This window comes from Pseudomonas persica, assembly GCF_900291015.1.
Classification (GTDB): Bacteria; Pseudomonadota; Gammaproteobacteria; order Pseudomonadales; family Pseudomonadaceae; genus Aquipseudomonas.
Genome location: NZ_OLKL01000047.1, coordinates 1 through 57671, shown reverse-complemented (window position 1 = coordinate 57671; position 57671 = coordinate 1). Strand labels below are relative to the sequence as shown.

At 62.3% G+C, this 57671-nt stretch carries 50 protein-coding genes and 2 tRNA genes (1 of these 52 running past the window's edge); 34 read left to right on the top strand and 18 right to left on the bottom strand.

Going from position 1 to position 57671, the window contains the following annotated elements; all coding sequences use genetic code 11:
* The 3 genes in view from carB to FQ664_RS22340 are tightly spaced (each overlapping or abutting the next) and all read left to right on the top strand, a layout consistent with a single transcriptional unit that may run on beyond the window.
* Positions 1 to 2100, top strand: the 3' portion of a protein-coding gene (carB, locus tag FQ664_RS22350; RefSeq protein ID WP_144174960.1) for a carbamoyl-phosphate synthase large subunit. 1122 nt of this gene lie to the left of the window's left edge; the window shows 2100 of its 3222 coding nt (coding positions 1123-3222); the start codon falls outside the window, past its left edge; it ends in the stop codon at positions 2098 to 2100.
* Complete coding sequence (gene greA, locus FQ664_RS22345; protein ID WP_144174958.1) at positions 2097 to 2579, top strand: transcription elongation factor GreA; 483 nt, start codon at positions 2097 to 2099, stop codon at positions 2577 to 2579. The genes carB and greA overlap by 4 nt, the downstream gene beginning before the upstream one ends.
* Positions 2557 to 2997 carry an MFS transporter gene (locus FQ664_RS22340; RefSeq protein WP_144174956.1) on the top strand — a complete coding sequence of 147 codons (441 nt, stop codon included), beginning with the start codon at positions 2557 to 2559 and terminating at the stop codon, positions 2995 to 2997. The genes greA and FQ664_RS22340 overlap by 23 nt, the downstream gene beginning before the upstream one ends.
* A gap of 166 nt (positions 2998 to 3163) precedes the next feature.
* Here FQ664_RS22340 and yhbY read toward each other — a convergent pair whose 3' ends face one another.
* The gene (gene yhbY / locus FQ664_RS22335; protein WP_003249945.1) at positions 3164 to 3472 is read right to left on the bottom strand and encodes a ribosome assembly RNA-binding protein YhbY; all 309 of its coding nucleotides are present in this window, start codon (positions 3470 to 3472) and stop codon (positions 3164 to 3166) included.
* Positions 3473 to 3574: 102 nt separating this feature from the next.
* On the opposite strand from yhbY, the gene rlmE reads away from it, so the two are divergent.
* The 16 genes from rlmE (at position 3575) to FQ664_RS22250 (ending at position 19550) form a co-directional block, all read left to right on the top strand.
* Positions 3575 to 4201, top strand: coding sequence for a 23S rRNA (uridine(2552)-2'-O)-methyltransferase RlmE (gene rlmE / locus FQ664_RS22330; RefSeq protein WP_015271862.1), 627 nt, complete (start codon positions 3575 to 3577; stop codon positions 4199 to 4201).
* Positions 4202 to 4404: 203 nt separating this feature from the next.
* Entirely contained in the window at positions 4405 to 6309 is a 1905-nt protein-coding gene (gene ftsH, locus FQ664_RS22325; protein WP_112250010.1) for an ATP-dependent zinc metalloprotease FtsH, read from the top strand.
* Positions 6310 to 6317: 8 nt separating this feature from the next.
* On the top strand, positions 6318 to 7169 hold the full coding sequence (gene folP / locus FQ664_RS22320; RefSeq protein WP_144174954.1) for a dihydropteroate synthase: 852 nt from the start codon (positions 6318 to 6320) through the stop codon (positions 7167 to 7169).
* Between the two features lie 16 nt (positions 7170 to 7185).
* Positions 7186 to 8526 carry a phosphoglucosamine mutase gene (gene glmM, locus FQ664_RS22315; RefSeq protein ID WP_144174952.1) on the top strand — a complete coding sequence of 447 codons (1341 nt, stop codon included), beginning with the start codon at positions 7186 to 7188 and terminating at the stop codon, positions 8524 to 8526.
* 65 nt (positions 8527 to 8591) lie between these two features.
* Entirely contained in the window at positions 8592 to 9347 is a 756-nt protein-coding gene (tpiA, locus tag FQ664_RS22310) for a triose-phosphate isomerase (protein WP_144174950.1), read from the top strand.
* Between the two features lie 4 nt (positions 9348 to 9351).
* Positions 9352 to 9750 (top strand): preprotein translocase subunit SecG, encoded by a 399-nt coding sequence (gene secG, locus FQ664_RS22305; protein ID WP_085625692.1) that lies wholly within the window; start codon positions 9352 to 9354, stop codon positions 9748 to 9750.
* A gap of 21 nt (positions 9751 to 9771) precedes the next feature.
* Positions 9772 to 9857: transfer RNA gene (locus FQ664_RS22300), tRNA-Leu, on the top strand.
* 100 nt (positions 9858 to 9957) lie between these two features.
* Positions 9958 to 10034, top strand: a tRNA-Met gene (locus FQ664_RS22295).
* A 130-nt stretch (positions 10035 to 10164) separates the two neighbouring features.
* Entirely contained in the window at positions 10165 to 10623 is a 459-nt protein-coding gene (gene rimP / locus FQ664_RS22290) for a ribosome maturation factor RimP (protein WP_003249960.1), read from the top strand.
* Between the two features lie 59 nt (positions 10624 to 10682).
* The gene (gene nusA, locus FQ664_RS22285; protein WP_027595024.1) at positions 10683 to 12164 is read left to right on the top strand and encodes a transcription termination factor NusA; all 1482 of its coding nucleotides are present in this window, start codon (positions 10683 to 10685) and stop codon (positions 12162 to 12164) included.
* A 27-nt stretch (positions 12165 to 12191) separates the two neighbouring features.
* Positions 12192 to 14726, top strand: coding sequence for a translation initiation factor IF-2 (infB, locus tag FQ664_RS22280; RefSeq protein WP_144174949.1), 2535 nt, complete (start codon positions 12192 to 12194; stop codon positions 14724 to 14726).
* A 117-nt stretch (positions 14727 to 14843) separates the two neighbouring features.
* Positions 14844 to 15242, top strand: a complete 399-nt coding sequence (gene rbfA / locus FQ664_RS22275) for a 30S ribosome-binding factor RbfA (protein ID WP_025340699.1) — start codon at positions 14844 to 14846, stop codon at positions 15240 to 15242.
* A gap of 3 nt (positions 15243 to 15245) precedes the next feature.
* Positions 15246 to 16163 carry a tRNA pseudouridine(55) synthase TruB gene (gene truB / locus FQ664_RS22270; RefSeq protein WP_013974284.1) on the top strand — a complete coding sequence of 306 codons (918 nt, stop codon included), beginning with the start codon at positions 15246 to 15248 and terminating at the stop codon, positions 16161 to 16163.
* A gap of 147 nt (positions 16164 to 16310) precedes the next feature.
* The gene (gene rpsO / locus FQ664_RS22265; RefSeq protein WP_003249971.1) at positions 16311 to 16580 is read left to right on the top strand and encodes a 30S ribosomal protein S15; all 270 of its coding nucleotides are present in this window, start codon (positions 16311 to 16313) and stop codon (positions 16578 to 16580) included.
* A gap of 250 nt (positions 16581 to 16830) precedes the next feature.
* Positions 16831 to 18936: a polyribonucleotide nucleotidyltransferase gene (gene pnp / locus FQ664_RS22255; protein ID WP_144174945.1), complete on the top strand. Its 2106-nt coding sequence runs from the start codon at positions 16831 to 16833 to the stop codon at positions 18934 to 18936.
* A gap of 263 nt (positions 18937 to 19199) precedes the next feature.
* The gene (locus FQ664_RS22250; protein ID WP_144174943.1) at positions 19200 to 19550 is read left to right on the top strand and encodes a BON domain-containing protein; all 351 of its coding nucleotides are present in this window, start codon (positions 19200 to 19202) and stop codon (positions 19548 to 19550) included.
* A gap of 70 nt (positions 19551 to 19620) precedes the next feature.
* On the opposite strand, the gene FQ664_RS22245 is transcribed toward FQ664_RS22250, so the two are convergent.
* Positions 19621 to 19923 carry a heme-binding protein gene (locus tag FQ664_RS22245; protein ID WP_144174941.1) on the bottom strand — a complete coding sequence of 101 codons (303 nt, stop codon included), beginning with the start codon at positions 19921 to 19923 and terminating at the stop codon, positions 19621 to 19623.
* 60 nt (positions 19924 to 19983) lie between these two features.
* On the opposite strand from FQ664_RS22245, the gene FQ664_RS22240 reads away from it, so the two are divergent.
* A complete protein-coding gene (locus FQ664_RS22240; RefSeq protein WP_010955354.1) occupies positions 19984 to 20397 on the top strand; it encodes a VOC family protein in 414 nt (137 codons plus the stop codon).
* 102 nt (positions 20398 to 20499) lie between these two features.
* Here the strand turns inward: FQ664_RS22240 and FQ664_RS22235 are convergent, their stop codons facing one another.
* The 13 genes from FQ664_RS22235 to dksA all read right to left on the bottom strand — a co-directional run bounded on the left by FQ664_RS22235 (position 20500) and on the right by dksA (position 39456).
* A complete protein-coding gene (locus FQ664_RS22235) occupies positions 20500 to 23436 on the bottom strand; it encodes a DUF748 domain-containing protein (RefSeq protein ID WP_144174939.1) in 2937 nt (978 codons plus the stop codon).
* Positions 23437 to 23514: 78 nt separating this feature from the next.
* Positions 23515 to 24384, bottom strand: coding sequence for an oxygenase MpaB family protein (locus tag FQ664_RS22230; protein WP_144174937.1), 870 nt, complete (start codon positions 24382 to 24384; stop codon positions 23515 to 23517).
* Positions 24385 to 24426: 42 nt separating this feature from the next.
* On the bottom strand, positions 24427 to 26361 hold the full coding sequence (gene acs / locus FQ664_RS22225) for an acetate--CoA ligase (RefSeq protein WP_144174935.1): 1935 nt from the start codon (positions 26359 to 26361) through the stop codon (positions 24427 to 24429).
* Positions 26362 to 26558: 197 nt separating this feature from the next.
* Positions 26559 to 28223: a glucose-6-phosphate isomerase gene (pgi, locus tag FQ664_RS22220; protein ID WP_144174933.1), complete on the bottom strand. Its 1665-nt coding sequence runs from the start codon at positions 28221 to 28223 to the stop codon at positions 26559 to 26561.
* A 248-nt stretch (positions 28224 to 28471) separates the two neighbouring features.
* Positions 28472 to 29335: a pantoate--beta-alanine ligase gene (gene panC, locus FQ664_RS22215; protein ID WP_144174931.1), complete on the bottom strand. Its 864-nt coding sequence runs from the start codon at positions 29333 to 29335 to the stop codon at positions 28472 to 28474.
* Positions 29332 to 30132, bottom strand: coding sequence for a 3-methyl-2-oxobutanoate hydroxymethyltransferase (panB, locus tag FQ664_RS22210; protein WP_087499429.1), 801 nt, complete (start codon positions 30130 to 30132; stop codon positions 29332 to 29334). The genes panC and panB overlap by 4 nt, the downstream gene beginning before the upstream one ends.
* Before the next feature lie 262 nt (positions 30133 to 30394).
* Complete coding sequence (gene folK / locus FQ664_RS22205) at positions 30395 to 30874, bottom strand: 2-amino-4-hydroxy-6-hydroxymethyldihydropteridine diphosphokinase (RefSeq protein WP_144174929.1); 480 nt, start codon at positions 30872 to 30874, stop codon at positions 30395 to 30397.
* Entirely contained in the window at positions 30871 to 32253 is a 1383-nt protein-coding gene (locus FQ664_RS22200) for a polynucleotide adenylyltransferase PcnB (RefSeq protein WP_144174927.1), read from the bottom strand. Before FQ664_RS22200 ends, folK begins: the two co-directional genes overlap by 4 nt.
* 979 nt (positions 32254 to 33232) lie before the next feature.
* A complete protein-coding gene (locus FQ664_RS22195) occupies positions 33233 to 34675 on the bottom strand; it encodes a sigma-54-dependent transcriptional regulator (RefSeq protein WP_144174925.1) in 1443 nt (480 codons plus the stop codon).
* A 4-nt stretch (positions 34676 to 34679) separates the two neighbouring features.
* Positions 34680 to 37655, bottom strand: coding sequence for a sensor histidine kinase (locus FQ664_RS22190; protein ID WP_178091036.1), 2976 nt, complete (start codon positions 37653 to 37655; stop codon positions 34680 to 34682).
* Entirely contained in the window at positions 37639 to 37815 is a 177-nt protein-coding gene (locus FQ664_RS22185; RefSeq protein WP_003250005.1) for a hypothetical protein, read from the bottom strand. Before FQ664_RS22185 ends, FQ664_RS22190 begins: the two co-directional genes overlap by 17 nt.
* Before the next feature lie 245 nt (positions 37816 to 38060).
* Positions 38061 to 38948, bottom strand: coding sequence for a tRNA glutamyl-Q(34) synthetase GluQRS (gene gluQRS / locus FQ664_RS22180; RefSeq protein ID WP_144175072.1), 888 nt, complete (start codon positions 38946 to 38948; stop codon positions 38061 to 38063).
* A 64-nt stretch (positions 38949 to 39012) separates the two neighbouring features.
* Positions 39013 to 39456 carry an RNA polymerase-binding protein DksA gene (gene dksA / locus FQ664_RS22175; protein WP_025340685.1) on the bottom strand — a complete coding sequence of 148 codons (444 nt, stop codon included), beginning with the start codon at positions 39454 to 39456 and terminating at the stop codon, positions 39013 to 39015.
* 210 nt (positions 39457 to 39666) lie between these two features.
* On the opposite strand from dksA, the gene FQ664_RS22170 reads away from it, so the two are divergent.
* Together FQ664_RS22170 and sfsA are read left to right on the top strand one after the other, a co-directional pair.
* Positions 39667 to 40839 (top strand): pyridoxal phosphate-dependent aminotransferase, encoded by a 1173-nt coding sequence (locus tag FQ664_RS22170; RefSeq protein WP_144174923.1) that lies wholly within the window; start codon positions 39667 to 39669, stop codon positions 40837 to 40839.
* A complete protein-coding gene (sfsA, locus tag FQ664_RS22165) occupies positions 40839 to 41552 on the top strand; it encodes a DNA/RNA nuclease SfsA (protein WP_144174922.1) in 714 nt (237 codons plus the stop codon). The genes FQ664_RS22170 and sfsA overlap by 1 nt, the downstream gene beginning before the upstream one ends.
* On the opposite strand, the gene FQ664_RS22160 is transcribed toward sfsA, so the two are convergent.
* Positions 41542 to 41859 carry a Rieske (2Fe-2S) protein gene (locus tag FQ664_RS22160; protein ID WP_144174921.1) on the bottom strand — a complete coding sequence of 106 codons (318 nt, stop codon included), beginning with the start codon at positions 41857 to 41859 and terminating at the stop codon, positions 41542 to 41544. The two genes, sfsA and FQ664_RS22160, sit on opposite strands and share 11 nt — an antisense overlap.
* Positions 41860 to 42065: 206 nt before the next feature.
* Between FQ664_RS22160 and FQ664_RS22155 the strand changes: the two genes are divergently transcribed.
* The 3 genes from FQ664_RS22155 to FQ664_RS22145 are packed head-to-tail and all read left to right on the top strand — an operon-like array spanning position 42066 to position 44740.
* On the top strand, positions 42066 to 43049 hold the full coding sequence (locus tag FQ664_RS22155) for a FecCD family ABC transporter permease (protein WP_178091037.1): 984 nt from the start codon (positions 42066 to 42068) through the stop codon (positions 43047 to 43049).
* Complete coding sequence (locus FQ664_RS22150) at positions 43049 to 43816, top strand: heme ABC transporter ATP-binding protein (protein ID WP_144174917.1); 768 nt, start codon at positions 43049 to 43051, stop codon at positions 43814 to 43816. Before FQ664_RS22155 ends, FQ664_RS22150 begins: the two co-directional genes overlap by 1 nt.
* 42 nt (positions 43817 to 43858) lie before the next feature.
* Positions 43859 to 44740, top strand: a complete 882-nt coding sequence (locus FQ664_RS22145; protein WP_144174915.1) for a ChaN family lipoprotein — start codon at positions 43859 to 43861, stop codon at positions 44738 to 44740.
* 179 nt (positions 44741 to 44919) lie between these two features.
* On the opposite strand, the gene FQ664_RS22140 is transcribed toward FQ664_RS22145, so the two are convergent.
* On the bottom strand, positions 44920 to 45198 hold the full coding sequence (locus tag FQ664_RS22140; RefSeq protein WP_144174913.1) for a TfoX/Sxy family protein: 279 nt from the start codon (positions 45196 to 45198) through the stop codon (positions 44920 to 44922).
* A gap of 453 nt (positions 45199 to 45651) precedes the next feature.
* Positions 45652 to 47214 (bottom strand): bifunctional aminoglycoside phosphotransferase/ATP-binding protein, encoded by a 1563-nt coding sequence (locus FQ664_RS22135; RefSeq protein ID WP_144174912.1) that lies wholly within the window; start codon positions 47212 to 47214, stop codon positions 45652 to 45654.
* Positions 47215 to 47329: 115 nt separating this feature from the next.
* Here FQ664_RS22135 and mrcB point away from each other — a divergent pair, with 115 nt between their 5' ends.
* The 9 genes from mrcB to msrQ all read left to right on the top strand — a co-directional run bounded on the left by mrcB (position 47330) and on the right by msrQ (position 57207).
* Positions 47330 to 49651: a penicillin-binding protein 1B gene (mrcB, locus tag FQ664_RS22130; protein ID WP_144174911.1), complete on the top strand. Its 2322-nt coding sequence runs from the start codon at positions 47330 to 47332 to the stop codon at positions 49649 to 49651.
* Between the two features lie 15 nt (positions 49652 to 49666).
* A complete protein-coding gene (locus FQ664_RS22125) occupies positions 49667 to 50470 on the top strand; it encodes a tetratricopeptide repeat protein (protein ID WP_144174910.1) in 804 nt (267 codons plus the stop codon).
* On the top strand, positions 50470 to 50802 hold the full coding sequence (locus tag FQ664_RS22120) for a YqcC family protein (RefSeq protein WP_144174908.1): 333 nt from the start codon (positions 50470 to 50472) through the stop codon (positions 50800 to 50802). Before FQ664_RS22125 ends, FQ664_RS22120 begins: the two co-directional genes overlap by 1 nt.
* A 408-nt stretch (positions 50803 to 51210) precedes the next feature.
* On the top strand, positions 51211 to 52935 hold the full coding sequence (locus FQ664_RS22115; RefSeq protein WP_144174906.1) for an acetolactate synthase 3 large subunit: 1725 nt from the start codon (positions 51211 to 51213) through the stop codon (positions 52933 to 52935).
* Between the two features lies 1 nt (position 52936).
* On the top strand, positions 52937 to 53428 hold the full coding sequence (ilvN, locus tag FQ664_RS22110; RefSeq protein WP_144174904.1) for an acetolactate synthase small subunit: 492 nt from the start codon (positions 52937 to 52939) through the stop codon (positions 53426 to 53428).
* 56 nt (positions 53429 to 53484) lie between these two features.
* Positions 53485 to 54501 (top strand): ketol-acid reductoisomerase, encoded by a 1017-nt coding sequence (gene ilvC, locus FQ664_RS22105; RefSeq protein WP_013974255.1) that lies wholly within the window; start codon positions 53485 to 53487, stop codon positions 54499 to 54501.
* A 150-nt stretch (positions 54502 to 54651) separates the two neighbouring features.
* Positions 54652 to 55503: a CDP-diacylglycerol--serine O-phosphatidyltransferase gene (gene pssA, locus FQ664_RS22100; protein WP_003250045.1), complete on the top strand. Its 852-nt coding sequence runs from the start codon at positions 54652 to 54654 to the stop codon at positions 55501 to 55503.
* A 79-nt stretch (positions 55504 to 55582) separates the two neighbouring features.
* A complete protein-coding gene (gene msrP / locus FQ664_RS22095; protein WP_144174902.1) occupies positions 55583 to 56596 on the top strand; it encodes a protein-methionine-sulfoxide reductase catalytic subunit MsrP in 1014 nt (337 codons plus the stop codon).
* Complete coding sequence (gene msrQ, locus FQ664_RS22090) at positions 56596 to 57207, top strand: protein-methionine-sulfoxide reductase heme-binding subunit MsrQ (protein WP_144174900.1); 612 nt, start codon at positions 56596 to 56598, stop codon at positions 57205 to 57207. Before msrP ends, msrQ begins: the two co-directional genes overlap by 1 nt.
* Positions 57208 to 57671: the final 464 nt, after the last annotated feature.

Sequence of the window (57671 nt, the reverse complement as noted above, 5' to 3'; positions counted from 1 at the left end):
ACCACCCAGATGAAATCCGTGGGTGAAGTCATGGCCATCGGCCGTACCTTCCAGGAGTCCCTGCAGAAAGCCCTGCGCGGCCTGGAAGTCGGCGCCTGCGGCCTCGACCCGAAAGTCGACCTGGCCAGCCCGGAAGCCAGCAGCATCCTCAAGCGCGAGCTGACCGTACCGGGCGCCGAGCGTATCTGGTACGTGGCTGACGCCATGCGCGCCGGTATGACCTGCGAGCAGATCTTCGAACTGACCGGCATCGACATGTGGTTCCTGGTGCAGATGGAAGACCTGATCAAGGAAGAAGAGAAGGTCAAGACCCTGGCCTTGTCGTCGATCGACAAGGACTACATGCTGCGCCTCAAGCGCAAGGGCTTCTCTGACCAGCGTCTGGCCAAGCTGCTGGGTATCACCGACAAGAACCTGCGCCGTCACCGCCACAAGCTGGAAGTGTTCCCGGTGTACAAGCGCGTCGACACCTGCGCTGCCGAGTTCGCCACCGACACCGCCTACCTGTACTCCACCTACGAGGAAGAGTGCGAGGCCAATCCGTCGACCCGCGACAAGATCATGATCCTGGGTGGCGGCCCTAACCGTATCGGCCAGGGTATCGAGTTCGACTACTGCTGCGTACACGCCGCCCTGGCGCTGCGTGAAGACGGTTACGAGACCATCATGGTCAACTGCAACCCGGAAACCGTCTCCACCGACTACGACACCTCCGACCGCCTGTACTTCGAGCCGCTGACTCTGGAAGACGTGCTGGAAGTGTGCCGCGTCGAGAAGCCGAAAGGCGTGATCGTCCACTACGGCGGCCAGACCCCGCTGAAACTGGCTCGCGCCCTGGAAGAAGCCGGCGTACCGATCATTGGTACCAGCCCGGATGCCATCGACCGCGCCGAAGACCGTGAGCGTTTCCAGCAGATGGTTCAGCGCCTGAACCTGCTGCAGCCGCCAAACGCTACCGTGCGCAGCGAAGAAGAAGCCATCAGCGCTGCTGGCGGCATCGGCTACCCGCTGGTAGTGCGCCCGTCGTACGTACTCGGCGGCCGTGCCATGGAAATCGTCTACGAACTGGACGAGCTCAAGCGCTACCTGCGTGAAGCGGTACAGGTGTCCAACGACAGCCCGGTACTGCTCGACCACTTCCTCAACTGCGCCATCGAGATGGACGTGGATGCGGTGTGCGACGGCACCGACGTGGTGATCGGTGCGATCATGCAGCACATCGAACAGGCCGGCGTTCACTCCGGTGACTCGGCGTGCTCGCTGCCACCTTACTCGCTGAGCAAGGAAGTGCAGGACGAAGTCCGCGTACAGGTCAAGAAAATGGCCCTGGAGCTGGGTGTGGTCGGCCTGATGAACGTGCAGCTGGCCTTGCAGGGTGACAAGATCTACGTGATCGAAGTCAACCCGCGCGCCTCGCGTACCGTGCCGTTCGTGTCCAAGTGCATCGGCACCTCCCTGGCGATGATCGCAGCTCGCGTCATGGCTGGCAAAACCCTGAAAGAGCTGGGCTTCACCCAGGAAATCATCCCGAACTTCTACAGCGTCAAGGAAGCCGTCTTCCCGTTCGCCAAGTTCCCGGGGGTTGACCCGATCCTCGGCCCTGAGATGAAATCGACCGGTGAAGTGATGGGTGTCGGTGACAGCTTCGGCGAAGCCTTCGCCAAGGCCCAGATGGGTGCCAGCGAAGTGCTGCCGACCGGCGGTACCGCGTTCATCAGCGTGCGTGACGACGACAAGCCGCAAGTGGCTGGCGTTGCTCGCGACCTGATCGCCCTGGGCTTCGAAGTGGTTGCAACGGCTGGCACCGCCAAGGTTATCGAGGCGGCTGGCTTGAAAGTGCGCCGTGTGAACAAGGTGACCGAAGGTCGCCCGCACGTGGTCGACATGATCAAGAACGACGAAGTGTCGCTGATCATCAACACCACCGAAGGCCGCCAGTCGATCGCCGACTCCTACTCGATTCGTCGCAATGCGCTGCAGCACAAGATTTACTGCACCACCACCATTGCGGCCGGTGAAGCCATCTGCGAGGCGCTGAAATTCGGTCCGGAAAAGACCGTTCGTCGCCTGCAGGATCTGCATGCAGGACTGAAAGCATGAGCATTACCAAGTACCCGATGACCGTCCAGGGCGCTCGCGCCCTGGAAGAGGAGCACCTGTTCCTGAGCAAGACCGAGCGCCCGCGCCTGAGCCAGGCCATCGGCGAAGCGCGCGAACTGGGCGACCTCAAGGAAAACGCCGAGTACCATGCCGCCCGTGAGGAGCAGGGCATGGTCGAGGCACGTATCCGTGATATTGAAGGCCGCCTGCAGAACTCGGTGGTGATCGACGTGACTACCATTGCCCATACCGGCAAGGTCATCTTCGGTTCAACCGTTGACCTGGAAAACACCGAGACCGGTGACCAGGTTACCTACCAGATCGTTGGCGAGGACGAGGCCGACGTGAAGAAGGGCAAGCTGTCGAACAGTGCGCCGATCGCCCGCGCCATCATTGGCAAGGAAGAAGGGGATACCGTTGTCGTCAAGACGCCAAACGGTACGGTCGAGTACGAGATTGTCGAAGTCAAGCACATCTGACCGGCGCCTGCGGGCGCCATCCCTCGAGGGGATCCTCTGGCAACTGGCCCAGGTTTTCTGGGTCGGTGGCTTGTGGGTGTTTCACGTGGGGCTGGTGCCCGCGCTCAAGGTCAGTGGCCTGGCGCCGCTGCTGGTACAGGATATCGCCGGGCAGATCGACCGCTGGTTGATCGGCGTGGCGTTGCTTGGCTTGTTGACCCAGCTGGCAGTGCTGGCGAGGGTGGACGGCCTGGCGGCCTGGTGGCGGCAGTTCCGTGGCCAGATGCTGTTGCTCGGCTTCGGTGCCTGCGTGGGTTATTACACCTTGCGCTACGGTATTTCCGTTGGCGAGCGCTGGCAGCTGCTCTGTTTCCTGGTGTTGGGTTTTTCCGGCATCGTGCTGGTGGCCCAGCCGGTGCCAGTGAAGGCCCGCCGCTAGCCCAGACTGTCGCGTTCCTTGTGGGAGCGGCCTTGTGTCGCGATTGGGCCGCAAGGCAGCCCCGGCAATATCTGCACGAATGCTGATATCCGGGGGCCGCTTTGCGGCCCAATCGCGACACAAGGCCGCTCCCACAGGTGCCGCGTCAGGCTGAAAACCTGTGCCGTTACTTGTAGCGGTGGATGTTGGACAGCTGCTTGTTCGGCTGTGGGTTCTTGCGGTAGATCAGGGCTTTCTTGCCGATGGTCTGCACCAGCTCGGCACGGCCGGCCTTGCACAGTTCGGCAATGGTCTCGGCACGCTCTTCGCGGTCCTCCGAGCGAATCTCGACCTTGATCAGCTCATGGTCGACCAGGGCACGCTCCAGTTCGGCGATGACGCCTTCATTCAAACCGTTGCCCGCAACGATCAGGACCGGCTTCAGGTCATGACCAATGGACTTGTATTGCTTCTTCTGCTCGTTATTGAGCGGCATAATCTGACCCTTTCCGTCTGATTCTGTAAAATTGACCGGCATTTTACCCGAGGGCCACCGGCTCCGCCCAGTCAATCACGACGCATATCATCGAGGTGCCCCGTGGTACAACGTTCCAAAAGCAGCGCAAACTGGCTGCGAGAGCATTTCAACGATCCTTTTGTGAAACAGGCACAAAAGGATGGCTACCGCTCGCGTGCGAGCTACAAACTGTTGGAGATCCAGGAAAAGGACCGACTGATCCGCCCAGGCATGAGCGTGATCGACCTCGGCGCGGCTCCTGGTGGCTGGTCGCAGGTGACCAGTCGTCTGATTGGTGGCCAGGGCCGCCTGATCGCGTCCGACATCCTGGAGATGGACTCGATTCCGGATGTGACCTTCATCCAGGGCGACTTCACCCAGGATGAAGTGCTGCAGCGCATTCTCGAGGCCGTCGGCGATTCGCACGTAGACCTTGTGATTTCCGACATGGCCCCCAATATGAGTGGTACGCCCGCGGTGGACATGCCGCGTGCCATGTTCCTCTGCGAGCTGGCCCTCGATCTGGCAACCCGCGTACTAAAGCCCGGCGGCGACTTCCTGATCAAGATTTTCCAGGGCGAAGGCTTTGACGTGTACCTCAAGGACGTGCGCAGCAAGTTCGACAAGGTACAGATGCGCAAGCCCTCGTCGTCGCGTGACCGTTCCCGCGAACAGTACCTGCTGGGCAGGGGTTTCAAAGGGGCATGAAAGGCGTGAAGCAGGGTGGCCGATAGTTATTTCCAATCGGCCGCTGCGTCAGGATCGTCCGAACTTCGTGTAGTCTTGCTTTCACAAAGGGTTACAGACGGTGCCTGCGGCTGCGTAGGTAATGTAGTAAGTTAGGGCGATGAATATCATGCGAGGAACGGCTGCGTCGTGCGCCGACCTCAGAGGGTAGCGAATTGAACGACATGGCAAAGAATCTGATCCTGTGGTTGATCATCGCAGCTGTCCTGGTGACGGTGATGAACAACTTCTCCAGCCCTAACGAGCCGCAGACCCTCAACTATTCCGACTTCATCCAGCAGGTCAAGGATGGCAAGGTCGAGCGTGTGACCGTCGACGGCTACATCATTACCGGCAAGCGCGCCGACGGCGACAACTTCAAGACCGTGCGCCCGGCCATTACCGACAACGGCCTGATCGGCGATCTGGTCGACAACCACGTCATCATCGAAGGCAAGCAGCCTGAGCAGCAGAGCATCTGGACCCAGCTACTGGTGGCCAGCTTCCCGATCCTGGTGATCATTGCCGTATTCATGTTCTTCATGCGCCAGATGCAGGGCGGTGCGGGCGGCAAGGGCGGGCCGATGAGCTTCGGCAAGAGCAAGGCGCGCCTGCTGTCCGAAGACCAGGTCAAGACCACCCTGGCCGACGTTGCAGGTTGCGACGAAGCCAAGGAAGAGGTTGGTGAGCTGGTCGAGTTCCTGCGCGACCCGGGCAAGTTCCAGCGCCTGGGCGGCCGTATCCCGCGTGGCGTGCTGATGGTCGGCCCGCCCGGTACCGGCAAGACCCTGCTGGCCAAGGCCATCGCCGGCGAGGCGAAGGTGCCGTTCTTCACCATTTCCGGTTCGGACTTCGTGGAAATGTTCGTCGGTGTCGGCGCCAGCCGTGTGCGCGACATGTTCGAACAGGCCAAGAAGCACGCCCCGTGCATCATCTTCATCGACGAGATCGACGCCGTTGGTCGCCACCGTGGCGCCGGCATGGGCGGCGGTCACGACGAGCGTGAGCAAACCCTCAACCAGTTGCTGGTGGAGATGGACGGCTTCGAGATGAACGATGGCATCATCGTCATCGCCGCTACCAACCGTCCGGACGTGCTCGACCCGGCGCTGCTGCGCCCAGGCCGCTTCGACCGCCAGGTGGTGGTCGGCCTGCCGGACATCCGCGGTCGCGAACAGATCCTCAAGGTGCACATGCGCAAGGTGCCGGTCGGCGAGAACGTCAACCCGGCGGTCATCGCTCGTGGTACCCCTGGCTTCTCCGGTGCCGACCTGGCCAACCTGGTCAACGAGGCCTCGCTGTTTGCCGCGCGTTCCAACAAGCGCCTGGTCGAAATGAAAGAGTTCGAGCTGGCCAAGGACAAGATCATGATGGGCGCCGAGCGCAAGACCATGGTCATGTCCGAGAAAGAAAAGCAGAACACCGCCTACCACGAGGCTGGCCACGCTATCGTCGGTCGCCTGGTGCCTGAGCACGATCCGGTCTACAAGGTTTCTATCATTCCGCGTGGTCGTGCCCTGGGCGTGACCATGTTCCTGCCGGAAGAGGACCGCTACAGCCTGTCCAAGCGCGCACTGATCAGTCAGATCTGTTCGCTGTATGGCGGCCGTATTGCCGAGGAAATGACCCTGGGCTTCGACGGTGTCACTACCGGCGCGTCCAACGACATCATGCGTGCCAGCCAGATCGCCCGCAACATGGTGACCAAGTGGGGGCTGTCCGAGAAGCTCGGCCCGCTGATGTACGCCGAAGAAGAAGGCGAAGTGTTCCTCGGTCGCAGTGCCGCCAGCCAGCACGCCAGTGTTTCCGGCGAAACCGCCAAGCTGATCGACTCGGAAGTGCGCAGTATCATCGACCAGTGCTACGCCACGGCCAAGCAGCTGCTCACCGACAATCGTGACAAGCTCGATGCCATGGCCGAAGCGCTGATGAAGTACGAGACCATCGACGCCGAGCAGATTGACGATATCATGGCCGGCCGTACCCCTCGCGAACCGCGCGACTGGGATGATGACTCTGCTTCGGGCAAACCTGCCGCCCAGGGTGATCGCCCAGAATCGCCGATCGGCGGTCCAGCGGCTCAACACTAAGGGCATCTATGAGCTCAGTGCAGTACCCGACCCGGTTGCCTTGCGGCAACCGGGTTCTTGATTTGTCGCGTACCCATGTCATGGGTATTCTCAATATCACCCCTGACTCCTTCTCTGATGGCGGGCGCTTCAACCAGCGCGATGAGGCGTTGCGGCATGCCGAAGCGATGGTTGCCGCAGGCGCCACGCTGATCGACATTGGCGGCGAATCCACGCGACCGGGTGCGCGCGCGGTATCGGTGACCGAGGAGCTGGAGCGGGTGGCGCCCATGGTCGAGGCGATCAATAGCCGCCTCGATGTGGTTATCTCGGTCGATACCTCCACGCCAGCGGTCATGCGTGAATCGGCGCGCCTCGGTGCCGGGCTGATCAACGACGTGCGAGCCCTGGAGCGCGATGGTGCCCTGGACGCGGCGGCGGATACCGGCCTGCCGGTGTGCCTCATGCACATGCGCGGCGAGCCGGGTAACATGCAGGACGACCCGCATTACCAAGATGTGACCGTCGACGTTACGCGCTATCTTGAGCAGCGGATGGCCGCCTGTGCTGCGGCGGGCATCGACGCTAACAGAATCATCCTTGATCCGGGCTTCGGTTTCGCCAAGACACTGGCGCACAACCTGAGCCTGTTCAAGCACATGGAAGCGCTCTATCGCCTTGGGCGCCCGCTGCTGGTGGGCGTTTCACGAAAGAGCATGATCGGCCTGACGCTGGAACGTCCGGTCGGCGAGCGCTTGTACGGCAGCCTTGCGCTGGCGGCGTTGGCCATGACCAAGGGGGCGAGCATCCTTCGTGTCCATGATGTGGCCGAAACCGTTGATGTAGTGCGCATGATCGCTGCGGTGCAAAACGCCGAATAAGAACATTGGAGTCCCTATGAGCAGAAAATACTTTGGTACCGACGGCATTCGTGGCCGCGTCGGCGAATACCCGATCACGCCTGACTTCATGCTGAAGCTTGGCTGGGCGGCCGGCATGGCCTTCCGCAAGCAAGGCCACTGCCGGGTGCTGGTGGGCAAGGACACGCGTATCTCCGGCTACATGTTCGAGTCCGCACTCGAAGCCGGCCTGTCCGCGGCGGGTGCCGACGTGATGCTGCTCGGGCCGATGCCGACGCCGGCCATCGCCTACCTGACGCGTACCTTCCATGCTGAAGCCGGCATCGTCATCAGTGCATCGCACAACCCGCACGATGACAACGGCATCAAGTTCTTCTCGGGCCAGGGCACCAAGCTGGCGGACGAAGTCGAGCTGATGATCGAGGAATTGCTCGACCAGCCGATGACCGTTGTCGAGTCGAGCAAGCTGGGCAAGGTTTCGCGCATCAACGATGCCGCCGGCCGCTATATCGAGTTCTGCAAGAGCAGCGTGCCGAGCAGCACCAGCTTCGACGGCCTCAAGCTGGTTGTCGACTGCGCCCACGGTGCCACCTACAAGGTTGCGCCAAGCGTATTCCGCGAGCTGGGTGCCGAGGTGACCGTGCTGCATGCGCAGCCCGACGGCCTGAACATCAACGAAGGCTGCGGCTCGACCCACATCGAATCGTTGCAGGCTGCCGTGCTGGTGGGGCACGCCGACCTGGGCATCGCTTTCGATGGCGACGGCGACCGCGTGCTGATGGTCGACCATACCGGTGCCATCGTCGACGGTGACGAGCTGCTGTTCATCATCGCCCGCGACCTGCAGGATCGTGGCAAGCTGCAGGGCGGGGTAGTGGGCACGCTGATGAGCAACCTGGGCCTGGAGCTCGCGCTGAAGGACCTGGATGTCCCGTTCGTGCGGGCCAAGGTCGGCGACCGGTACGTCATGGCCGAGTTGCTGGAGCGTGAGTGGCTGGTCGGTGGTGAAAACTCCGGTCACGTCGTGTGCTGCAACCACACCACCACGGGTGACGCGATTATCGCTGCACTGCAGGTGCTGATGGCGCTCAAGCGCCGTGGTGAAACCCTGGCCCAGGCCCGTCAGGCCCTGCGCAAGTGCCCGCAGGTGCTGATCAACGTGCGCTATGGCGCCAGCAAGGTCGACCCGCTGGAGCACCCGTCGGTCAAGGAAGCCAGCGCCAAGGTGACCGAGGCTTTGGCCGGGCGCGGTCGTGTGCTGTTGCGCAAATCCGGTACCGAGCCGTTGGTGCGGGTGATGGTCGAGGGCGAGGACGAAAGCCAGGTGCGTGCGCACGCAGAAGCGCTGGCCAAACTGGTCGGCGAAGTTTGTGTCTGAAGGCGCTTGCCAGCGCAGATAGGGTTGGGTACTATCTGCGCCCACTTTGACCGACGAGGTAAAGCATGCGTCGCCCTATGGTAGCTGGTAACTGGAAGATGCACGGTACCCGCGCTAGCGTCGCTGAGCTGACCGAAGGCTTGAGAAATCTGGCCTTGCCGAGCGGAGTGGAAGTCGCGGTGTTTCCACCGGCCTTGTTCATCAATCAAGTGATCGATGGTCTGGCGGGTAAGGAAATTACTGTCGGCGCACAGAATTCTGCAGTACAACCCGAACAGGGTGCGCTGACCGGAGAAGTTGCTCCGGAACAGCTGGTTGAAGCAGGTTGCAAGTTGGTGTTGATTGGCCATTCAGAGCGTCGCCAGATCATTGGTGAAACTGACGAAGTGCTCAATCGCAAGTTTGCGGCGGCCCAGGCCAAAGGTTTGAAGCCAGTGCTTTGCATCGGGGAAACCCTTGAAGAGCGCGAGGCTGGCAAAACGCTCGAAGTTGTCGGGCGTCAACTAAGCAGTATCATCGAGGCATTCGGTGTTAAGGCTTTTGCCAATGCAGTAATTGCCTATGAGCCTGTATGGGCCATCGGCACCGGCCTTACGGCCACGCCACAGCAGGCCCAGGATGTGCACGCCGCCATCCGCGGCCAGCTGGCGGCAAAAGATGCTGAAGTGGCTGCGAAGGTGCAGTTGCTCTACGGCGGCAGCGTGAAGGCGGCCAATGCGGCCGAACTGTTCGGCATGCCGGATATCGATGGGGGGCTCATTGGTGGGGCTTCCCTGAACGCAGACGAATTCGGTGCAATTTGTCGCGCCGCAGGAAACTGAACAAATGCTGGAAACAGTCATCGTTGTTTTTCATCTGTTGGCAGCGCTGTCGCTTGTAGTGCTGGTTCTGTTGCAACAGGGTAAGGGTGCGGAAGCAGGTGCATCTTTCGGCGCGGGTGCTTCAAATACCGTGTTCGGGAGCCAGGGCTCTGCAACGTTCCTGAGTAAATTAACTGCAATACTCGCTGCCACTTTCTTTTTGACAGCACTTGGGTTAGGATACTTCGCGAAGCAACAAGCTCACCAGCTTAGCCAGGCAGGTCTTCCAGATCCAGCAGTGCTAGAAGTGAAAGAGCCGCAGAAACCGGCAGTTAATGATGATGTACCGGTGCTCCAGCAGCAGAAGAGCGAAACCACTCCTGATACGGGTGATGTTCCTCCTCCGGCACAAGAGCAGAAGTAACGGGTTTCAAGTAGTAGTATTGCCGAGGTGGTGGAATTGGTAGACACGCAACCTTGAGGTGGTTGTGCCCATAGGGTGTAGGGGTTCGAGTCCCCTTCTCGGTACCAATTAAAGCTTGAGAGCCCGCTTTAGCGGGCTTTCTTGCAGGTGAAGGTTCGGATTTGACCCTCAACAGGGTTCGGTCTTATACTTTTGCCCCAGCTTTGTCGCGGGGTGGAGCAGCTTGGTAGCTCGTCGGGCTCATAACCCGAAGGTCGTTGGTTCAAATCCAGCCCCCGCAACCAGCTTCAGCGGAGCCCCTTTTCAGGGGCTTTTTGCTAGCCGAACAGTTTTCGGCGTCGTTGTCCAACGGCGCTTTCAGGGATGGGCGCTTTGCCCATTTTTTATTTGCACAGCATGCACGAGGGGGTTCAGGTGTCGAGCAAGCTAGAACAGTTGCAGGCCTTGTTGGCCCCGGTTGTCGAGGGTCTGGGCTATCAATGCTGGGGGATCGAATACGTTTCCCAGGGTAAGCATTCGGTACTGCGCATCTACATCGACAAGGAAGGCGGCATCCTGGTGGACGACTGCGAAGCGGTCAGCCGTCAGGCCAGCGCAATTCTCGATGTGGAAGATCCGATCAGCAGTGAATACACCCTTGAGGTGTCTTCTCCAGGCATGGATCGCCCACTGTTCACTCTGGAACAGTTTGCCTCGCATGCCGGCGAACAAGTGAAGATCAAGCTGCGCTCACCCTTCGAGGGTCGTCGTAACTTCCAGGGCCTTCTCCGCGGTGTGGAGGAGCAGGACGTGGTGGTCCAGGTGGACAATCAAGAGTTCCTGTTGCCGATCGACTCGATCGACAAGGCCAATATTATTCCCAGTTTTGACTGAGACGTGCCGGGACCGGCGTACGATCCGGGCCCAATGGCTTGCGCAAGGCGAGGCGTACGATGAGCAAAGAAGTACTGCTGGTTGTTGAATCGGTATCCAACGAAAAAGGTGTACCGCCCGGCGTCATTTTCGAAGCGCTGGAAGTGGCACTGGCCACTGCAACCAAAAAACGTTTTGAAGACGAAGTCGACCTGCGTGTGGAAATCAACCGCCACACCGGTAGCTACGAGACCTTCCGTCGCTGGACCGTGGTCGACGAAGCCGATCTTGATGATCCGGCGATCGAGACCTGGTTGAGCAAGATTCACGAAACCCACCCGGAAGCCAAGGTCGGTGACGTGATCGAAGAGAAGATCGAGTCCATCGAGTTCGGTCGTATCGCCGCCCAGACCGCCAAGCAGGTCATCGTGCAGAAGGTCCGTGAGGCCGAGCGTGCCCAGGTGGTCGATGCCTACCGCGAGCGCGTTGGCGAGATCATCTCCGGTACCGTTAAAAAGGTTACCCGCGACAACGTCATCGTTGACCTGGGCAATAACGCCGAGGCCCTGCTGGCCCGCGAAGACATCATTCCGCGCGAGACCTTCCGTGTTGGTGTGCGCCTGCGTGCGCTGCTCAAGGAAATTCGCACCGAGAACCGTGGCCCACAGCTGATCCTGTCGCGCACCGCGCCACAGATGCTGATCGAGCTTTTCCGCATCGAAGTGCCGGAAATTGCCGAGGGCCTGATCGAAGTCATGGCTGCCTCCCGTGATCCGGGTTCGCGAGCCAAGATCGCCGTCCGCTCCAAGGACAAGCGCATCGACCCGCAAGGCGCCTGTATCGGCATGCGTGGTTCGCGCGTCCAGGCTGTATCCGGGGAGTTGGGTGGTGAGCGTGTGGATATCGTCCTGTGGGACGATAACCCGGCGCAGTTTGTCATCAACGCCATGTCGCCGGCTGAAGTCGCGGCGATCATCGTTGATGAAGATGCCCATGCCATGGACATCGCCGTTGCCGAGGACAACCTGGCCCAGGCCATTGGTCGTGGCGGTCAGAACGTTCGCCTGGCCAGTCAGCTGACCGGCTGGACCCTGAATGTGATGACCGAGAAGGACATCCAGGCCAAGCAGCAGGCCGAAACCGGTGACATCCTGCGCAATTTCATCGATGAACTGGAAGTCGACGAGGAGCTGGCCCAAGTGCTGGTCGACGAAGGCTTCACCAGCCTCGAAGAAATTGCCTACGTACCGTTGGAAGAAATGCTCAACATCGATGGCTTTGACGAGGATATCGTCAACGAGCTCCGCGCTCGAGCCAAGGACCGTTTGTTGACCAAGGCCATCGCTACCGAAGAAAAACTGGCAGACGCCCATCCGGCTGAAGACCTGCTCTCCCTTGAGGGCATGGACAAGGACCTGGCGGCGGAACTGGCGGTGCGCGGCGTGGTTAACCGCGAAGACCTGGCCGAGCAGTCGATAGACGATCTGCTCGACATCGACGGCATCGACGAAGAGCGTGCCGGCAAGTTGATCATGGCCGCCCGAGCCCACTGGTTCGAGTAATTAGGCGCGGCCTGAGGAGAGAAGTGCATGACGCAAGTCACGGTGAAAGAACTGGCCCAAGAGGTCGAGGCACCGGTAGAGCGCCTGCTGCAGCAGATGCGTGAGGCAGGTCTGCCGCACACCGACGCCGGTCAGGTAGTGACCGACAATGAGAAGCAGACCCTGCTTACTCATTTGAAGAGCAGCCACAAGAGCAAGGCGGAAGAGCCGCGCAAGATTACCTTGCAGCGCAAAACCACCAGCACCCTGCGTGTCGCCGGTAGCAAGAGCATCAGCGTAGAAGTACGCAAGAAGAAAGTATTCGTGCAGCGCAGCCCGGAAGAGGTCCAGGCTGAGCAGAAGCGTGAGCTGGAAGAGCGTCGCTCGGCTGAAAACGCCGCTCGTGAGAAGGTCGAGGCCGATGTTCGCCAGCGCAACGAAGAGCAGGCTCGCCGTCTGGCCGCCGAAACCGCTGCAGCAGCCCCTGCGCCTGCCGCCAAGCCAGAGGCGGCGCCTGCCGCTGCTCCGGCCCCGGTAGTTGCCGACGCCCCGGCCTCCGAAGACGCCGCAGCCCGTGCTGCCGAGCGCAAGAAGGACGAAGCCCGTCGTAGCGAAGGCCGTACCCGTGACGAAGACCGTCGTGGTGGTCGTGGTGAGGCCCCGCGTGTGTCGATCAAGGTCAAGGTCAAGGAGAAGGAAAAGGCTCCGACTCCACGTGCGGCGCCGCGCACCACCGATGAAGAGAGCGATGGCGTACGCCGTGGCCGCGGTGGCAAGAGCAAGCTGAAGAAGCGCAACCAGCACGGCTTCCAGAACCCGACCGGTCCAGTCATCCGTGACGTGACCATCGGTGAGACCATCACCGTTTCGGAATTGGCCCAGCAGATGTCGGTCAAGGCCGCTGAAGTGGTCAAGTTCATGTTCAAGCTGGGTACCCCGGTCACCATCAACCAGGTGCTCGACCAGGAAACCGCTCAGCTGGTCGCCGAAGAACTGGGCCACAAAGTGACCCTGGTCAGCGATACCGCCCTGGAAGACTCCCTGGCCGAATCGCTGAAGTTCGAAGGTGAAGTGGAATCGCGCGCGCCGGTCGTTACCGTCATGGGTCACGTTGACCATGGTAAGACCTCGCTGCTCGACTACATCCGTCGTGCCAAGGTTGCCGCTGGCGAAGCTGGTGGTATTACCCAGCACATCGGTGCCTACCACGTGGAAACCGATCGCGGCATGGTCACCTTCCTCGACACCCCGGGCCACGCTGCCTTCACCGCAATGCGTGCCCGTGGTGCCAAGGCGACCGACATCGTCATCCTGGTGGTGGCGGCGGACGACGGCGTGATGCCGCAAACCCGCGAAGCCGTTCAGCATGCCAAGGCAGCCGGCGTTCCGCTGGTGGTCGCGGTGAACAAGATCGACAAGCCGGGTGCCGACCTCGACCGCATCCGCAACGAGCTGGCCGTCGAAGGCGTCACCTCCGAGGACTGGGGTGGTGACACTCCGTTCGTCAAGGTTTCGGCGAAGATGGGTACCGGCGTCGACGAACTGCTCGAAGCTGTCCTGCTGCAGGCCGAGATCCTCGAGCTGACCGCTACCCCGACCGCTCCAGGTCGTGGTGTGGTTGTCGAATCGCGCCTGGACAAGGGCCGTGGCCCGGTGGCGACCATCCTGGTTCAGGACGGTACCCTGCGTCAGGGCGACATGGTCCTGTGCGGCTCCAACTATGGCCGCGTGCGCGCCATGCTTGACGAGAACGGCAAGCCTGTGAAGGAAGCCGGCCCGTCGATCCCGGTCGAAATCCTCGGCCTGGACGGTACCCCGGAAGCCGGTGACGAGCTGTCCGTGGTCGCCGACGAGAAGAAGGCCCGTGAAGTTGCCATGTTCCGTCAAGGCAAATACCGCGAGGTCAAGCTGGCCCGTGCTCACGCCGGCAAGCTGGAAAACATCTTCGAGACCATGGGTCAGGAAGAGAAGAAGACCCTCAACATCGTCCTCAAGACCGACGTGCGTGGTTCCCTGGAAGCACTGCAGGGTTCGCTGTCGAGCTTGGGCAACGACGAAGTTCAGGTGCGCGTGATCGGTGGCGGCGTCGGTGGTATCACCGAAAGCGACGCCAACCTGGCGCTGGCTTCGAATGCAGTACTGTTCGGCTTCAACGTGCGTGCCGATGCCGGCGCGCGCAAGATCGTCGAGCAGGAAGGTCTGGATATGCGTTACTACAACGTGATCTACGACATCATCGAAGACGTCAAGAAGGCCCTGACCGGCATGCTCGGCAGCGATGTTCGCGAGAACATCCTGGGTGTCGCCGAAGTGCGTGACGTGTTCCGTTCGCCGAAGTTCGGCGCCATCGCTGGCTGTATGGTCATCGAGGGTACCGTGTACCGCAACCGTCCGATCCGCGTACTGCGCGAAGACGTTGTGATCTTCGAAGGCGAGCTGGAGTCGCTGCGTCGCTTCAAGGACGACGCCTCCGAAGTGCGTAACGGCATGGAGTGCGGTATTGGCGTGAAGAGCTACAACGACGTCAAGGTCGGCGACAAGATCGAAGTCTTCGAGAAAGTCCAGGTGGCTCGTACCCTTTAAGGGCGAGCGAGCCGCAAGCGCCCGCTGCAGGGCAGCTTGCGGTACCTCTTCAGGTAGCGCCCGGTCAGGCCATTGGTCTGTCCGGGCGTTTGCCGCTTTAAGTTACAGGTAGCAAGAATGGCCAAAGAATATAGCCGTACCCAACGTATCGGCGATCAGATGCAGCGCGAGCTGGCCGAGCTGATCCGTCGCGAAGTCAAAGACCCGCGTGTCGGTCTGGTTACCATCACTGCCGTCGACGTTAGCCGTGACCTGGGTCATGCCAAGGTGTTCATCACCGTCATGGGCGAGGAAACCCCGGACGCCGTTCAGCAGTCGCTGAAGGCTCTGAACAGCGCCGCAAGCTTCCTGCGTTTGCACCTGGGGCGCTCGATGCAGCTGCGCAGCGTGCCGCAACTGCACTTCCACTTCGATGAAAGTGTCAGCCGCGGTGTACACCTGTCGGCGCTGATCGAGCGTGCAGTGGCCGAAGACCGCCTGCACAAGGATGCCGACAAGCCGGACGCCGAGGAGTAAGCGGTGGCCCAGGTCAAACGTATCCGCCGCAATGTCAGCGGCATCATCCTGCTCGACAAGCCGCTGGGCTTCACCTCCAATGCCGCCCTGCAAAAGGTGCGCTGGTTGCTCAATGCGGAAAAGGCTGGCCATACCGGCAGCCTCGACCCGCTGGCAACCGGCGTGCTGCCGCTGTGCTTTGGCGAAGCGACCAAGTTTTCGCAGTACCTGCTCGATTCCGACAAGGGCTACGAAACAGTCATGCAGATGGGGCAGACTACCAACACCGGCGATGCCGAAGGTGAGGTGCTGCAGACCCGCGAGGTGACCGTTGGTCGCGCCGACATCGAAGCCCTGCTGCCACGTTTTCGTGGTCAGATCAGCCAGATTCCGCCGATGTACTCGGCGCTCAAGCGTGACGGCCAACCGCTGTACAAGCTGGCACGTGCAGGAGAGGTAGTGGAGCGTGAGGCGCGTTCTGTTACTATTGGCCGCTTGGAGTTGCTCGAGTGCGAAGGCACCCGTGCACGGTTGAGCGTAGGATGCAGCAAAGGCACCTATATCCGCACCCTGGTGGAGGATATTGGCGAGGCCCTTGGCTGCGGCGCCTATGTCGCCGAGCTGCGCAGGACCCAGGCCGGGCCCTTCGCGCTGGCACAGACGGTCACCCTCGAGGAACTCGAACAGGCCCACGCCGAAGGCGGCAACGAAGCGCTCGACCGCTTCCTGATGCCCTCTGACAGCGGCCTGCAGGACTGGCCGCTGGTGTGCCTGTCCGAGCACAGTGCGTTCTACTGGCTGCATGGGCAGGCGGTACGCGCGCCGGACGCGCCACAATTTGGCATGGTCCGGGTACAGGATCACAATGCACGCTTCATCGGTATCGGTGAAGTGAGCGAAGACGGGCGCATTGCGCCGCGTCGGCTGATTCGGTCGGAATGACCGAAACCGTGGGGCCAGGCAATTGCCAGACTCCACGGCATCAAGGGTGGCTGTCAGTAGGCACGGTCACACCTTTTTTATTAATACAGGGATTAGTCCCTGGCCTATTGGACCCCGCATGCGGGATCCGTTATCAGGAGAAGCCACATGGCCCTCAGCGTTGAAGAAAAAGCTCAGATCGTTGCCGAATACCAGCAAGCCGCCGGCGATACCGGTAGCCCGGAAGTGCAGGTTGCTCTGCTGACCGCCAACATCAACAAGCTGCAAGGCCACTTCAAGGCCAACGACAAAGACCACCACTCCCGTCGTGGTCTGATCCGTATGGTCAACCAGCGTCGTAAGCTGCTGGACTACCTGAAGGGCAAAGACACCACTCGTTACAGCGCCCTGATCGGTCGCCTGGGTCTGCGTCGCTAATAGCGGCCTGACCAGTGGTGTGCATGGCGTGTCGCAGGCTTCGGCAGGGCTGTTTTGCAGCGCTGCCGTTGGACACGCCACGCGTATCTCCGAGGTTGGCAGCCTGGCAATGCTGAGCGGATTTTCCGCTTGGTGCCAGGCTCCCAGCCTCGTGTTGTATCTGGACGGTCAACGGGGCCGATTCCCCGTTCTGCCCAAGAATTCGCAAGAAACCAGTTCCCCCCAGAGCCACTGAAAAAGGTAGGAAACCGTGAACCCGGTAATCAAGACTTTCCAGTTCGGTCAATCGACCGTCACTCTCGAAACGGGCCGTATTGCCCGTCAGGCAACCGGCGCCGTGCTGGTTACCGTCGACAACGACGTCACCGTGCTGGTGACTGTGGTAGGCGCCAAACAGGCTGATCCAGGCAAGGGTTTCTTCCCGCTGTCGGTTCACTACCAGGAAAAGACCTACGCCGCCGGCAAGATCCCGGGTGGCTTCTTCAAGCGTGAAGGCCGTCCTTCCGAGAAAGAGACCCTGACCTCGCGCCTGATCGACCGTCCGATCCGTCCGCTGTTCCCGGAAGGCTTCATGAACGAAGTGCAGGTCGTCTGCACCGTGGTTTCCACCAGCAAGAAGACCGACCCGGACATCGCTGCGATGATCGGTACCTCGGCTGCCCTGGCCATTTCCGGCATTCCGTTCGAAGGCCCGATCGGCGCCGCTCGCGTTGCCTTCCACGAAAGCACCGGCTACCTGCTGAACCCGACCTACGAGCAACTGGCTGCCTCGAGCCTGGACATGGTCGTTGCCGGTACCGAATCGGCTGTACTGATGGTTGAATCGGAAGCCAAAGAGCTGACCGAAGACCAGATGCTGGGCGCCGTACTGTTCGCCCACGACGAATTCCAGGCCGTGATCCAGGCCGTCAAGGAACTGGCCGCCGAAGCCGGCAAGCCGACCTGGGACTGGCAGCCAGCCCCGGCCAACGTCGAGCTGATGAACCTGGTGCGTGGCGAGTTCGGCGAAGCCGTTTCGCAGGCCTACACCATCACCCAGAAGGCTGACCGCTACAACCGCCTGGGCCAGCTGCGTGACGAGGCTGTTGCCCGTCTGAGCAACGAAGAGACCTGCCCGTCCGCCAGCGCCATCAAGGAAATCTTCGGCGAGCTGGAATACCGCACCGTCCGCGAGAACATCGTCAACGGCAAGCCGCGTATCGACGGCCGTGACACCCGCACCGTGCGCCCGCTGAACATCGAAGTCGGCGTACTGCCGAAGACCCATGGTTCGGCACTGTTCACCCGTGGCGAAACCCAGGCCCTGGTCGTCGCGACCCTGGGTACTGCCCGTGACGCCCAGCTGCTGGACACCCTGGAAGGCGAGAAGAAAGACCCGTTCATGCTGCACTACAACTTCCCGCCGTTCTCGGTGGGTGAGTGCGGCCGCATGGGCGGCGCCGGTCGTCGTGAAATCGGCCACGGCCGCCTGGCCCGTCGTGGCGTACAGGCGATGCTGCCGAGCGACAGCGAATTCCCGTACACCATCCGCGTGGTTTCGGAAATCACCGAGTCCAACGGTTCCAGCTCCATGGCTTCGGTCTGCGGTGCTTCCCTGGCCTTGATGGACGCCGGTGTACCGATGAAGGCACCGGTTGCCGGTATCGCCATGGGCCTGGTCAAGGAAGGTGACAAGTTCGCTGTCCTGACCGACATCCTGGGTGACGAAGACCACCTGGGCGACATGGACTTCAAGGTAGCCGGTACCGCCAAGGGTGTTACCGCGCTGCAGATGGACATCAAGATCAACGGCATCACCGAAGAGATCATGGAAATCGCCCTGGGCCAGGCCCTGGAAGCGCGCCTGAACATCCTCGGCCAGATGAACCAGATCATCGCCCAGTCGCGTAGCGAGCTGTCGGCCAACGCTCCGACCATGATCGCGATGAAGATCGACACCGACAAGATCCGTGACGTCATCGGTAAAGGCGGCGCCACCATTCGCGCCATCTGCGAAGAAACCAAGGCTTCGATCGACATCGAAGACGACGGTTCGATCAAGATCTTCGGCGAAACCAAGGAAGCGGCAGAGGCTGCCAAGCAGCGCATCCTGGGTATCACTGCCGAGGCCGAGATCGGCAAGATCTACGTCGGCAAGGTCGAGCGCATCGTCGACTTCGGTGCTTTCGTCAACATCCTGCCTGGCAAGGACGGCCTGGTGCACATCTCCATGCTGAGCGATGCTCGCGTCGAGAAAGTTACCGACATCCTCAAGGAAGGCCAGGAAGTTGAAGTACTGGTACTGGACGTGGACAACCGCGGCCGTATCAAGCTGTCGATCAAGGACGTTGCCGCGGCCAAGGCCTCGGGCGTCTAAGCGACTGCCAGGCAACAGGAAAGGGCCCTTCGGGGCCCTTTTTTCATGGGGCGAAAGGGAACCTTTTGCGGACTTGCATCTTGCATGCAGGTTTATCGTGCGGATTGCAAAATGCACGACTGCGGGCAGGCGGGCTATTCGCTAAGTAGTTGATTTCTAATGAAACAGCCTGAGCAGAATAACTGGCATAGCGCATGCAACTATCCTCATACCTGTCGCCAGGAAATACGGCGCAGACCTTTCGAAAAACAGGAGTGACCCCTATGAAGAAGTTCGCCATTGCTGCCGCTACTGCTACCGCTCTGACCCTGACCATGGCTAACGCGGCATTCGCCCAGCAGTCCACCCAGGCCCCGATGACGCTGGCGGCCGGTGAGGTGACCAAGACCAAGGAAGCGGCCTCCGATACCTGGATCACTACCAAGGTAAAGGCTGACCTGATGACCGAGAAAGGTGTGCCTGGTGGCGATATCAAGGTCGAAACCAACAAGGGTGTCGTGTCGCTGTCCTCTGATACGGCGGTGACCGCAGCACAGAAAGAGGCGGCCATTGCCATCGCCAAGAAGATCAAGGGCGTGCAGGCCGTGTCGGCTGATGGCCTGAAGGCCGAATAAGGAATGTCTCGTCGGCCAAACGGATTTGGCCATCTATTCAGTCAGGGGCCGCAAGGCGGCCCCTTTTTGTTTAATACACCGGATTACGCGCAATCACATCACTCTCGAAGCATTCCTGCTCAAGGATCAAGGGCTCGACCAGCGGCCGGCTGTCGCGGAAATGCGCAGTCTGCGTATGCGCTTCATACGCCGCATCATCACGGTAGATCTCGTACAGGTAGATCACCTCCGGGTCGAGCCGGTCCTGCGACACATCGAACACCAGGCAGCCAGGTTCGCTGGCGACGGAAGCAGCGGCATTGACCTTGATCGCGATCAGAAAATCCTCGGCGCAACCGGGCTTCACTCGGGTCTTGATGAACAGGCTATACACAAGGCTCTCCTTTTGTTTTAAATTCATTTGTGAATTGTATACAGAAATGGAGTCTCGCCAATGTCCGAATTGCCTGCACGCCCTGGCCGCCTGAACGGCCTGCGCCATATTGCCTTGTTGGTGCCCAACCTGGAGGAGTGCGAACGCTTCTACGTCGATGTGCTGGGCATGGAAGTGTTGAACCGCGCCAACGAAGACTTGGTGTATCTCACTTGTGGTAATGACAACCTGTCGCTGGGGCGCGGGGCAGGGGCCGCCAATGGGTTGCAGACCCTGGACCACTATGGGTTCATCGTCGATAGCGTGGAGGAGCTGGAGGCCTGGTACCAGTACTTCAAGGCCCACGGTGTGACCTTGCTGGATCGGCCGTTCAACCATGGTGACGGGGCGCGTAGCTTCCACCTGTTGGACCCGGCTGGGAACAAGGTGCAGCCGCTGTATCACCCGGCGGTGTCGGGGCAGCGGTTGGTCTGAAGCCTGTACCGGCCTCTTCGCGGGTAAACCCGCGCCTACAGGCCCGCGCAGTACCTGTGGGAGCGGGTTTACCCGCGAAGAGGCCAGACCTGCCAGTAGAGCTTACTCGGCATCCAGATGCATCGGCGTCACCACCCGCCCATCGCTCTCGGCCTGACCCAGGTTGGTATCGATGAAGTACACCCGGTCATCTTCCAGCTGGCCCTTGTCCACCAGGTAATCCTTGATGCTGCTGGCCCGCTCCTGGCCCAGTGTGCGCAGTAGCGCGGTACTCTCGGCCCAGGATTTGATCACCGCCTCGCGCAGCTTGGCGGTGCGCTCGTCACGGCCAAGTTGCTCCCATTCGGCAGGCGGTTGCTGTTTCAGACGGTTACGGTAGATGCCTTCGAGCATCGCCGGTTTGTCGCTGTCGTCGACGACCAGCATCGAGGCATTGGCCGGCACCTTGTCACCGCGACGCTGCAGGATCTTGTACCAGGTGGCCTGGTACTCACGCTCCAGGCGCTGCTGGGCGATCAGCGGGCCATCGCTGGCCTGGGCGCTGGTGCCTTCGATTTCCAGGCGCAGTTCCGGGCGCTCTTTCAGGGCCGAGGCCAGCTTGTCCAGCGATGCCTGGGCGTCGCCACTGAGCTCGCTGGAGCCCGGGGCGAAGGCCACGTTGCCCAGATCTTCCGAGCCACCGCCGGCAACCAGCCCGCCAATGAACTTGAACGGCGCCTGCGCCGCACGCAACACCAGGTTGCGCAGTGTTTGCCAGACGATTGGCATCACGCTGAACTGCGGGTTGTTGAGGTCGCCGGACACTGGCAGCTCGATCGAGATCTTGCCTTCGGTATCCTTCAGCAGCGCCACTGCCAGGCGGATCGGCAGGTCCACTGCGTCCGGGCTGTCGACCTTCTCGCCCAACTGCAGCTGCTCCACCACCACCTTGTTCTCGGCCTTCAGCTGGCCATTGGTGATCAGGTAGTGCAGGTCTAGGTTGAGCCGACCCTTGCGGATACGGAAACCGGCGAATTTGCCGGAGTAGGGCGTCAGTGTGGTCAGCTCGACCCGCTTGAAGCTGGTGGCGATGTCCAGGCTGGCCAGCGGGTTGAACGGGTTGAGGGCGCCTTTGATGGTGACCGGCGCGTAGCGGTCGACCTTGCCCTTGACGTCGACCTTGGCCGGCACCGGCTTGCGGTTGTCGATGGTGCCGATCTGGCCGTTGAGCTGCTGGATGGCGGTGGCGAAATTGGGGGTAAGGGACAGGTCGGCGAAGTTGGCCGAGCCGTCGTTGATGTCGATCTGGCCGATGTGGATACCCAGTGGCTTGTCGTTGCTGGCTGCGGCCGGCTTGGCCTGGCTGGTCGCCGGGGCGCCGGCCGGCTGTGGGATCAGCAGGTCATTGATGTTGGTGGTGCGGTCTTCATTGATGATGAAGCGCGCATAGGGCTGCAGCAGGGTCACCTTGTCGATCGACAGCGCATCGCCGTGCATGTAGGACAGGCCGTCGACGTTCACCTGCTGCCATTTGACGAAGTCACGGCTCTTGATGGTGTCCAGGGTATGCAGCTGGCTGACCTGTGCCTTGCCGGTGACGCTGAAGGCCAGCGGTGCGGTGTTCTTCAGGTCGACCTTGAGGTCGCTTGCGAACATGCCGCTGCGCAGCTCCAGCAGGATGAACGGGCTGATATAGGCCTGGGCCACGCGCAGGTCGATGTCGCGGCTGCTGACGTCCAGCTTGGCCCAGATGGGCGCCAGGTTGACCTGGCCGGATGCCTGCAGTTTGCCTTGCCTACCCACGCCGGTATCGAGCTTGAGGGTGAAGGGCGACTGGTTGAGGCTGTCGAAACCTTGCAGGTCGGCGTTGAGCTGGCCGACGTCGAGGGCCACCGGCTCTTTCTGGGTACGGTCTGCCAGGTGCACCAGGTAGTTACGCAGTTGCACGTCCTTGAGCAGCACCTGCCAGGGCTTGCTCGGCGCCTTGGCGGCTTGCTGTTCGGGCGTGGGCTCGGCGGCGGCGGGCTCGGCCTTTTCTTTCGGCGTGGTCTTGGCCGGCTGGCTGGCGAACAGCTTCTGCCAGTCGAGCTGGCCGTCCTTTTCCAGCGCGGCCCAGGTTTCCAGTTTTTCACTGCGGATCTTGCCCACGGTGACCAACTGCTTGACCAGGTCGACCGAGGTTTCGCTCACCTCCAGGCTGGCCAGGCGTGCCAACGGGCGGCCATCCGGCGCCTTGATGGCGAACGGCGCGATGCGCAGCGAAGCGTTGTCCAGCAACAGTTCGGTCTGCTTGGCGAGGTTGAGCTTGTAATGGGTATCGAGGCTGACTACCCCCTCTTCGAGCACCAGTGGCACGGCATCGCGTACATAGGGCCAGAACGCCTTCATCTTGCTGTCGGTGATCTTCAGTGTGCCCTCGGAGGCGATCGGCGCCAGGCTCAGGGTGCCTTTCCAGTCGATGCGCCCGCCGTTGGGGCCGATGGCCACCAGGGTCATGTCGGCATTGTCGTTGGGCAAGGTGCTGAGGTTTTTCAGCTCCAGGTTCATGTTGTCGTAGAGGAACTCGATCGGCTCGCTCGGACGCAGGTCCTCGAAGTGCAGGTAGCCCTCGCTGAGCTTGATGCTGCCGATACGCAGGGGGAACGGGTCGCTGGGCGGCTCGTCGGGCTTGGCTTCGCTTGGGGGCAACTTGAACAGGCGGGTCAGGTTGAGGGTACCGTCCTTGGCGAACAGCACTTCGTTGCGTGGCTTGACCAGTTCTACTGCGTCCAGGTGCAGGGCGCCGCTCCACAGGCTGTCGAGCGAGAGGTTGGCGTATAGCCGGTCGAAGCCGACCTGCTCCTTGCCCGGCTCGCCGATCTGCAGGCCCCACAGCGTCAGCTCGAGGCTGAAGGGGTTGAGCTCGATCCGTTCGAGGTGGGCAGGCACGGTTGCGTACTGGGCCAACTGCTGGTTGGCGATGCGCAGCGCGACACCGGGGAGTATGAGAAAGCCGAGAAGGCTGTAGAGGGCTACGAGGGCCAGCAGTGCGCCAGCGGCGCGAGTCAATCCTTTGTACATGTGTCGCTTCGTCTGTCTAAGCAGGAAAGCTTGGAGTATGGCACGTTAAATCAGTTCCGCTGAGGCGACCATTTGCCATCATTCGATGCCCATACGCCGTTTGGCCCGGTGTGCCGAGCCGTCGCGCATTGCCCAGCGCAGTATCGGCGCGGTGCGTTGCAGGCCCAGGCGGATCATGCGCTGCTGCAGCGGGCCGTGCTGCAGGCTGAGCATCGCCTGGGCCCAGGCCGGCAGCAGGTCGATACCCGCGTGCAGCATCAGCTTGCCCATTGGCTGCGCCAGACGGCTGGGAGCCGGGGCGTCGAGCAGGATGTCGACCACTTGGTGGCTGCGGGCATCGCATTGCAACTGCGGGCGCATGCGCTGCAGGTAGTCCGCGACCTGCTGGCACGAGCGCGGCACGTTGCGGGCACCAAGGCGCTCGGCGATCAGCGCGATTTCGGCGTAGTAGGCATCCTGCTCGGCGCGCGCAAGGTGGGGGTTGCGGTAACGCAGGTGGGCGGCGAGGAAGCTGCTGACTTCCGCCACATGCACCCAGGTCAGCAGGTCCGGGTCGCTGGCCGCATACGGGCGGCCATCCGGCGCGGTGCCGGTCACCTGCAGGTGGATGGTGCGCACCTTGTCGATCAGCCACTCGGCATCCCGGGTGGCGCCGAAGGTGGTGCCGGAGATGAACTGGCTGGTGCGGCGCAGACGGCCGAGCAGGTCTTCACGGAAGTTGGAATGGTCCCACACCCCGGCCAGGGCCAGCGGGTGCAGCAACTGCAGCATCAGGGCACTGATGCCCCCGACCAGCATGCTCGGGAAATCGCCATGGACCCGCCAGCTGACACTGTGCGGGCCGAACAGGCCGGGGTCGCCCTTGGGCGATTCCAGGTCGAGCTGGCCGAGGGCCAGCCCGGTGAGGCTCATGACCTGGGTTTCGATGCGGCGGCGAAGGGCTTCCATGGCGACCTGTGGTTCAGGGCAGCCATGAACAGCGGCCGCCGGTTACTGGTTGAGGCGTTTGTCGATCAGGCCCTGCACCACGCCGGGGTCTGCCAGGGTCGAGGTATCGCCCAGGTTGTCCAGCTCGTTGCAGGCGATTTTGCGCAGTATACGCCGCATGATCTTGCCTGAGCGGGTCTTGGGCAGCGCCGGAGCCCACTGGATCAGCTCGGGCTTGGCAAAACTGCCGATTTCCTTGCTGACCAGGGCCAGTAGCTCGGTCTTTAGCGCTGCGTCCGGGGTTACCCCATTCATCGTCGTGACAAAGGCGTACACCCCCTGGCCCTTGAGGTCGTGGGGGTAACCGACCACGGCAGCTTCGGCGACGCTGTCATGCAGCACCAGCGCGCTTTCCACCTCGGCGGTACCGATGCGATGGCCGGAAACGTTGATCACGTCATCGATACGCCCGGTGATCCAGTAGTCACCATCGGCATCGCGGCGGGCACCGTCGCCGGTGAAGTAATAGCCGGGCATCGGCTTGAAATAGGTGTCGACCATGCGCTGATGGTCGCCATAGACGCTACGGATCTGCCCGGGCCAGCTGGCCTTGATGACCAGCAGGCCGGCACCGGGGCCTTCGATGAGCTTGCCCTTTTCGTCCAGCAGTACCGGTTGCACGCCGAACATGGGCTGGGTGGCACAGCCGGGCTTGAGCGCCTGCGCGCCGGGTAGCGGGGTGATCATGATGCCGCCGGTTTCGGTTTGCCACCAGGTATCGACGATGGGGCAGCGCTTTTGTCCGACGGCCTCGAAGTACCATTCCCAGGCTTCGGGGTTGATCGGCTCACCGACGCTGCCGAGCAGGCGCAGGCTCTGCCGCGAGGTGCCTTGCAGTGGTCCGTCGCCTTCGCGCATCAAGGCACGCAGGGCGGTCGGGGCGGTGTAGAAGATGTTTACCTGATGCTTGTCCACTACCTGCCAGAAGCGCGAGGTGTCCGGGTAGTTGGGCACGCCTTCGAACATCAGCGAGATCGCACCATTGGCCAGCGGCCCATAGACGATGTAGCTGTGTCCGGTGACCCAGCCGACATCGGCGGTGCACCAGAACACCTCGCCTTCGCGGTAGTCGAACACCACCTTGAAGGTGAGGGTGGCCTGCAGCAGATAACCGCCGGTGGTATGCAACACGCCTTTGGGTTTGCCGGTGCTGCCGGAGGTATACAGGATGAACAGCGGGTCTTCGGCTTCCATCGGCTCGGGGGCGCAATCGTCGCCGGCCTTTTCCGTTGCCTGGTGGTACCACAGATCGCGGCCTTCGGCCCAGGCGACATCAGCGCCGGTGCGGCGTACCACGAACACGCTGCTGACTGCGGGGCAACTGGCCAGGGCCTTGTCGACGTTCTGTTTCAGCGGAATGCGCTTGCCACCGCGCACGCCTTCATCGGCGGTGATCACTGTGCGGCAGTCGGCATCGAGGATACGGTCGCGCAGGGCGTCGGGCGAAAAGCCGCCAAACACCACCGAGTGGATGGCACCGATACGGGTGCAGGCAAGCATGGCGAAGGCGGCCTCGGGGATCATCGGCATGTAGATGCACACCCGGTCGCCTTTCTTCACCCCGCGTGCTTTCAGCGCATTGGCCAGGCGGCAGACCTGGCGGTGCAGTTCGCGGTAGGTGATGGCCTTGGAATCCTTGGGCTCGTCGCCTTCCCACAGCAGGGCGGTCTGTTCGCCGCGTCGGGCCAGGTGGCGGTCGATGCAGTTGTAGCTGACATTGAGCTGGCCGCCGTCGAACCAGCGGGCTTCGCCGCTCTTCAGGTCGCATTGCTGCACGCTCGACCAGGGCTTGATCCAGTCCAGGCGCTTGGCCTGTTCGGCCCAGAAGGCGTCGGGGTCGTCCACCGACTGGCGGTAGAGGCGGCGGTACTCATCGGGGGTGAGGGCGGCGGACTGGCTGACGGCCAGGGCCTGAGGGTAGTTGCGGATATCGAACATGGCGGGTGGTCCTGCTCTTGTAAGGGGCGAGGGACTGCAACGGCTATTCGATAGGACAGTGTAGCTGGGCGAGGTGTTCAACCTGTGCCGGCCCTTTCGCGGGTAAACCCGCTCCCACAGGGACCGCACCTATTTGAGATTCGTGCAATACCTGTGGGAGCGGGTTTACCCGCGAAGAGGCCGGTGCCGGTTTCAGATCAACCGCGGTGACGGCCGCGGAAGTAGTTGATCAGGCCTTGGGTGGAGCCGTCTTCGGCGCTGTCTTCCAGGCTGCCGACCAGGCGCTGGTACACGCCCTTGCCCAGCTCCTTGCCCAGTTCCACGCCCCACTGGTCGAAGGCGTTGATGCCCCAGATGACGCTCTGTACGAAGACCTTGTGCTCGTACATCGCCACCAGCGCGCCCAGGCGGCGCGGGCTGATGCGTTCCACCACCAGGGTGTTGCTCGGGCGGTTGCCCGGGATCACCTTGTGCGGGGCCAGTTTTTCGATGTCCGCTTCGTTCAGGCCTTTGCCACGCAGCTCGGCTTCGGCTTCCTCACGGGTTTTGCCCAGCATCAGTGCCTGGCTCTGCGACAGGCAGTTGGCGTACAGCCACTGATGATGGTCGGCCACCGGGTTGAAGCTCACCACCGGCACGATGAAGTCGGCCGGAATCAGTTGGGTGCCCTGGTGCAGCAACTGGTGGTAGGCATGCTGGCCGTTGCAGCCGACGCCGCCCCAGATCACCGGGCCGGTATCGGTCTTCACCGGGGTGCCATCCTGCAGCACGCTCTTGCCGTTGGACTCCATGTCCAGCTGTTGCAGGTGCTTGGTGATGTTGCGCAGGTAGTGGTCGTACGGCAGGATCGCGTGGCTGTTCGCGCCCCAGAAGTTGCCGTACCACACGCCCAGCAGGGCCAGCAGCACCGGCATGTTCTTGTCGAACGGCGCGGTCTGGAAGTGCTGGTCCATGGTGTAGGCACCGGACAGCAGTTCCTTGAAGTTGGCGGTACCGATGGCCAGGGCGATCGGCAGGCCGATGGCCGACCACAGCGAGTAGCGCCCACCCACCCAGTCCCACATCGGGAAGATGTTTTCTTCGCGGATACCGAAGGCCACGGCGGCGGCCTTGTTGCTGGAAACGGCGATGAAGTGGCGGTACAGCTCGGCTTCCGAGCCGCCCTGGGCCAGGTACCAGGTACGCGCAGCCATGGCGTTCTTCAGGGTCTCGAGGGTGTTGAACGACTTCGACGAGACGATGAACAGGGTGGTTTCGGCGCGCAGGTTGGCCGACAGCTCGTGGAACTCACTGCCGTCGATGTTCGCCAGGTAGTGGCAGCGCACGCCGCGCTGGGCATATGGCAGCAGCGCCTCGGAGACCAGCTCGGGGCCGAGGAACGAGCCACCGATGCCGATGTTGACCACGTCGGTGATCGGCTTTTCGCTGTAGCCGCGCCACAGGCCGTCATGGATGCGGCCGACCAGTTCGGTGATCTGGTTGAGCACCTTGTGCACTTCCGGCATGACGTTCACGCCGTTGACGCTGAGCTTGTCGCCCACTGGCCGACGCAGGGCGGTGTGCAGCACCGGGCGACCTTCGGACGCGTTGATGATTTCGCCGCTGAACATCGACTTGATAGCGTCCTGCAGGCCCACTTCGTTGGCCAGGTTGACCAGCAGGTCGCGGCTTTGTTCGGTGATCAGGTTTTTCGAGTAGTCGAGGAACAGGCCGCAGCAGCTCAGGGAGAACTGGTCGAAGCGTTTGGCATCGGCGGCGAAGGCTTCGCGCATGCTGAAACCTTGCATGGCGTCGCGGTGTTGCTGGAGCGCCTGCCAGGCGGGCAGGGCCGTCACATCGTGGGGTGTACGGTAATACGCCATTGCGCGGGGTTCCCTTGGTGCGTGGTGAGGCCTTGGACACGGCAGTCATTGCCGGGTTCAGGCTGGCACCATTATAGGCAAAGGCCACTTGCAGGGAATGGGTATGGCGGGGGAATTTGGGGGGAGCAACTGTCTTGTGTTGCCTGTACTGGCCTCATCGCCGGCAAGCCAGCTCCCACCTCGAGCGCATCGACCACGAGGTGGGAGCTGGCTTGCCGGCGAATGGGCTGCAAAGCAGCCCCATGCTGTTACGCGGTCTTCTCTTCCACATGCAGGTAAAGGTTGTCGATCAATCGCGTGTTACCCAGGTAAGCCGCCGCAATCACCACCAGATCTCGATCATCGATCACTGCTGGACGCAGGCTCACGGCATGACGCACTTCCAGGTAATCCGGCCGGAAACCAGCGGCGGTCAACTGCGCCTGGCCTTCGGCAACCAGCGCGGCAAAGTCCCGCTGGCCCCGGCCGATGCCAGCAGCGATATGCTGCAGCGTGCGGTACAACGCTGGCGCCGCAGCCCGCTGCTCAGGCGTGAGGTAACCATTGCGCGACGACAGCGCCAGGCCGTCCTCGGCTCGTACGGTGGGCTCGCCGATGATCTGGATCGGCATGTTCAGGTCGCGCACCATGGCGCGGATCACTGCCAGCTGCTGGAAGTCCTTTTCACCGAACACGGCAAGGTCGGGCTGGACCATGTTGAACAGTTTGCTGACCACAGTGGCCACGCCTTCGAAATGCCCGGGCCGGCTGGCGCCGCACAGGCCCTCGGAAAGGTGCGGCACGCTGACACGGGTTTGCACGCTCATGCCGTCGGGGTACATCTCTTCGACGGTAGGCGCGAACAGCAAATTGCAGCCTGCCTGAAGCAGGCGCTCCTGGTCGGCGGCCAGGGTGCGCGGGTACTTGTCGAGGTCTTCGTTGGCGCCGAATTGCAGTGGGTTGACGAAGATGCTGGCGACCACGAAATCGGCGCGCTGCGCGGCCTTGGTCACCAGGGCGGCATGGCCGCTGTGCAGGTTGCCCATGGTCGGCACGAAGCCGATGCGCTTGCCTTCACCGCGGGCGCGGGCGACTGCGGCGCGCAGTTCGCGGACGGTCTTGACTGTATTCATGCACTGAACCCGTGTTCGCTGCCAGGGAAGCTGACTTGCTTGACCGCCTCGACGTAAGCGACGAGGGCACTGTGGATATCCGGCTGGCCTTGCATGAAGTTCTTCACGAACTTCGGTACCCGGCCGCTCAGCGACAGGCCAAGCATGTCGTGCAGGACCAGCACCTGGCCATCGGTGCCGCTGCCGGCGCCAATGCCGATCACCGGTATGCCCACGGCATTGGTGATTTCCGCCGCCAGTTCGCTGGGCACGCATTCGAGCAGCAGCATCGCCGCACCGGCTTGCTCCAGGGCGATGGCGTCGGCGCGCATTTGCCGGGCCTGGGCTTCCTGGCGGCCCTGGACCTTGTAGCCGCCCAGCACGTTGACAGTTTGCGGGGTCAGGCCCATGTGCGCGCACACCGGCACACCACGCTCGGCCAGCAGGCGGATGGTCTCGGCCAGCCAGGCAGCGCCTTCGATCTTGATCATGTGGGCGCCAGCCTGCATCAGCGTGGCGCTGTTGGCAAAGGCCTGCTCCGGGGTGGCATGTGCCATGAACGGCAGGTCGGCGAGGATCAGCGCACCGTCGTTGCCACGTTTGACGCTGGCGGTGTGGTAGGCCATGTCCGCGGTGGTCACTGGCAGAGTGCTGTCGTGGCCTTGGAGGACCATCCCCAGCGAGTCGCCCACCAGCAACACTTCGACACCGGCCTGGCTGGCGGCCTTGGCGAAGGTCGCGTCGTAGCAGGTCAGCATGGTGATTTTTTCACCCTTGGCCTTGAGGCCATTGAGGGTGGTCAGGGTTACTTCAGGCATGTAGGAAATTCCTCGTTCAGGCGCTGTAAAAAACGACTGCATTCAACGCGTGTAGTCATCTTCCGGAGCGGCACATCATCGCGCGTGATGTTCGGGCACAGGTCCGTCCGGGCCTAAATACGGGTATGCGGCACTTTGGTGCCACACGGGACGCCTATAGTCGTGAGCGAGGTGGGGGAAGTCAATCACCCTGTTACCGCATTGTTACGATCAGGGTGTTACTGGCGTTACCGCGCCAGCGTGCAAGGCTGGAATGCCCGGTTTACAGGCGTTCCAGGCCGACGAACGGGCAGTCGTCGAGCAGTTGCGCGAGGGCGCGGCCATCGGCCAGGCGAAAATCGCCCGGTACCAGTTCGGCCAGCGGGTACAGCACGAAAGGCCGGGCATGCATGTGGTAATGCGGCACTTTCAGGCGTGGCTCATCGAGCACCTGGTCGCCGAACAGCAGGATGTCCAGGTCCAGTGTGCGCGGGCCCCAGCGCTCCTTGCGCACGCGGCCCTGATCGTGCTCGATGGCCTGCAGTGCATCGAGCAGGGCCAGCGGCGGCAGGGCGGTGTCCAGGGCGGCGACGGCATTGGTGAAACGTGGCTGGCCGGGCAGCAGCGAATCGCTGGTGTACAGGGCCGAGGCCGCCGCCAGGCGCGTGCTTTCTATCTGGTCGAGCGCCTGCAAGGCACTGCGCAGCTGCTCGGCAGGTGCGTCCAGGTTGCTGCCCAGGCCGATATAGGCGCGGATGCTCACTCGAACGCCTCGTCGCCACTGCGTTTGCGTTTGCCACCGCTGCGCTTGCGTTTGCGCGGGCCGGCGCCTTCGTCACGGCTGCCCAGCTCGCGGATCATCTCGCGGCGCTCGCTGTCGTTGGCATCCTGGTAGTCGGTCCACCACTGGCCGAGGTCGTCGGTTTCTTCCCCGGCGCTTTCCCGCAGCAACAGGAAGTCGTAGCCGGCGCGGAAGCGCGGGTTGTCCAGCAGCATGTCGGCGCGCTTGCCGCTGCGGCGGGGCAGACGCTCCTGCATGTCCCAGATCTCGCGGATCGGTAGGGTAAAGCGTTTGGGGATGGCGATGCGCGCGCATTGCTCGGCGATCAGGTCGTGGGCCGCACCGTTCATGGCCGGGATCGGTGGTACGCCCTGGTTCTGCAGGTGCAGCACGCGGGCCGGCAGGGCTGGCCACAGCAGCGCGGCGAAGAGGAACGCCGGGGTTACCGGTTTGCCTTGCTTCACGCGCAGGTCGGTGTTGTTCAGCGCCTGGCTGATCAGCGTGTGGGTGTAGGTCGGGCGCTCGTCCAGGGCATGCGAACTGGCCGGGAACAGCGGCTCGAACAACTGCAGGTCGACCAGCATTTCGAAGACGATGGCGCCCTGCCCGGAGAGGAACAGCTTGAGGCTCTCTTCGAACAGACGCGCTGGCGGAATCTCGCGCAGCAGCGGGGCCAGTTCGCGGATCGGCTGGACTGTGTGCTTTTCGATGCCGAAGTCGAGCTTGGCGGCGAAACGCACCGCACGCAGCATGCGCACCGGGTCTTCCTGGTAGCGGTGGGTAGGGTCACCGATCAGGCGCAGCAGGCGGTTGCGGATATCGTGCACGCCATTGGCGTAGTCGAGGATGCGCTCGCTGACCGGGTCGTAGTACAGGGCGTTGATGGTGAAGTCGCGACGTTGCGCGTCTTCCTCCAGGGTGCCGTACACGTTGTCACGCAGGATGCGGCCACTGGCATTGTGCGACGAACGGTGGCTGTCGCCCTGATCGTCTTCCGAATGGTGGGCGCGGAAGGTGGCGACTTCGATGATCTCACGGCCGAAATGCACGTGGACCAGCTTGAAGCGGCGACCAATGATGCGCGCATTGCGGAACTCGGCACGGACCTGTTCGGGGGTGGCGCTGGTGGCGACGTCGAAGTCTTTCGGCATGATGCCCAGCATCAGGTCGCGGACACAGCCACCGACCAGATAAGCCTGGTAGCCGGCGCTTTGCAGGCGCTCCACGATGTTCACCGCATGGCGGCTGAACTGGTGGCGCTGCAGCGAGTGCTGGCTCTTGTTGATCACCTTAGGCGTGGTGCGCCTGTGGTGCGGGCCCGGTACGGGCGGGCGGAACGACTGGAACAGCTTCTTCAGCATGGGATGCACTGTTTGAAGGAATGTTCGGCCAAGAATAGGAGAATGGCCGCATGATGGGCGGGGATTCTAGCATTTACTCAAGGAATGGTGTAGGCGGGTAGCAGGATGCCTGCCAGAGGGGTAGAAACGACAAGGGGAGCCTAAGCTCCCCAAGAAGTCGTTGCGTGCTCTTATTGTTTTTCTGCTGGGCTTCTTGTTTTTGTTGAGTGCCCTGTCCACAAATCTCGAAGCTTGTGGACGACCCCCAATCCAGGGGTTAAGAGCAAACGGATTGCTTTGGCCGCTGATGTCACGTTGATCTGTCGATCCAACCAGTTCAGGCGCTGCTTTTTAGTGCAGTTTTTGTTGTTCTCTGCCTGGTTGTGGGGCAAGCCCCAAACACGCATCCTCTCCAAAAGAATCAGTTAGCTGCGCCTCCGCCGTCTTGTTTTTATTGTGCGTGAGCCGTTTCGTCTTGTTCTTATTCTGAGTTGCAGTGCTTGTTATTGTTCTTGTACCAGACATATAGCAGGTGCCGTGCCAACTTTTCGAAATCCAGTAAAATCAAGGGCTTGGGGCGGTTTCGAGAAATTTCGAGGGCTGAAAATATCGAAATTTCGTTACCGTATGCCTCGGGGACTGTTACGGCGGAAAGCTTGGGTAACAGATTTTTGCGGGGGCTTGGGTGTTTTCTGGCCAGGTGTGCTCGCCACGCCTGTTTAGCGCCTATGCGATCGAGCGCCGCCCGCGCGGCGCATCGCGAGCTGCGCTCGCTCCTACGTTTGTTTCGGGCCAGTCACGCCTGTCACAGGCGCGCGCGACCGCCTTGTTCGTTCGACGCGATTTCCCGTCATGCGCCAAAGCGTTCGCGCGCAAATCCCCCAGGAATAATTGGCCCCAAACAAACGTAGGAGCGAGCGCAGCTCGCGATGCGCCGCGCGGGCGGCGCTCGATTTCACAGGCGCCACATGTGCTGCGGCTTACGCTGATCAGGTCGGGGTTATTCGCTGGTAGCGTTGCTCTTGCGCCGTGGGATGCCCAGGCGCTGGCGGCGTTCCCACAGGCACTTGCGGCTGACCCCGAGCTTGCGGGCCAGTTCGGTTTCGGTCATGTGGTCCTGATGCTCGAGCACGAAGTGCTGGAAGTAGTCCTCCAGCGACAGGTCCTCGGTCGGCTCATGGCTGGCATTGGTCGCACTGGCCACGGCCAGGGCGCTGTCGAGGATTTCGTCCTCCTCCAGGTCGCCCAGCTCGATGTCGATGCCCAGCAGGTCGGCGGAAATTTCTGCGCTCTCGCTGAGGATCACCGCACGCTCCACGGCGTTTTCCAGCTCTCGCACGTTACCCGGCCAGCTGTAGTGGCGAATGGCCTGCTCGGCTTCGGCCGAGAAGTGCAGGTCGTCGCGACCGATGCGCGCACTCTGGCGGGCGAGGAAGGCGCTGGCGATCTCGTTGACGTCGCTGCCGCGCTCGCGCAGGGCAGGCAGTTTCAAGGCGATCACGTGCAGGCGGTAATACAGGTCTTCACGGAACTGGCCGGCCTTGGCCAGGTTCTTCAGGTCGCGGTGGGTCGCGGCGATCAGGCGTACATCGACCTTTTGCGACTGTACCGAACCCACCCGGCGAATCTCGCCTTCCTGTAGCACGCGCAGCAGGCGGGCCTGGGCTTCCAGCGGCAGTTCGCCGATTTCGTCGAGGAACAAGGTACCGCCATCGGCAGCTTCCACCAGGCCGGCGCGCCCGGCGCTGGCGCCGGTGAATGCGCCTTTTTCGTGGCCGAACAGCTCGGACTCGATCAGTGTCTCGGGGATCGCCGCGCAGTTCACCGAAATCATCGGTGCCTTGGCGCGGCGCGACAGGTTGTGCAGGGCGCGTGCGACCAACTCTTTACCGGTGCCCGACTCGCCCTGGATCAGCACATTGGAGTCGGTGGGCGCGACCTTGCGGATTTTGCTGTACATGTCCTGCATCGGCGGGCACGAGCCAATGATGCCGATTTCGCCATTGGCGGCTGCTGCGCTGCCTTTGTCGGCCGGGGCGGCTTTGCCATTGGTGGCGCGTGGCTCGGCCGTCGGTGCGGCAGTTGGAGCGTTCTGCCGGTCGCGCAGGATGCGCGCCACGGCTTGCAGCATCTCGTCGTGGTCGAAGGGCTTGGCAATGTAGTCCACCGCGCCCATTTTCATCGAGTCTACCGCCGAGCGCAGGCTGGCGTAGCTGGTCATGATCAGCACCGGGGTGCCCTGGCCGAGCTTGATCAGTTCGGTGCCGGGCGCGCCTGGCAAGCGCAGGTCGCTGACGATCAGGTCGAAGGTGGCAATGCTGAAGCGTTCCTGGGCTTCCTGCACCGAGCCGGCTTCGCTGACCTGGTACTGGTTCCGCTCGAGCAGGCGGCGCAAGGCCGAGCGGATGATGGTTTCGTCTTCGACGATCAGAATGTGCGGCATTGATTCAATTCTCTCGACGGTCTCGAATTTCAGGGGACGTCGCTACGACATGCCGGGGCAGGGTCACGCGGATCCGGGTGCCACGTTGCCGTTCGATATCGGCCGGGCTGTCGATGGTGATTTGCCCATAATGCTCTTCCACGATGGAATAGACCAGAGCGAGCCCCAGTCCGGTTCCTTCGCCCGGGTCCTTGGTGGTGAAGAAGGGTTCGAACAGGCGGTCCATGATGTTCTTCGGGATCCCGCTGCCCTCATCCTCGACGATCAGGTCGACGGTGTGTTCGCTGACTTCGCTGCGCACGCGCACGGCGCTGCCGGGCGGCGAGGCGTCGCGGGCGTTGGAGAGCAGGTTGATCAGCACCTGGGCCAGGCGCTGCGGGTCCCCTTCGGCCCAGTGTTCCGGGTCGCAGAGGTTGAAGAACTGTACTTCGAAATTGCGCCGGTTCAACGCCAGCAGACCGATGGCGTCCTGCGCCACTTCGGCCAGGCATACCGGCTCTTCACTGTTCTGGTGGCTACCGCCGGCATGGGCGAAGCTCATCAACGACTGGACGATGCGCGAAACCCGCTTGGTCTGTTCGAGAATCTGGCTGGACAGCTCGATGATTTCGCCATCGCCCTCACGCTCTTCGCGCAAGTTCTGCGCCAGGCAAGCGATGCCGGTGATCGGGTTGCCGATCTCGTGGGCCACGCCGGCGGCCAGGCGGCCGATGCTGGCCAGGCGTTCGGAGTGCACCAGCTTGTCTTCCAGCGCCTGGGTTTCGGTAAGGTCCTCCACCAGCAGCACCAGGCCGCTGTTACCCGGGGCCAGCGGCTCGTCGATGGCCGCCTTGTGCAGGTTCAGCCAGCGCGGCTGGCCGTCCAGCGCCAGGCGCTGCTTGTGCAGGTGCTCGTCGGGTACGTTGATGAAACCTTGCAACAGGCCGCGCCAGGGGTCGTCGATGGTGACCAGGCGCGAGCCGACCACGTGCTTGGCGGCGATGCCGGTGAGCTCTTCCATGGCCTTGTTCCACATCAGGATTTCCTGGTCCTTGGCCAGCGAGCAGACGCCCATGGGCAGTTCCTGCAGGGTCTGGCGGTGGTAGCGGCGCAGGGCGTCGAGCTCGGCGGCCAGGCCGGTCAGGCGCGAATGGTAGTCTTCCAGGCGGCTTTCGATGAAGTGGATGTCCTCGGTCACGTAGTTTTCGTTACCGGACTTGTACGGCAGGAAGGTCTCGACCATGTCCTGGGCCACGCTCGGCCCCATCAGGCCGGACAGGTTGGCCTCGATGCGGTCGCGCAGGCGGCGCAAGGCATAGGGGCGGCGCTCGTCGAACGGCAGGTAGAGATCGCGCAGGGCCTGTTCCACTTCCTTCTGCGCGGCCTTGGCGCCCAGCGGCTTGGCCAGCTGGGTGGCGAACTCCTGTGGTGAGGCGGCGTGCAGCTCGCGGCGTTGCGGGCGGCGCACGTTGTCCACCGCGCAGGCTTCGGCTGCGCTGACCTCTTCGGTGCTGGCGTTGGTGAACAGCGAAATCAGGGTGAACAACAGCACGTTGGCCGCCAGCGAGGCGATGGCCGCCATGTGCCAGCTGGTGTCGTCCAGCACGTAGATCATGTCCAGCAGCGGGATATAGAAGCCCTGCAGGTTGCCCAGCAGTGGCAGCAGCATGGTCACCATCCACACCAGGGTGCCGGCCAGCAGGCCGGCGATGAAGCCGCGGCGGTTGGCAGTCGGCCAGTACAGTACCGACAGCACGCCCGGCAGGAATTGCAGGGTGGCGACGAAGGCGACGATGCCCAGGTTGGCCAGACTCTGGTGGTTGTTCTGGGTCAGGTAGAACATGAAGCCGGCGGTGATGATGGCGACGATCAGCGCGCGGCGGGTCCATTTCAGCCAGCGGTAGATGTTGCCTTCGGCCGGCGGCTGGTACAGCGGCAGCACCAGGTGATTGAGGGCCATGCCCGACAGGGCCAGGGTGGTGACGATGATCAGGCCGCTGGCCGCCGACAAGCCGCCGATGTAGGCCAGCAGCGCCAGTGCCTGGTTGTTGGCGGCAAGCCCCAGGCCCAGGGTGAAGTACTCGGGGTTGGTGGTGGCACCCAGGCGCAGACCGGCCCACAGCACCAGCGGCACGGCCAGGCTCATCAGCAGCAGGAACAGCGGCAGGCCCCAGCTGGCGCTGACCAGCGAGCGCGGGTCGAGGTTTTCGGTGAAGGCCATGTGGTACATGTGCGGCATGACGATGGCCGAGGCGAAGAACACCAGCAGCAGAGTGCGCCAGGGGCCTTCCTGCAATGGGGTGTGCAGCGCCGCCAGGGCGGTCTGGTTCTGCAACAGCCACACTTCCAGTTCGTGGGGGCCGCCGAACACACCGTACAAGGCGTACAGGCCGATACCGCCCAGGGCCAGCAGCTTGATCACCGACTCGAAGGCGATGGCGAACACCAGCCCTTCATGCTTTTCGCGTGTGGCGATGTGCCGCGAACCGAAGAAGATGGTGAACAGGATGATCAGCGTACAGAAGGCGAAGGCCACCCGGGCCTTGACCGGCTCACCGGTGAGGATGCTGATCGAGTCGGCCACCGCCTGGATCTGCAGGGCCAGCAAGGGCAGCACGCCGATCAGCATGATGATGGTGGTCAGTGCCCCGGCCCAGGTGCTGCGGAAGCGGAACGCCAGCAGGTCGGCCAGCGAGGACAACTGGTAGGTGCGGGTGATCTTGAGGATCGGGTAGAGCAGCACCGGCGCTAGCAGGAACGCGCCGGACACCCCCAGGTAACAGGCAAGGAAGCCGTAGCCGTACTGGTAGGCCAGGCCCACCGAGCCATAGAAGGCCCAGGCACTGGCGTACACGCCCAGCGACAGGGTGTAGGTCAGCGGGTGGCGAATGATCGAACGCGGGATCAGCCCCCGCTCGCTGATCCAGGCCACGCCGAACAGCACCATGAGGTACGCGGCGCTGATCAGGATCATCTGGGTCAGGCTAAAGCTCATCGGCATCTCGTTGGCTCTGCAGGATGAAGGTGACGACGATCAGGATCAGCCAGAGCAGGTAAGGGCGGTACCAGGCTCCGGTCGGTTCGATCCACCAGTCCATGATGGCCGGGGAGAACAGGTAGATCCCCACGACCAGAAGCAGGACCAAACGATAGATGTACATGCTGGCCTCGATGGTTGGGCGCTGCGGGCTTGGACTTATTATTGGCGCAAATGGCTGGGCGGATGCTAGCGGGAATCCATAGGGTTCGCCAAGGGTTTGAATTTATTGGGCTTTTGTTTTTGAGGGGTGGGTTGCCTGTGCCGGCCTCTTCGCGGGTGAACCCGCTCCCACAGGTAATACGCTTTCCTCAGGTTTGCTGAGGACGCTGTGGGAGCGGGGTTACCCGCGAAAGGGCCGGGCCTGCCTCAGCGCAAATCAGCCTCTGGCACTGTGGTTCTGCGCGCAATCGCCTCGGGCTTCCACTGCTTGCGAGCTACCGCCAATACCTCAGCCGGCGTTGCCAGCAACAACTCGGGGTCTGCTTCTTGCCCCAGCGCCCGCAAGGCCCGCAGCAACAGCGGTGTCGCCTGGTCTGCCTGCAGCGGTGGCGAGCGGTACGACTTGCCCAGCTTGTGCCCGTCCGGTTGCACGATCAGCGGTATATGCAGGTACCGCGGCTGCGAAAAGCCCAGCAACTCTTGCAGGTACAGCTGGCGCGGGGTGTTGTCGAGCAGGTCGGCGCCACGCACGATGTCGGTAACACCTTGCCAGGCATCGTCCAGTACCACCGCCAGCTGGTAGGCATATAGCCCGTCGCGGCGCTGGATGACGAAGTCACCCACCTCGCGGCCCAGGTGTTGCTGGACCTCGCCCTGCACCCGGTCGGTAAAGCGGTAGATCAGCTCCGGCACGCGCAAGCGGATCGCTGCGCCTTCGCGGGCATGCCCGGCATTGCGGCACAGGCCCGGGTAAATGCCGTGGTAACCCTCCAGCTGCTTGCGCGAGCAGGTGCAGGCGTAGGCCAGGCCCATGTTGAACAGGCGGTCGACCACCGTGGCATAGGCATCGTGCCGCTGGCTCTGGAACACCACCTCGCCATCCCACTCCAGGCCGTAGCGCTCCAGAGTCTGCAGGATCGCATCGCGGGCGCCGGGCATTTCCCGAGGCGGGTCGGTGTCTTCCATGCGCAGCAGCCAGCGGCCGTTGACGGCGCGGGCATCGAGCCAGGAGGCGAGGGCGGCGACCAGCGAGCCGAAGTGCAGGAAGCCGCTGGGGGTGGGGGCGAAACGCCCGATGTAGCTGGAGTCGGTCATGGTCAGGCTGGGCATATAAATGAAACGGGGCGCATGATGCGCCCCGTTCAGGTGGAAAGAAAGATCAGCCTTTGCCGACCGTTTTTTCCTTTTTCTCGGCGATTTCCTTGCAGTCGAAGCACAGGTCGGCGGTAGGGCGCGCTTCCAGGCGACGCAGGCCGATCTCGATGCCGCACGACTCGCACCAGCCGTATTCGTCGGCCTTGATCTTGTCGAGGGTCTTGTCGATTTTCTTGATCAGCTTGCGCTCGCGATCGCGGTTGCGCAGCTCCAGGGCGAATTCTTCTTCCTGGCTGGCGCGGTCGGCCGGGTCGGGGAAGTTGGCTGCCTCGTCCTTCATGTGGTCCACAGTGCGGTCGACACTGTTCATCAGCTCTTGCTTCCAGGCGCCGAGAAGCTTGGTGAAGTGCTTTTTCATGGGCTCGCCCATGTACTCTTCACCCTTGGTTTCTACGTAGGGCTCGACACCGTACATGGTCTGGGCTTTTTGCTTTTCTACGGTGGACATGAATAGACCGCCTCTCACTCATCTGATCCAATGCGCAGGCTGCTCCATCTCCGGCACCCGCCGGCCCTGCGACTGCGAGCCGCCGAACTTACCAGATAGATCGGGGGTGCGCTACCCCGCCCTATCCTGGCAATTGACAGCGGCGCGAGCCGCGCGTTCGGTGGCGTGCAGAGGTAGAATCTCTAGTTTAGACCCAATTGAGAGAAGGTCATGGCCCACCCCTACAGTGCGCGCAGCCGCGCCATCGAACCCTTCCACGTCATGGCGCTGCTGGCCCGGGCCAACGAGTTGCAGGCGGCCGGACACGACGTGATCCACCTGGAAATCGGCGAGCCGGACTTCACCACGGCCGCGCCCATCGTTGCCGCCGGCCAGGCGGCACTGGCCGCCGGGCACACCCGCTATACCGCCGCACGCGGCCTGCCGGCGCTGCGCGAAGCCATTGCCGGTTTCTATGGCCAGCGTTATGGCCTGAATGTCGACCCTGAGCGCATCCTCATCACACCAGGCGGCTCCGGTGCGCTGCTGCTGGCCAGCAGCCTGCTGGTCGACCCGGGCAAGCACTGGCTGCTGGCCGACCCGGGTTACCCGTGCAACCGCCACTTCCTGCGCCTGGTCGAGGGCGGGGCGCAGCTGGTGCCGGTGGGCCCGGAGGTGAACTACCAGCTGACCGCCGACCTTGTCGAGCGCTACTGGGACAAAGACACGGTCGGTGCCCTGGTCGCCTCGCCGGCCAACCCGACTGGCACCGTGCTGGGGCGTGACGAGTTGGCCAGCTTGTCCCGCGCCACCCGCGAACGGCATGGCCACCTGGTGGTGGACGAGATCTACCACGGGCTGACCTATGGCATGGACGCACCCAGCGTGCTGGAAGTGGACGACTCGGCATTCGTCCTGAATAGTTTTTCCAAGTATTTCGGCATGACCGGCTGGCGCCTCGGCTGGCTGGTGGCGCCCCCTGGTGCGGTGGCCGACCTGGAGAAACTGGCGCAAAACCTGTACATCAGTGCGCCAAGCATGGCCCAGCATGCCGCGCTGGCGTGTTTCCAGCCCGAAACCCTGACCATTTTCGAGGAGCGCCGCGCCGAGTTCGCCCGCCGTCGCGACTACCTGTTGCCCGCCTTGCGCGAACTGGGCTTCCGCATTGCCGTCGAGCCGCAGGGGGCGTTCTACCTGTATGCCGACATCAGTGCCTTTGGCGGTGATGCGTTCGCCTTCTGCCGACACTTCCTGGAGACCGAGCACCTGGCCTTCACCCCGGGCCTGGACTTCGGCCGCCATCTGGCCGGGCACCATGTGCGCTTTGCCTACACCCAGAGCCTGCCGCGCCTTGAAGAGGCGGTGCAGCGGATTGCCCGCGGCCTGCGGAGCTGGCAAGGCTGATGCAGTTCCATCCCCCACTCGAGCAGGGCCGTCTGCTGCGCCGCTACAAGCGCTTTCTGGCGGATATCGAACTGTCCAGCGGCGAGCAGCTGACCATCCACTGCCCGAACACCGGCTCCATGCTCAACTGCATGCGTGAAGGCGGGCAGGTGTGGTTCAGCCGCAGCAACGACCCCAGGCGCAAGCTGCCGGGCACCTGGGAAATCAGCGAAACCCCGCAGGGGCGGCTGGCCTGTGTGAACACCGGGCGGGCCAATACCCTGGTCGAAGAGGCCCTGCGTGCCGGTATCATCGCCGAACTGGCCGGCTTCACCGCGCTCAGGCGTGAAGTGGCCTACGGCGAGGAAGGCAGCCGCATCGACTTTCGCCTGGAGTTCGACGGTGCCCCGGCCTATGTCGAGGTCAAGAGCGTGACCCTGGGCTACCCTGACAGCACGGTCGCGGCCTTCCCTGATGCGGTGACCCAGCGCGGTGCCAAGCACCTGCGCGAGCTGGCAAAGCTGGCCAGGCAGGGCGTGCGGGCGGTGCAGCTGTATTGCGTGAACCTGACCGGTATCGACGCCGTGCGCCCGGCCGAGGAAATCGATGTGGTCTATGCCCAGGCCCTGCGCGCGGCGGTGGCGGAGGGAGTGGAGGTGCTGGCCTACGGCACGTGCCTGGACGCCGAAGGCATCGTCATCGACCGCCGCCTGCCGGTGCTGCTTACCCCTTGAACCAGATGCCCTGGCTGTCCTCGTGGCAGCCCAGGGCCTGCAGTTGCTCGCCCTCGCACGGCCCAGCCACGCATTCACCGCTTTCGATCAGGAACAACGCGCCATGATGGGCGCAGTGGATCAGGCTGGCGCTGTCATCGAGAAACGCATCTTCCGCCCAGTTCAGCGGGATGCCGCGGTGCGGGCAACGGTTGCGGTAGAGGTACACCTGGCCTTGGCGGCGCACGCCGAACAGTTCGATGCCGTCTACGCTGAAGGCGCGGCTTTGGCCTTCGGCCAGGTCGTGGGAGGTACATAGGAAGTGCATGGCAAGGACGACTCGTGAAACAACTGATGGCTTGACGCCTAAATGCGAATAATTATCATATTTCACGTATTCGCTGCGCCCGGCTGCTTATGGTGCGCAGTTCCGTCGCCCGCCACAAGGCGCGCGGCCCGCCTGCAGAAGGAACCCGATGAATGAAGCAGCGGGTCCAGCCACGCACGCTGTTCATTTGCCTGAGCCTGTTGTGCCTGTTGGCGGTCTGGTTGTCATTGGCCCTGGGGCCGGTCAGCCTGCCGCTGTTCGATACCCTGCGTGCCGGCCTGCGCCTGCTCGGGCTGCCCATTGCCGCAGATGGCCTGCAGCAGGCCGAGATGATCCTCGGCCAGATCCGCCTGCCGCGCACCTTGCTGGGGTTGGCCGTGGGCGCGGTATTGGCGTTGTCCGGGGTGGCCATGCAGGGGCTGTTCCGTAACCCGCTGGCCGACCCCGGGCTGGTAGGGGTTGCCGCCGGGGCGGCGGTGGGCGCGGCGGTGGCAATTGTTGGCGGCAGCTGGCTGGGTGGTATGCCGGATGTGCTTGCCCCTTACCTGTTGTCGCTGTGTGCTTTCATCGGCGGGCTGGGCGTGACTGCGCTGGTCTATCGTCTGGGGCGGCGTGATGGCCAGACCAACGTCGCCACCATGCTGCTGGCCGGTGTGGCCATGACCGCGCTGGGCGGTGCTGCCGTGGGGTTGTTCTCCTACCTGGCCGACGACGCCACCCTGCGTACGCTGACCTTCTGGAACCTGGGCAGCCTCAACGGTGCCAGTTACCAGCGGCTGTGGCCGTTATTGCTAGTGGTAGCGGGTGTGGCGGTGTGGCTGCCGCGCCGGGCCAAGGCGCTGAATGCCATGTTGCTGGGGGAGTCGGAGGCGCGCCATCTGGGCATCGATGTGGAGCGGCTCAAGCGCGAGTTGGTGTTCTGCACGGCGCTGGGCGTGGGGGCGGCGGTGGCGGCTGCCGGGCTGATCGGCTTCATCGGCCTGGTGGTGCCGCACCTGGTGCGCCTGCTGGCCGGGCCTGATCACCGTGTGGTACTGCCCGCTTCGTTGTTGGCCGGCGGCGTGCTGATGCTGTTCGCCGATTTGACGGCGCGGTTGCTGCTGGCGCCTGCCGAGCTGCCGATCGGCATCGTCACGGCCTTTATCGGTGCGCCGTTCTTCCTGTTCCTGCTGATGCGAGGACGCAGCTGATGTTGCAAGCCGAGGGCCTGCACTTGCGGCGGGGCAGCAATGAAGTGCTGCATGACATTCATCTGCAGCTTAGCCCGGGGCAGGTGGTGGGCGTGCTCGGCCCCAACGGTGCCGGCAAGAGCAGCCTGCTGGGTGTGCTGTGTGGTGAGCTGGCGCCTGAGCGCGGACGGGTGACGCTGCTGGGCAGGGCACTGGCCGACTGGGCCGGGCAGGAACGGGCCAGGCGCTTGGCGGTGTTGCCGCAGGTGTCCAGCCTGGGGTTCGCGTTCCGGGTCGAGGAAGTGGTGGCCATGGGGCGAATGCCCCATGGCACCGGGCAGCGGCGCGATGCGCAAATCGTCGAGACGGCCTTGCGGGCTGCGGATGCCTGGCACCTGGTAGCGCGCAGTTACCTGGCGTTGTCTGGCGGCGAGCGGCAAAGGGTGCACCTGGCCAGGGTGCTGGCGCAGTTGTGGCCGGGCGAGGCAGGCACTACGCTGCTGCTCGACGAGCCAACCTCGATGCTCGACCCGTTGCACCAGCACACCACCCTGGAAGCCGTGCGCCGCTTCGCCGACCGTGGTGCTGCGGTGTTGGTGATCCTGCATGACCTGAACCTTGCGGCGCGCTACTGTGACCGTATCTTGCTGCTGGAGCGGGGGCGTTGCCATGCGTTTGCCGCGCCCGAAGAAGTGCTGACGCCAGCGGCGTTGAAGGCGGTATACGGGATCGATGTGCTGGTGCAGGCGCACCCGGAGCGTGGGCATCCGCTGATCATCACCCGCTAACACTGGCGCGATCCTTGCCGGCCATGAATGGAGGTACTGCCGATGCGTCATCCGCTGCTGTCCGGTTTCTCGCTGGGCCTGGTACTGGTACTGGGTGGCTGTCAGGCCAGCCTGCCGCCGCTGCCTGCCTGGCAGAGCAGTGAAGGGCGCACGCATGCCGAGCTGGGGCACATTATCGATCTTGCCAGTGGGCAGGTAATGAGCCCTGGGCAGCTGGTGCGGTACCTGTCTGCCGCCCCCCGGGTGCTGGTCGGCGAAAAACACGACAACCCCGACCATCACGCGCTGCAGCTGTGGCTGCTGCGTGCCCTGCAAGGCCAACGTGCGCAGGGCAGCCTGCTGCTGGAGATGCTGCAGCCCGAGCAGCAACCGCTGCTGGACAAGCTCGCGGGGCAACCTTTGCCGGCAGACCTGCCCAAGGCCCTGGCCTGGCAGGACGGCTGGGATTGGCAACTGTACGGGCCAATCGTGGCTGAAGCCTTGCAGCTGCGCGTGCCTTTGCTGGCCGCCAACCTATCACCCGGCGAGATGCGCCAGGCCTATCGCCAGCCGGCTTCGTTAATGGGCCAACGGTCCAATGCCCCGACGGTCAAGGCTGCCCTGCTGGAGCAGGTGCGCGCCGGGCATTGCGGGATGCTGCCGGAAAGCCAGTTGCCGGCAATGCTGGCGGTGCAGCAGCAGCGCGACCGGCGTATGGCCGAGCGCTTGCTGGCGGCACCGCAGCCGGCACTGCTGTTGGCCGGGGCTTATCACGTACGCAAGGATCTGGGTGTTCCGCTGCACCTGGCTGATCTGCAAGCGCAGGGTGAGAGCAAGGTACTGCTGCTGGCCGAGGTGGGTGAGCCGGTTGAGGCGGGCGAAGCTGATTATGTGTGGTACACCGCTGCGATGGTGGAGCAGGACTATTGCGCGCAACTGCGCTGACAGGGCTGCAAAAGGCAAAAAAAGACCCGGCAAATTGCCGGGTCAATAACCGTGATTAGCCTGATGAGGAGATAATCCGAGAGTCCGAACCAGGGGCTCTTGGCTTATCGCAACCAGTCTCGCGACCAGTTGCGATAATCATAACGATTCTCATTTCTGCGTCAATCCCCTTCCCGTGACTATTTTTGATTTTTTTGCGCAGGGCATTTCGCATCCAGCTGTTGGTTGAGCGCTTCTTTGCGTTCGAGTGGCAAATCATTCCAGTGCATGTCCAGCAGGGCGCCCTCAATGGCATACAACAGCACCTTCGATGCGCGGAAGCCTCGCGTCTTCACGGCCTGGTACGCACCCACCGCGCCCAGGCGGCGCAGATCCGATGCACTGTGGATGCCGGCTGCGTGCAGCCACTGCGCAGAGGTCTTGCCAAGATTCTTAAGATGCTGCAATTCATCGTTCATCGAGCCTCCTTGCGATGGCTGAACGGGTATTGGGGGATAAATCGCGAGCAGGTCAGAGAGGAGTGTAGCGGGGGTTAGGAAATGCGCGGCCTTTTGCCATCGGCGGCGACGAGATGCCCTGGGGGGCATCTGCGGTGCCTGTGCCGGCCACTTCGCGGGTGAACCCGCTCCCACAAGGTACTCGGCAGGTTTCAAGGCCGGTGTAGTACCTGTGGGAGCTGGCCCAGCCCTTTGGGCTGGGCTGTCGCATAGAGAACTGAATTCGCAAGCGGTCCGTGCATCCTGTGGGAGCGGCTTTAGCCGCGAAGAATCCAACGCGGTGCATGGCACCGGCTGCGCCGGTGTTCGCGGCTAAAGCCGCTCCCACAGGGGCCCTGCTAATTCAACGAGTTATGTGCAGTTCTATGAGAGCGGGTTCATCCGCGAAGTGGCCGGCACAGGAAAGCGGTGAGCTTACATCCCTGGCAGCCGCTGGCGAATCTGTTCGATCACCTGGTCCATGCTGCCGGCATTCTGGGTGTCGACGCGGGTGCTTTGCACCAGTTCCTGTGCATCCAGCGGCTCACGGCTGGCCTGCTGGGCCTTGACCACTTCCAGGGTGGCATCCGACGGATCGCTGTTTTCTGCCTGGCGCTGCTCCAGCCAGCTGGCGATGACCGCATCCGGCGCATGGCAGTCGAGGATCAGGAACGGCACTCCGGTCTGGCTGGCGATGTCTGCCGCGGCCTGGCGCTGCTCACGCTTGAGGTAGGTGGCATCCAGCACCACCGGGAAGCCGGCACGCAGCACGGTCGCCGCCACCTCGTGCAGGCGCTGGTAAGTCGCGGCACTGGCGTCCTGGTCATAGATGCCAGTACTCAGCTGGCCAGCGTCAGCCTGCTGTTGCTCGCCGAACAGGCGCTTGCGCTCCACGTCCGAACGCACGCGGACGGCGCCCAGGGCCTCGACCATGCGCATGGCCACGTGGCTTTTGCCCACTGCCGAAACACCGTGGGTAACGGCCAGCAGAAGCGACGGGATGGCGCTGTAGCTTTCTGCCAGATTGGCGTAGTTGCGATAGGTGCGCAGGGTGGTGGCGCGCTGCACGCCATCGGCATCGGCCGGCATGCTGAACAGCGCCACCTTGGCCCGCACCAGCGCGCGGTAGGCTTTGTAGAAATTGAGCAGTTCCAGGCCTTCGTAGTCACCGGTCAGTTCCAGGTACTGGCTGATGAAGCGCCGGGCCAGGCATTTCAGGCCACGGTCTTCCAGGTCCATGGCCAGGAAGCCGGTGTCGGCATACACGTCGGTCAGGCGGAACGGTTCGTTGAACTCGATGCAGTCGAAGATCACCACCTTGCCATCGATCAGGGTGGCGTTGCCCAAGTGGATGTCACCGTGGCATTCGCGGATGAAACCATTGGCCTTGCGCTTTTCCAGCAGGCCGTGCAGGCGCTCGAAGCTGCTGCGTGCCCAGGCCTGCAGGGCGTCGAGTTGCTGCAGGTCGGCCTTGTCGCTGAGGAACGGGCGAATCTGCTCGAAGTTCTGTTCCACCGGCGCCATCACGCTGTCCGGCGTGCCCAGAGGGTGCTCCACCGGCACTCGCGGGGCCTGCAGGTGAAACTCGGCGATCTGCCGGGCCATCTGGTCAATGTGCGCGGCGTTCAGTTCGCCATTGGCCTGCAGGGTGTTGAGCATCTGCCCCTGGGGGAACTGGCGCATCTTCAGCACATATTCGATGGCTTCGCCTTCACCACCGATCTGCGGCGCGTCAACGCTACCGGTGATCGGCAACACTTCCAGGTACAGACCGTCGGTCAGGCGCTGGTTCAGGCGCAATTCTTCGTTACAGAAGTGCTGACGCTGGTCCAGGCCGGTGAAGTCGAGGAAGCCGAAGTTCATCGGCTTCTTGATCTTGTAGGCATACTCGCCTGTAAGCAGGACCCAGGAGATATGCGTTTCGATGAGCTGGAACCCATCCACGGGGTGGGGGTACAGGGCTGGGTTCTGTAACGCATTGATAAGGGCTTGGCTCACGGGAAATCCTTCCGGGGGCAGGGAATTCGAATGCGCCATTATGGTCAATGGTGCCGTCCCTGCCTACCGCCGGGGCGTCTGCCCAGCCTTTATAAAGTGCGTATAATCCGCCGTCATGACCCGAACCCGAAATCCCCGTACCCCTCAGAAACGCCCGACCGGCCGCTCCCGCGCCTGGCTGGGCTGGGCTTTGAAGCTCAGCCTGGTCGGCCTGGTAATCGTCGCCGGCTTCGCGGTTTACCTCGATGCCATCGTCCAGGAAAAGTTCTCCGGCAAGCGCTGGACCATCCCGGCCAAGGTGTATGCCCGGCCGCTGGAGCTGTTCAGCGGCCAGAAGCTGAGCAAGAACGACTTCCTCACCGAGCTGGATGCGCTCGGCTACCGGCGTGAAAGCGCGGCCAACGGCCCGGGTGCGGCGGCAGTCAACGGCAATACCGTCGAGCTCAATACTCGTGGCTTCCAGTTCTACGAGGGCATGGAGCCGGCGCAGTTCGTGCGTGTGCGCTTTTCCGGCGATTACGTGGCGGGCCTTTCCGGCGCCAACGGCAAGACGCTCGACGTAGTGCGCCTGGAGCCGCTGATGATCGGCGGCATCTACCCGAAAAACCTCGAAGACCGCATCCTGATCAAGATCGACCAGGTGCCGCCGTACCTGCTCGAAACCCTCGTGGCGACAGAGGACCGCGATTTCTACAGCCACTTCGGGGTGTCGCCCAAGTCCATCGCGCGGGCCATGTGGGTCAACACCTCGGCCGGTTCCATGCGCCAGGGTGGCAGTACCCTGACCCAGCAGTTGGTGAAGAACTTTTACCTCACCAGCGAGCGCAGCCTCAGCCGTAAGCTGACCGAGGCGATGATGGCGGTGCTGCTGGAACTGCACTACGACAAGCGCGAGATCCTCGAGGCCTACCTCAACGAGGTGTTCGTCGGCCAGGATGGCCAGCGTGCGGTGCACGGCTTCGGCCTTGCCAGCCAGTTCTTCTTCAGCCAACCGCTGTCGGAGCTGAAACTGCACCAGATCGCTTTGCTGGTGGGCATGGTCAAGGGGCCGTCCTACTACAACCCGCGTCGCTACCCCGAGCGCGCCCTGACCCGGCGCAACCTGGTGCTCGACCTGGTGGCCGAGCAGGGCGTGGCCAGTCAGGCAGAAGTCGATGCAGCGAAGAAGATGCCGCTGGGCGTGACCAAGCGTGGCAGCCTGGCCGACAGCTCGTTCCCGGCCTTCCTCGACCTGGTCAAGCGTCAGCTGCGCCAGGACTACCGCGATGAAGACTTGACCGAAGAAGGCCTGCGCATCTTCACCAGCTTCGACCCGATCCTGCAGATGAAGGCCGAAACCTCGATGAGCGAGACCTTCAAGCGCCTGGCGGGCCGCAAGGGTGCTGACGAGGTGGAGTCGGCGATGGTCGTGACCAACCCGGAAACCGGTGAAGTGCAGGCGCTGATCGGCAGCCGCCAGGCCGGCTTCGCCGGCTTCAACCGCGCCATCGATGCGGTGCGGCCGATCGGCTCGCTGGTCAAGCCGGCGGTGTACCTGACCGCGCTGGAGCAACCGACCAAGTACACCCTGACCAGCTGGGTGCAGGACGAGCCGTTCTCGGTCAAAGGTGCCGACGGCCAGGTCTGGCGCCCGCAAAACTATGACCGCCGCCCGCATGGCACCATCTATCTGTACCAGGGGCTGGCCAACTCCTACAACCTGTCGACTGCCAAGATCGGCCTGGAAGTAGGCGTGCCCAACGTGATCAAGACCATTGGCCGGCTGGGCGTGAATGTCGACTGGCCGGCCTTCCCGGCGATGCTGCTGGGTGCCGGCGGCATGTCGCCGATGCAGGTCGCGACCATGTACCAGACCATCGCCAACGGCGGCTTCAACACCCCGATGCGTGGTATCCGCAGTGTGCTCACCGCCGAGGGCGAGCCGCTCAAGCGCTACCCGTTCCAGATCCAGCAAACCTTCGACCCGGGGGCCATCTACCTGGTGCAGAACGCCATGCAGCGAGTAATGCGCGAGGGTACCGGCCGCTCGGTGTACAGTACTTTGCCGCGCAACCTTACCTTGGCGGGCAAGACCGGTACCAGTAACGATTCGCGCGACAGCTGGTTCTCCGGCTTCAGCCAGGACCTGCTGGCCGTGGTGTGGATGGGCCGTGACGATAACGGTAAAACCCCATTTACCGGCGCCACCGGTGCCCTGCAGGTGTGGACCAGCTTCATGAAGAAGGCCGACCCGCTGCCGCTGGACATGCCGCAACCGGACAACGTGGTGCAGGCCTGGATCGACCCGTACAGTGGCCATGGGTCTGATGGCAGCTGTCCGGGAGCGGTGCAGATGCCGTATATTCGCGGCAGTGAACCGCCCGCCGGCGCGGCCTGTGGCGGCGAGCAGGATCCAGTTGAATCGGTCATGGACTGGGTCAAGGGCTGGATGAATTAAGCACAGGCTGCATTGATGAGGTGTGACGTGAACAAGTGGCTGTTTCCTGCCGTGACGGCACTGGCGGTGCTCCAGGGGTGCGCCAGCGTCCCGCGCGGCAATATTCCGGTGGTCGACTCGAGCACCCGCGTGTCCAACAGTGAACGCGTGACGGCCAACCGCTCTGCGGGTGGCTATAACGCGGGCACCGCGCAGGCGCAAACGCTGCCTGAGGACTCCGGCGTCACCGTGATGATCCCGCAGGGCGCTGGCGCTTCGGGCATTCAGACGTTCCCGGCGGCCAATGGCGCGGCGCCGCTCAGCACATCGCCGATCACCCCGGGCCCGATCAGTACAGGCCCGGTCAGTTCGGCACCGATGACCACCAACCCCAACCCGATCGCCGACGAACCGTTCGACATCGCGGCGATGAACAGTGCCCCGCAAAGTACCAGCGCGCCCACCGGTATCCCGCGTAGCAGCGCTGCTGCGGGTGGTCTGTCGGCCGATGAACAACTGGACGGCCCGGTGCTGGCGCTGCTGACCACCGCAAAGACGCAGCAGGGCAGTGGCGACTTCAATGGTGCCGCCTCGAGCCTGGAGCGTGCCCAGCGCATTGCCCCGCGCGAGCCGCAGGTGCTGTACCGCCTGGCCCAGGTGCGCCTGGCGCAAGGTGATGCGTCGCAGGCCGAGCAGTTGGCGCGTCGCGCCCTGACTTACGCCAACGGCCGCCCGAGCCTGCAGGCCGAGCTGTGGAACACCATCGCCCAGGCCCGCGAAAAGCAGGGTGATAACGCTGGCGCTGCACTGGCCCGGCAAAAGGCCCGGGTCAATTCGTGATGATCGAACAGCGCATTCTGGATATTGCCGACCACCTGCTGCTGATCGAGCGTGAGCTGCAGGTGCAAGGCTGGTGGGATGACGAACCGCCAAGCGATGAGGCACTGGCCAGTACGGTGCCTTTCGCTGTCGATACCCTCAGTTTCGAGCAGTGGCTGCAATGGATCTTCCTGCCGCGCATGAAAATCATCATCGAGCTGGGCCATCCGCTGCCCAACGCCTCCGGCATCCTGATCATGGCCGAAACCGTGTTTACCGACCGGCCAGAGCAAAGTCGTGAGCTACGCCGCCTGTTGGCAGCATTTGACCAATTGATTGCTCCTTCCGCCTGATTTCTTCAGTTTTTCCTTCAAGGGCCGCAGATTGTGGCCCTTTTTTGTGGAAATCTTATTAATTCTGCTGCTGAAGCGATTTTTAGTGGTGGCAGGAATTCATCTTGGGGGAAAATTGGCAATAATTTTTCTTGACTTGTTGGCGCTGAATCAGAAGAATCCAATCTCCGCTGTAGAGGGACTGCCAGAAGCAGACCCGCTAAGCAGATCATGAGGCGCACACCCGCGCCGACCTGTTACACCCCGCAACGCGTTACCTCGCGCTGGGTGGGAAAACCCCGCAACACTCTGGGGCGCTCCCAATACTTGCTCAGTCAGTGCTGACGTTCGCTCATGCTCTGCTTGGCAGTAAACCTATTAAGACCCGTCCAGTGAGGGCGGTATTCTGGCGTTTTAGAGGTGAACAACGTGGAGCTTTTATCTGGCGCTGAGATGGTCGTCCGCTTCTTGCGTGACGAAGGCGTTAAGCACATCTACGGGTACCCTGGTGGTGCTCTCCTGCATGTTTACGACGCGCTGTTCAAGGAACCGGAAGTCGAGCACATCCTGGTTCGTCATGAGCAGGCGGCTACCCATATGGCGGACGGCTACGCCCGCGCCACCGGCAAAGCCGGTGTGGTGCTGGTAACCTCCGGTCCGGGCGCGACCAATGCCATTACCGGTATTGCCACCGCCTACATGGATTCGATTCCGATGGTCATCCTGTCCGGCCAGGTGCCTAGCACCATGGTGGGTACCGATGCCTTCCAGGAAACCGACATGATCGGTATTTCGCGGCCTATCGTGAAGCACAGCTTCATGATCAAACATGCCAGCGAAATCCCCGAAGTTCTGAAAAAAGCATTCTACCTGGCGCAATCCGGTCGCCCAGGTCCGGTCGTGGTCGACATTCCAAAAGATATGACCAACCCGGCCGAGAAGTTCGAATACGTCTACCCGAAAAAGGTCAAGCTGCGCTCCTACAGCCCGGCGGTACGCGGCCACTCCGGCCAGATCCGCAAGGCTGCCGAGATGCTGCTGGCGGCCAAGCGCCCGATCGTCTACTCCGGTGGCGGCGTGATTCTCGGTGGTGGCTCCGAAGCCCTGACTGAAATCGCCAAGTCGCTGAACCTGCCGGTCACCAATACCCTGATGGGGCTGGGTGGCTTCCCGGGTACCGACCGCCAGTTCCTCGGCATGCTCGGCATGCACGGCAGCTTCACTGCCAACATGGCCATGCACCATGCCGACGTCATCTTCGCCGTCGGTGCCCGCTTTGACGACCGCGTGGTAAACGGCCCGGCCAAGTTCTGCCCGAACGCCAAGATCATCCACATCGACATCGACCCGGCGTCGATCTCCAAGATGATCAAGGCCGACGTGCCAATCGTCGGCCCGGTCGACAGCGTACTCAGCGAAATGCTCGGCATCCTCAAGGAAATCGGCGAGCAGCCTGACAAGGCGGCGCTGGATGCCTGGTGGAAGCAGATCGACGAATGGCGTGGTGATGGCGAGCTGTTCCCTTACGACAAGGGCGACGGTAATGTCATCAAGCCGCAGAAAGTTATCGAGACCCTGTGCGAAGTGACCAATGGCGATGCCTTCGTCACCTCCGACGTGGGCCAGCACCAGATGTTCGCGGCGCAGTACTACCGTTTCAACAAGCCGAACCGCTGGATCAACTCCGGTGGCCTGGGCACCATGGGCTTCGGCTTCCCGGCGGCGATGGGCGTCAAGCTCAACTTCCCGGACCAGGACGTGGCGTGCGTGACCGGCGAAGGCAGCATCCAGATGAACATCCAGGAGCTGTCCACCTGCATGCAGTACGGCCTGCCGGTGAAGATCGTCAACCTGAACAACGGTGTGTTGGGCATGGTCCGCCAGTGGCAGGACATGGCCTACAACGGTCGTCACTCGCACTCCTACGTCGAGTCGTTGCCTGACTTCATCAAGCTGGCCGAGGCCTATGGCCATGTGGGTATCCGCATCACCAGCCTGAAGGACCTCAAGCCGAAGCTGGAAGAAGCGTTTGCGATGAAGGACCGCCTGGTGTTCATCGACATCGCGGTTGACCGCAGTGAGCACGTCTATCCGATGCAGATCAAGGATGGCTCGATGCGTGACATGTGGCTGAGCAAGACGGAGCGTACCTGATATGCGGCACATCATTTCCCTGCTGCTGGAAAACGAACCAGGTGCGTTGTCCCGTGTGGTCGGCCTGTTCTCCCAGCGCAACTACAACATTGAAAGCCTGACCGTGGCGCCGACCGAAGACCCGACCCTGTCGCGTCTGACGCTGACCACCGTTGGCCATGACGAAGTGATCGAACAGATCACCAAGAACCTGAACAAGCTGGTCGAAGTGGTCAAGCTTGTCGACCTGTCGGAAAGCGCTCACATCGAGCGTGAACTGATGCTGGTCAAGGTCAAGGCCACCGGTGCCCAGCGCGCCGAGATCAAGCGCACCACGGATATCTTCCGTGGCCAGGTCGTCGATGTGACCGCCAGCGTGTACACCGTACAGCTGAGCGGTACCAGCGACAAACTGGACAGCTTCATCCAGGCGATCGGCACTGCATCGATTCTCGAAACCGTGCGCAGCGGCGTTACCGGCATTGCCCGTGGCGACAAAGTGCTTAGCATCTGAATTCCAAAAATTAGCGATGGCTCCGCAGGGGCCGAGATATAACCAGGGGTATTTTCATGAAAGTTTTCTACGATAAAGACTGCGACCTTTCCATCATCCAGGGTAAGAAAGTCGCCATTATCGGTTACGGCTCCCAGGGCCACGCTCAGGCGTGCAACCTGAAGGACTCCGGTGTAGATGTCACCATCGGTCTGCGTAAAGGTTCGGCCACCGTTGCCAAGGCAGAAGCCCACGGCCTGAAAGTGACCGACGTTGCCTCTGCCGTCGCTGCTGCCGACCTGGTCATGATCCTGACCCCGGACGAATTCCAGGGCCAACTGTACAAGCAGGAAATCGAGCCGAACATCAAGAAGGGCGCTACCCTGGCCTTCTCCCACGGTTTCTCGATCCACTACAACCAGGTTGTTCCGCGTGCCGACCTCGACGTGATCATGATCGCGCCGAAGGCCCCAGGCCACACCGTTCGCTCCGAGTTCGTCAAAGGCGGCGGCATCCCTGACCTGATCGCTATCTACCAGGACGCTTCGGGCAACGCCAAGAACGTCGCCCTGTCCTACGCTTCGGGTGTTGGTGGCGGCCGTACCGGCATCATCGAAACCACCTTCAAGGACGAAACCGAAACCGACCTGTTCGGTGAGCAGGCTGTTCTGTGTGGCGGTACCGTCGAGCTGGTCAAGGCTGGTTTCGAAACCCTGGTCGAAGCTGGCTACGCGCCGGAAATGGCCTACTTCGAGTGCCTGCACGAGCTGAAGCTGATCGTTGACCTCATGTACGAAGGCGGCATCGCCAACATGAACTACTCGATCTCCAACAACGCCGAGTACGGTGAGTACGTAACCGGTCCGGAAGTCATCAACGAAGAATCCCGCAAGGCCATGCGCAACGCCCTGAAGCGCATCCAGGACGGCGAGTACGCGAAGATGTTCATCTCCGAAGGTGCAACCAACTACCCATCGATGACCGCCAAGCGCCGCAACAACGCCGCTCACGGCATCGAAATCATCGGCGAGCAACTGCGCTCGATGATGCCGTGGATCTCGGCTAACAAAATCGTCGACAAGACCAAGAACTAAGTCTTGTCGAAAGATGAAAAACGCGGCTTCGGCCGCGTTTTTTCGTTCTGGCAGTCAGCTTCTGGTATAAAGCAGACCAGTGGCCTGCCGTCAGAACCTGTTTTGCAGGCCCGTGTCGAACATTTTCCATCCTGTTGCAAGGTACCCTCCATGAGCGAACGTCCCGAAGAGCCGAACAAGCCCTCCGACGCCGAAAGCCTGCTACCTGTCGATGAGCACGTTGAAGAAGGGCATGACGCCGAAGGGCGCAAGGTGCGCCATCGCGGCATCTATCTGCTGCCCAACCTGTTTACCACCGCCAACCTGTTTGCCGGTTTCTATTCCATCATCAGCTCGATGAGCGCACAGAGCGCCCTGAGCGCCGGTGACCCGCGTGAGGCGAGCAAGTACTTCGCCTTCGCTGCCATCGCCATTTTCGTGGCCATGGTGCTCGACGGCCTCGACGGCCGTGTCGCGCGCATGACCAACACCCAGAGCGCCTTTGGTGCCGAGTATGACTCGCTGTCGGACATGGTCGCCTTTGGTGTGGCTCCGGCCTTGCTGGCTTTTGGCTGGGCGCTGGGTGACATGGGCAAGGTCGGCTGGATGGTCGCCTTCATCTATGTGGCCGGTGCAGCACTGCGCCTGGCACGCTTCAATACCCAGGTCGGCACCGCCGACAAGCGCTACTTCATCGGCCTGGCCAGCCCGGCCGCTGCGGGCGTGGTTGCGGGTACCGTGTGGGCGTTCAGCGACTACGGCATCCAGGGCTCCAAGCTGTCGTTCCTGGTGGCGCTGCTGGTGGCTGCTGCCGGCATGCTGATGGTCAGCAACATCAAGTACAACAGCTTCAAGGAGCTGGACCTCAAGGGTCGTGTGCCGTTCGTGGCGATCCTGGCCGTGGTGTTGGTGTTTGCCGTGGTGTTCAGCGACCCGCCACGTATCCTGCTGCTGATCTTCCTCGCCTATGCGGCTTCGGGGCCGATCCAGTTCCTGCTGAAGGCACGCCGTCGCAAAGCGTGACAATCATTTAATGCTGGAATAACCCACCGGCTCCATAGTCTTACTGGTACATCCGTTATCCAGTGCTATGGAGCCGCCCATGCTCATCAAGCTACCCAGGTCTTCCGAATGCAAGGCATCGGAGATCACCCCCGAAGGCATCTACCTTTCCCGTCGTACCCTGCTGGGTGGCTCGTTGGCCGGCTTGGCCCTGGGCGCTTTGCCGGGCATGGCGCGCGCAGCCGAAGCCGGCCGTTACGCCGATGTCGAGGCGGGCAAGGCGCCTGGCTGGTTCAATGAAAAGCTCGCGGCCACGCAATGGCAGGCAGTAACGGTCAAGGGTGAGGCAATCACACCGTTCAAGGATGCCACCCACTACAACAACTTCTATGAGTTCGGGCCCGACAAGGGTGATCCGGCGGCCAATGGCGGCAGCCTGAAAAGCGAACCGTGGAGCGTTGTGGTCGATGGTGAAGTGGGTAAGCCTGGGCGCTATGCGCTGGAAGACTTCGTCAAACCGTACCAGCTTGAGGAGCGCATCTATCGGCTGCGTTGTGTAGAGGCATGGTCGATGGTCATTCCGTGGTTGGGTTTCCCGTTGGCGCAGGTGCTCAAGCAGGTCGAGCCGACTTCCAGGGCGCGCTATGTGCGCTTCGAAACCCTGAAAGACCCGGAGCACATGCCGGGGCAGCGTTCGGGGTTCGCCTTGATCGACTGGCCGTATAGAGAAGGCTTGCGCCTGGATGAGGCGATGCATCCGTTGGCGATCATGGCGGTTGGGATGTATGGCCGGGAGCTGCCCAACCAGAATGGTGCGCCGTTGCGGCTGGTGGTGCCGTGGAAGTATGGCTTCAAGAGCATCAAGTCGATCGTGCGTATCAGCCTGGTGGCCGACCAACCTGGCACCACCTGGGAAGGGCTGGCGCCGGATGAATATGGTTTCTATGCCAATGTGAACCCGACGGTCGACCATCCGCGTTGGAGTCAGGCGCGTGAGCGGCGGCTGCCTAGCGGGCTGTTCAGTCCCAATGTGCGGGAAACCCAAATGTTCAATGGCTATGCCGATGAAGTGGCGTCGCTGTATACCGGGCTCGATCTGCGGAAGAACTATTGATGCGTTACCCCTGGTTTCGCTTGGCCATCTTCGTTGTGGGGTGCCTGTTCCCGGTGTGGTGGTTGTATGAGGCGGCGATGGATTTGCTGGGGCCTGATCCCGGGAAGATCATGATGGACCGCCTTGGGCTCGGAGCGCTGACCTTTCTGTTGGTTACGTTGAGCATGACGCCGCTGCAGAAGCTGACGGGGTGGTCGGGCTGGATCGTGGTGCGTCGGCAGTTGGGATTGTGGGTGTTTGCCTATATCGTGCTGCACATCCTGGCTTACCTGTTCTTTATCCTTGGGCTGGATTGGGGGCAGTTGGCAGTGGAGTTGCGCAAGCGGCCCTACATTATTGTGGGTGCGCTTGGGTTTCTTGGGCTGCTGGCTTTGGCGGTTACCTCGAACAGGTATAGCCAGCGGCGGCTGGGGGCGAGGTGGAAGAAGCTGCACCGGTTGGTGTACGTGATACTTGGGTTGGGGTTGCTGCATTTCCTGTGGATCGTGCGCTCGGATCTGCGGGAGTGGGCGATTTATGCGGTTATTGGGGCTGTGCTGATGGTATTGCGGGTTCCTGCTGTTTCGCGGGCTTTGCCCAGGCTTGCCCGGAGGCAGGGGAGGGCGGTTTGAGGGCGGGGAGGGCGGTCAAGGGCCTGTCTTGTGATGGCATTGGCTTTGAGATGTGCCTGTCTTGGGTTTTCTGGCGCCTATGCGATCGAGCGCAGCAGATGTTGTGGCGAACACCTGGTGGCCCTGATGCGGTCTTTTGCCCTTATATTTCACTTTCTTGAAATTAACGGTTGACGGCCTTTCGAATCCCCTTATAATGCGCCCCACTTCCAGCGACATCGGAACGACAAACTCCTTGAAATTCAATGAGTTAAATAGTTCAGAAGAAGCCGGAAGCGCTACGATCGACTGATCGCCAGCGGTTGAGATGATGGTTGACAGCGCTTCTAAGTGCTGTATGATTCACCTCCCGCTACGAGAGATCGCAGTGATTCAAGTGTTTGAAGCCAAACGAGTTTCTCGCAAAAAACTTCAAAATAAACGCTTGACAGCAAATGAGGAAAGCGTAGAATGCGCGCCTCGGT

Bases quoted from the DNA above. Each gene is read 5' to 3' on its own strand.
- greA (WP_144174958.1), top strand. From the start codon at position 2,097: ATGAGCATTACCAAGTACCCGATGACCGTCCAGGGCGCTCGCGCCCTG.
- yhbY (WP_003249945.1), bottom strand. From the start codon at position 3,472: ATGCCGCTCAATAACGAGCAGAAGAAGCAATACAAGTCCATTGGTCAT.
- ftsH (WP_112250010.1), top strand. From the start codon at position 4,405: ATGGCAAAGAATCTGATCCTGTGGTTGATCATCGCAGCTGTCCTGGTG.
- folP (WP_144174954.1), top strand. From the start codon at position 6,318: ATGAGCTCAGTGCAGTACCCGACCCGGTTGCCTTGCGGCAACCGGGTT.
- glmM (WP_144174952.1), top strand. From the start codon at position 7,186: ATGAGCAGAAAATACTTTGGTACCGACGGCATTCGTGGCCGCGTCGGC.
- tpiA (WP_144174950.1), top strand. From the start codon at position 8,592: ATGCGTCGCCCTATGGTAGCTGGTAACTGGAAGATGCACGGTACCCGC.
- secG (WP_085625692.1), top strand. From the start codon at position 9,352: ATGCTGGAAACAGTCATCGTTGTTTTTCATCTGTTGGCAGCGCTGTCG.
- nusA (WP_027595024.1), top strand. From the start codon at position 10,683: ATGAGCAAAGAAGTACTGCTGGTTGTTGAATCGGTATCCAACGAAAAA.
- infB (WP_144174949.1), top strand. From the start codon at position 12,192: ATGACGCAAGTCACGGTGAAAGAACTGGCCCAAGAGGTCGAGGCACCG.
- rbfA (WP_025340699.1), top strand. From the start codon at position 14,844: ATGGCCAAAGAATATAGCCGTACCCAACGTATCGGCGATCAGATGCAG.
- rpsO (WP_003249971.1), top strand. From the start codon at position 16,311: ATGGCCCTCAGCGTTGAAGAAAAAGCTCAGATCGTTGCCGAATACCAG.
- FQ664_RS22250 (WP_144174943.1), top strand. From the start codon at position 19,200: ATGAAGAAGTTCGCCATTGCTGCCGCTACTGCTACCGCTCTGACCCTG.
- FQ664_RS22240 (WP_010955354.1), top strand. From the start codon at position 19,984: ATGTCCGAATTGCCTGCACGCCCTGGCCGCCTGAACGGCCTGCGCCAT.
- FQ664_RS22235 (WP_144174939.1), bottom strand. From the start codon at position 23,436: ATGTACAAAGGATTGACTCGCGCCGCTGGCGCACTGCTGGCCCTCGTA.
- FQ664_RS22230 (WP_144174937.1), bottom strand. From the start codon at position 24,384: ATGGAAGCCCTTCGCCGCCGCATCGAAACCCAGGTCATGAGCCTCACC.
- acs (WP_144174935.1), bottom strand. From the start codon at position 26,361: ATGTTCGATATCCGCAACTACCCTCAGGCCCTGGCCGTCAGCCAGTCC.
- pgi (WP_144174933.1), bottom strand. From the start codon at position 28,223: ATGGCGTATTACCGTACACCCCACGATGTGACGGCCCTGCCCGCCTGG.
- panC (WP_144174931.1), bottom strand. From the start codon at position 29,335: ATGAATACAGTCAAGACCGTCCGCGAACTGCGCGCCGCAGTCGCCCGC.
- panB (WP_087499429.1), bottom strand. From the start codon at position 30,132: ATGCCTGAAGTAACCCTGACCACCCTCAATGGCCTCAAGGCCAAGGGT.
- FQ664_RS22200 (WP_144174927.1), bottom strand. From the start codon at position 32,253: ATGCTGAAGAAGCTGTTCCAGTCGTTCCGCCCGCCCGTACCGGGCCCG.
- FQ664_RS22195 (WP_144174925.1), bottom strand. From the start codon at position 34,675: ATGCCGCACATTCTGATCGTCGAAGACGAAACCATCATCCGCTCGGCC.
- FQ664_RS22190 (WP_178091036.1), bottom strand. From the start codon at position 37,655: ATGCCGATGAGCTTTAGCCTGACCCAGATGATCCTGATCAGCGCCGCG.
- FQ664_RS22185 (WP_003250005.1), bottom strand. From the start codon at position 37,815: ATGTACATCTATCGTTTGGTCCTGCTTCTGGTCGTGGGGATCTACCTG.
- gluQRS (WP_144175072.1), bottom strand. From the start codon at position 38,948: ATGACCGACTCCAGCTACATCGGGCGTTTCGCCCCCACCCCCAGCGGC.
- dksA (WP_025340685.1), bottom strand. From the start codon at position 39,456: ATGTCCACCGTAGAAAAGCAAAAAGCCCAGACCATGTACGGTGTCGAG.
- FQ664_RS22170 (WP_144174923.1), top strand. From the start codon at position 39,667: ATGGCCCACCCCTACAGTGCGCGCAGCCGCGCCATCGAACCCTTCCAC.
- sfsA (WP_144174922.1), top strand. From the start codon at position 40,839: ATGCAGTTCCATCCCCCACTCGAGCAGGGCCGTCTGCTGCGCCGCTAC.
- FQ664_RS22160 (WP_144174921.1), bottom strand. From the start codon at position 41,859: ATGCACTTCCTATGTACCTCCCACGACCTGGCCGAAGGCCAAAGCCGC.
- FQ664_RS22150 (WP_144174917.1), top strand. From the start codon at position 43,049: ATGTTGCAAGCCGAGGGCCTGCACTTGCGGCGGGGCAGCAATGAAGTG.
- FQ664_RS22145 (WP_144174915.1), top strand. From the start codon at position 43,859: ATGCGTCATCCGCTGCTGTCCGGTTTCTCGCTGGGCCTGGTACTGGTA.
- FQ664_RS22140 (WP_144174913.1), bottom strand. From the start codon at position 45,198: ATGAACGATGAATTGCAGCATCTTAAGAATCTTGGCAAGACCTCTGCG.
- mrcB (WP_144174911.1), top strand. From the start codon at position 47,330: ATGACCCGAACCCGAAATCCCCGTACCCCTCAGAAACGCCCGACCGGC.
- FQ664_RS22125 (WP_144174910.1), top strand. From the start codon at position 49,667: ATGAGGTGTGACGTGAACAAGTGGCTGTTTCCTGCCGTGACGGCACTG.
- FQ664_RS22120 (WP_144174908.1), top strand. From the start codon at position 50,470: ATGATCGAACAGCGCATTCTGGATATTGCCGACCACCTGCTGCTGATC.
- ilvN (WP_144174904.1), top strand. From the start codon at position 52,937: ATGCGGCACATCATTTCCCTGCTGCTGGAAAACGAACCAGGTGCGTTG.
- ilvC (WP_013974255.1), top strand. From the start codon at position 53,485: ATGAAAGTTTTCTACGATAAAGACTGCGACCTTTCCATCATCCAGGGT.
- pssA (WP_003250045.1), top strand. From the start codon at position 54,652: ATGAGCGAACGTCCCGAAGAGCCGAACAAGCCCTCCGACGCCGAAAGC.
- msrP (WP_144174902.1), top strand. From the start codon at position 55,583: ATGCTCATCAAGCTACCCAGGTCTTCCGAATGCAAGGCATCGGAGATC.
- msrQ (WP_144174900.1), top strand. From the start codon at position 56,596: ATGCGTTACCCCTGGTTTCGCTTGGCCATCTTCGTTGTGGGGTGCCTG.